Annotated in this window: 57 protein-coding genes (1 of these 57 running past the window's edge); 17 read left to right on the forward strand and 40 right to left on the reverse strand. The window is 40.3% G+C overall.

The genetic code is table 11. The features are described from left to right. From Q0M21_RS05140 to Q0M21_RS05160, 5 genes are all read right to left on the reverse strand, one after another. A partial coding sequence (locus tag Q0M21_RS05140) for an enoyl-CoA hydratase-related protein (protein ID WP_295335330.1) occupies positions 1–323 on the reverse strand: 323 nt, incomplete at its 3' end. Positions 324–376: 53 nt separating this feature from the next. Next, positions 377–1,789, reverse strand: a complete 1,413-nt coding sequence (locus Q0M21_RS05145) for an ATP-binding protein (protein WP_295335595.1) — start codon at positions 1,787–1,789, stop codon at positions 377–379. A 74-nt stretch (positions 1,790–1,863) separates the two neighbouring features. Further along, positions 1,864–2,403: a CopD family protein gene (locus Q0M21_RS05150; RefSeq protein WP_295335332.1), complete on the reverse strand. Its 540-nt coding sequence runs from the start codon at positions 2,401–2,403 to the stop codon at positions 1,864–1,866. Between the two features lies 1 nt (position 2,404). Then, complete coding sequence (hemH, locus tag Q0M21_RS05155; protein ID WP_295335334.1) at positions 2,405–3,418, reverse strand: ferrochelatase; 1,014 nt, start codon at positions 3,416–3,418, stop codon at positions 2,405–2,407. Positions 3,419–3,518: 100 nt separating this feature from the next. Continuing rightward, a complete protein-coding gene (locus Q0M21_RS05160; RefSeq protein WP_295335336.1) occupies positions 3,519–4,391 on the reverse strand; it encodes an AraC family transcriptional regulator in 873 nt (290 codons plus the stop codon). A gap of 229 nt (positions 4,392–4,620) precedes the next feature. Between Q0M21_RS05160 and hemA the strand changes: the two genes are divergently transcribed. From hemA to Q0M21_RS05205, 9 genes are all read left to right on the forward strand, one after another. Then, positions 4,621–5,877, forward strand: a complete 1,257-nt coding sequence (hemA, locus tag Q0M21_RS05165; RefSeq protein WP_295335338.1) for a glutamyl-tRNA reductase — start codon at positions 4,621–4,623, stop codon at positions 5,875–5,877. Position 5,878: 1 nt separating this feature from the next. Continuing rightward, a complete protein-coding gene (gene hemC, locus Q0M21_RS05170) occupies positions 5,879–6,808 on the forward strand; it encodes a hydroxymethylbilane synthase (RefSeq protein WP_295335340.1) in 930 nt (309 codons plus the stop codon). 3 nt (positions 6,809–6,811) lie between these two features. Then, entirely contained in the window at positions 6,812–7,483 is a 672-nt protein-coding gene (locus tag Q0M21_RS05175; RefSeq protein ID WP_295335342.1) for a uroporphyrinogen-III synthase, read from the forward strand. A gap of 29 nt (positions 7,484–7,512) precedes the next feature. Beyond that, positions 7,513–8,538 carry a uroporphyrinogen decarboxylase gene (gene hemE / locus Q0M21_RS05180; RefSeq protein ID WP_295335344.1) on the forward strand — a complete coding sequence of 342 codons (1,026 nt, stop codon included), beginning with the start codon at positions 7,513–7,515 and terminating at the stop codon, positions 8,536–8,538. Positions 8,539–8,601: 63 nt separating this feature from the next. Further along, entirely contained in the window at positions 8,602–9,504 is a 903-nt protein-coding gene (gene hemF / locus Q0M21_RS05185) for an oxygen-dependent coproporphyrinogen oxidase (RefSeq protein ID WP_295335345.1), read from the forward strand. Between the two features lie 56 nt (positions 9,505–9,560). Continuing rightward, complete coding sequence (gene hemB / locus Q0M21_RS05190; RefSeq protein WP_295335346.1) at positions 9,561–10,559, forward strand: porphobilinogen synthase; 999 nt, start codon at positions 9,561–9,563, stop codon at positions 10,557–10,559. A 137-nt stretch (positions 10,560–10,696) separates the two neighbouring features. After that, positions 10,697–11,071, forward strand: coding sequence for a c-type cytochrome (locus Q0M21_RS05195; protein ID WP_295335347.1), 375 nt, complete (start codon positions 10,697–10,699; stop codon positions 11,069–11,071). 115 nt (positions 11,072–11,186) lie between these two features. Next, a complete protein-coding gene (locus tag Q0M21_RS05200) occupies positions 11,187–11,657 on the forward strand; it encodes a methylated-DNA--[protein]-cysteine S-methyltransferase (RefSeq protein ID WP_295335349.1) in 471 nt (156 codons plus the stop codon). Between the two features lie 64 nt (positions 11,658–11,721). Then, positions 11,722–12,435 (forward strand): 3'-5' exonuclease, encoded by a 714-nt coding sequence (locus tag Q0M21_RS05205; RefSeq protein WP_295335351.1) that lies wholly within the window; start codon positions 11,722–11,724, stop codon positions 12,433–12,435. Between the two features lie 27 nt (positions 12,436–12,462). Here the strand turns inward: Q0M21_RS05205 and Q0M21_RS05210 are convergent, their stop codons facing one another. Continuing rightward, a complete protein-coding gene (locus Q0M21_RS05210; RefSeq protein WP_295335352.1) occupies positions 12,463–15,402 on the reverse strand; it encodes a S8 family serine peptidase in 2,940 nt (979 codons plus the stop codon). Positions 15,403–15,626: 224 nt separating this feature from the next. Between Q0M21_RS05210 and Q0M21_RS05215 the strand changes: the two genes are divergently transcribed. From Q0M21_RS05215 to Q0M21_RS05225, 3 genes are all read left to right on the forward strand, one after another. Continuing rightward, positions 15,627–17,066, forward strand: coding sequence for a nucleoside recognition domain-containing protein (locus Q0M21_RS05215; protein ID WP_295335354.1), 1,440 nt, complete (start codon positions 15,627–15,629; stop codon positions 17,064–17,066). A gap of 91 nt (positions 17,067–17,157) precedes the next feature. Then, complete coding sequence (locus tag Q0M21_RS05220) at positions 17,158–18,759, forward strand: fumarate hydratase (RefSeq protein WP_295335356.1); 1,602 nt, start codon at positions 17,158–17,160, stop codon at positions 18,757–18,759. Between the two features lies 1 nt (position 18,760). Then, entirely contained in the window at positions 18,761–19,156 is a 396-nt protein-coding gene (locus tag Q0M21_RS05225; RefSeq protein ID WP_295335357.1) for a hypothetical protein, read from the forward strand. Positions 19,157–19,224: 68 nt separating this feature from the next. Here the strand turns inward: Q0M21_RS05225 and Q0M21_RS05230 are convergent, their stop codons facing one another. From Q0M21_RS05230 to Q0M21_RS05250, 5 genes are all read right to left on the reverse strand, one after another. Then, entirely contained in the window at positions 19,225–19,881 is a 657-nt protein-coding gene (locus tag Q0M21_RS05230) for a 3-oxoacid CoA-transferase subunit B (protein ID WP_295335359.1), read from the reverse strand. Positions 19,882–19,883: 2 nt separating this feature from the next. Next, entirely contained in the window at positions 19,884–20,585 is a 702-nt protein-coding gene (locus Q0M21_RS05235) for a CoA transferase subunit A (RefSeq protein ID WP_295335361.1), read from the reverse strand. Positions 20,586–20,794: 209 nt separating this feature from the next. Next, on the reverse strand, positions 20,795–23,104 hold the full coding sequence (locus Q0M21_RS05240) for a transglycosylase domain-containing protein (RefSeq protein ID WP_295335363.1): 2,310 nt from the start codon (positions 23,102–23,104) through the stop codon (positions 20,795–20,797). 5 nt (positions 23,105–23,109) lie between these two features. Further along, a complete protein-coding gene (locus tag Q0M21_RS05245) occupies positions 23,110–23,595 on the reverse strand; it encodes a gliding motility lipoprotein GldH (protein ID WP_295335365.1) in 486 nt (161 codons plus the stop codon). Beyond that, positions 23,579–24,829, reverse strand: coding sequence for a regulatory iron-sulfur-containing complex subunit RicT (locus tag Q0M21_RS05250; protein WP_295335366.1), 1,251 nt, complete (start codon positions 24,827–24,829; stop codon positions 23,579–23,581). The genes Q0M21_RS05245 and Q0M21_RS05250 overlap by 17 nt, the downstream gene beginning before the upstream one ends. A gap of 182 nt (positions 24,830–25,011) precedes the next feature. Between Q0M21_RS05250 and Q0M21_RS05255 the strand changes: the two genes are divergently transcribed. Further along, entirely contained in the window at positions 25,012–25,425 is a 414-nt protein-coding gene (locus Q0M21_RS05255) for a lipocalin family protein (protein ID WP_295335368.1), read from the forward strand. A gap of 31 nt (positions 25,426–25,456) precedes the next feature. On the opposite strand, the gene Q0M21_RS05260 is transcribed toward Q0M21_RS05255, so the two are convergent. The 17 genes from Q0M21_RS05260 to Q0M21_RS05340 all read right to left on the reverse strand — a co-directional run bounded on the left by Q0M21_RS05260 (position 25,457) and on the right by Q0M21_RS05340 (position 41,307). Continuing rightward, positions 25,457–25,687, reverse strand: coding sequence for a ferredoxin (locus tag Q0M21_RS05260; protein WP_290876264.1), 231 nt, complete (start codon positions 25,685–25,687; stop codon positions 25,457–25,459). Further along, positions 25,687–26,928 carry a peptidase U32 family protein gene (locus Q0M21_RS05265; RefSeq protein ID WP_295335370.1) on the reverse strand — a complete coding sequence of 414 codons (1,242 nt, stop codon included), beginning with the start codon at positions 26,926–26,928 and terminating at the stop codon, positions 25,687–25,689. The genes Q0M21_RS05260 and Q0M21_RS05265 overlap by 1 nt, the downstream gene beginning before the upstream one ends. Beyond that, positions 26,928–28,286, reverse strand: a complete 1,359-nt coding sequence (locus Q0M21_RS05270) for a rhodanese-related sulfurtransferase (RefSeq protein WP_295335372.1) — start codon at positions 28,284–28,286, stop codon at positions 26,928–26,930. Before Q0M21_RS05270 ends, Q0M21_RS05265 begins: the two co-directional genes overlap by 1 nt. Before the next feature lie 137 nt (positions 28,287–28,423). Further along, positions 28,424–28,810, reverse strand: a complete 387-nt coding sequence (locus Q0M21_RS05275) for a hypothetical protein (RefSeq protein WP_295335374.1) — start codon at positions 28,808–28,810, stop codon at positions 28,424–28,426. A gap of 93 nt (positions 28,811–28,903) precedes the next feature. Further along, complete coding sequence (locus tag Q0M21_RS05280; protein ID WP_295335375.1) at positions 28,904–29,314, reverse strand: BrxA/BrxB family bacilliredoxin; 411 nt, start codon at positions 29,312–29,314, stop codon at positions 28,904–28,906. A gap of 129 nt (positions 29,315–29,443) precedes the next feature. Beyond that, positions 29,444–30,037, reverse strand: coding sequence for a bifunctional phosphoribosyl-AMP cyclohydrolase/phosphoribosyl-ATP diphosphatase HisIE (gene hisIE, locus Q0M21_RS05285; RefSeq protein WP_295335377.1), 594 nt, complete (start codon positions 30,035–30,037; stop codon positions 29,444–29,446). Beyond that, positions 30,034–30,786 (reverse strand): imidazole glycerol phosphate synthase subunit HisF, encoded by a 753-nt coding sequence (gene hisF / locus Q0M21_RS05290; protein ID WP_295335378.1) that lies wholly within the window; start codon positions 30,784–30,786, stop codon positions 30,034–30,036. Before hisF ends, hisIE begins: the two co-directional genes overlap by 4 nt. Further along, positions 30,780–31,493, reverse strand: coding sequence for a 1-(5-phosphoribosyl)-5-[(5-phosphoribosylamino)methylideneamino]imidazole-4-carboxamide isomerase (gene hisA, locus Q0M21_RS05295; protein ID WP_295335380.1), 714 nt, complete (start codon positions 31,491–31,493; stop codon positions 30,780–30,782). The genes hisF and hisA overlap by 7 nt, the downstream gene beginning before the upstream one ends. A 51-nt stretch (positions 31,494–31,544) precedes the next feature. After that, positions 31,545–32,123, reverse strand: a complete 579-nt coding sequence (gene hisH, locus Q0M21_RS05300) for an imidazole glycerol phosphate synthase subunit HisH (protein WP_295335381.1) — start codon at positions 32,121–32,123, stop codon at positions 31,545–31,547. Next, positions 32,120–33,211, reverse strand: a complete 1,092-nt coding sequence (gene hisB / locus Q0M21_RS05305) for a bifunctional histidinol-phosphatase/imidazoleglycerol-phosphate dehydratase HisB (RefSeq protein WP_295335382.1) — start codon at positions 33,209–33,211, stop codon at positions 32,120–32,122. The genes hisH and hisB overlap by 4 nt, the downstream gene beginning before the upstream one ends. Then, a complete protein-coding gene (gene hisC, locus Q0M21_RS05310) occupies positions 33,208–34,212 on the reverse strand; it encodes a histidinol-phosphate transaminase (RefSeq protein WP_367273709.1) in 1,005 nt (334 codons plus the stop codon). The genes hisB and hisC overlap by 4 nt, the downstream gene beginning before the upstream one ends. A gap of 1 nt (position 34,213) precedes the next feature. Further along, complete coding sequence (gene hisD, locus Q0M21_RS05315; protein WP_295335385.1) at positions 34,214–35,503, reverse strand: histidinol dehydrogenase; 1,290 nt, start codon at positions 35,501–35,503, stop codon at positions 34,214–34,216. 122 nt (positions 35,504–35,625) lie between these two features. Continuing rightward, a complete protein-coding gene (hisG, locus tag Q0M21_RS05320; protein ID WP_295335387.1) occupies positions 35,626–36,483 on the reverse strand; it encodes an ATP phosphoribosyltransferase in 858 nt (285 codons plus the stop codon). A gap of 257 nt (positions 36,484–36,740) precedes the next feature. After that, positions 36,741–37,880 carry a lycopene cyclase family protein gene (locus tag Q0M21_RS05325; RefSeq protein WP_295335389.1) on the reverse strand — a complete coding sequence of 380 codons (1,140 nt, stop codon included), beginning with the start codon at positions 37,878–37,880 and terminating at the stop codon, positions 36,741–36,743. Between the two features lie 30 nt (positions 37,881–37,910). After that, on the reverse strand, positions 37,911–38,747 hold the full coding sequence (locus Q0M21_RS05330; protein WP_295335390.1) for an HAEPLYID family protein: 837 nt from the start codon (positions 38,745–38,747) through the stop codon (positions 37,911–37,913). 74 nt (positions 38,748–38,821) lie between these two features. Next, complete coding sequence (locus tag Q0M21_RS05335; RefSeq protein ID WP_295335392.1) at positions 38,822–39,160, reverse strand: hypothetical protein; 339 nt, start codon at positions 39,158–39,160, stop codon at positions 38,822–38,824. Between the two features lie 98 nt (positions 39,161–39,258). Then, positions 39,259–41,307 carry a TonB-dependent siderophore receptor gene (locus Q0M21_RS05340; RefSeq protein ID WP_295335394.1) on the reverse strand — a complete coding sequence of 683 codons (2,049 nt, stop codon included), beginning with the start codon at positions 41,305–41,307 and terminating at the stop codon, positions 39,259–39,261. Between the two features lie 89 nt (positions 41,308–41,396). Here Q0M21_RS05340 and Q0M21_RS05345 point away from each other — a divergent pair, with 89 nt between their 5' ends. Then, positions 41,397–42,044, forward strand: coding sequence for a metal-dependent transcriptional regulator (locus Q0M21_RS05345; protein WP_295335396.1), 648 nt, complete (start codon positions 41,397–41,399; stop codon positions 42,042–42,044). A gap of 2 nt (positions 42,045–42,046) precedes the next feature. Beyond that, positions 42,047–42,865, forward strand: a complete 819-nt coding sequence (locus Q0M21_RS05350) for a ZIP family metal transporter (RefSeq protein WP_295335398.1) — start codon at positions 42,047–42,049, stop codon at positions 42,863–42,865. A 166-nt stretch (positions 42,866–43,031) separates the two neighbouring features. Here Q0M21_RS05350 and Q0M21_RS05360 read toward each other — a convergent pair whose 3' ends face one another. The 4 genes from Q0M21_RS05360 to Q0M21_RS05375 form a co-directional block, all read right to left on the reverse strand. Continuing rightward, positions 43,032–45,269, reverse strand: coding sequence for a TonB-dependent receptor (locus Q0M21_RS05360; RefSeq protein WP_295335401.1), 2,238 nt, complete (start codon positions 45,267–45,269; stop codon positions 43,032–43,034). Between the two features lie 106 nt (positions 45,270–45,375). Further along, the gene (feoB, locus tag Q0M21_RS05365; RefSeq protein WP_295335403.1) at positions 45,376–47,481 is read right to left on the reverse strand and encodes a ferrous iron transport protein B; all 2,106 of its coding nucleotides are present in this window, start codon (positions 47,479–47,481) and stop codon (positions 45,376–45,378) included. A 4-nt stretch (positions 47,482–47,485) separates the two neighbouring features. Continuing rightward, positions 47,486–47,722, reverse strand: a complete 237-nt coding sequence (locus Q0M21_RS05370; RefSeq protein ID WP_290875975.1) for a FeoA family protein — start codon at positions 47,720–47,722, stop codon at positions 47,486–47,488. A 74-nt stretch (positions 47,723–47,796) separates the two neighbouring features. Then, complete coding sequence (locus Q0M21_RS05375; protein ID WP_295335406.1) at positions 47,797–48,471, reverse strand: SCO family protein; 675 nt, start codon at positions 48,469–48,471, stop codon at positions 47,797–47,799. Positions 48,472–48,638: 167 nt separating this feature from the next. Between Q0M21_RS05375 and Q0M21_RS05380 the strand changes: the two genes are divergently transcribed. After that, complete coding sequence (locus tag Q0M21_RS05380) at positions 48,639–50,660, forward strand: M13 family metallopeptidase (protein ID WP_295335598.1); 2,022 nt, start codon at positions 48,639–48,641, stop codon at positions 50,658–50,660. Between the two features lie 60 nt (positions 50,661–50,720). Here Q0M21_RS05380 and Q0M21_RS05385 read toward each other — a convergent pair whose 3' ends face one another. The 4 genes from Q0M21_RS05385 to Q0M21_RS05400 form a co-directional block, all read right to left on the reverse strand. Beyond that, positions 50,721–51,158, reverse strand: coding sequence for a DUF5004 domain-containing protein (locus Q0M21_RS05385; protein WP_295335408.1), 438 nt, complete (start codon positions 51,156–51,158; stop codon positions 50,721–50,723). 141 nt (positions 51,159–51,299) lie between these two features. Continuing rightward, the gene (locus Q0M21_RS05390) at positions 51,300–52,103 is read right to left on the reverse strand and encodes an SDR family oxidoreductase (protein WP_295335409.1); all 804 of its coding nucleotides are present in this window, start codon (positions 52,101–52,103) and stop codon (positions 51,300–51,302) included. Beyond that, positions 52,100–54,487, reverse strand: a complete 2,388-nt coding sequence (locus Q0M21_RS05395; RefSeq protein WP_295335411.1) for a M28 family peptidase — start codon at positions 54,485–54,487, stop codon at positions 52,100–52,102. Before Q0M21_RS05395 ends, Q0M21_RS05390 begins: the two co-directional genes overlap by 4 nt. Before the next feature lie 73 nt (positions 54,488–54,560). Then, positions 54,561–54,911, reverse strand: coding sequence for a hypothetical protein (locus Q0M21_RS05400; RefSeq protein ID WP_295335413.1), 351 nt, complete (start codon positions 54,909–54,911; stop codon positions 54,561–54,563). A gap of 218 nt (positions 54,912–55,129) precedes the next feature. On the opposite strand from Q0M21_RS05400, the gene Q0M21_RS05405 reads away from it, so the two are divergent. Beyond that, complete coding sequence (locus tag Q0M21_RS05405) at positions 55,130–55,462, forward strand: single-stranded DNA-binding protein (protein WP_295335415.1); 333 nt, start codon at positions 55,130–55,132, stop codon at positions 55,460–55,462. A gap of 170 nt (positions 55,463–55,632) precedes the next feature. On the opposite strand, the gene Q0M21_RS05410 is transcribed toward Q0M21_RS05405, so the two are convergent. The 4 genes in view from Q0M21_RS05410 to Q0M21_RS05425 are tightly spaced (at most 29 nt apart) and all read right to left on the reverse strand, a layout consistent with a single transcriptional unit that may run on beyond the window. Beyond that, on the reverse strand, positions 55,633–55,833 hold the full coding sequence (locus Q0M21_RS05410; protein ID WP_295335417.1) for a hypothetical protein: 201 nt from the start codon (positions 55,831–55,833) through the stop codon (positions 55,633–55,635). Positions 55,834–55,852: 19 nt separating this feature from the next. Beyond that, a complete protein-coding gene (locus Q0M21_RS05415) occupies positions 55,853–56,374 on the reverse strand; it encodes a ferritin (RefSeq protein WP_290874606.1) in 522 nt (173 codons plus the stop codon). Positions 56,375–56,403: 29 nt separating this feature from the next. Next, positions 56,404–57,027 (reverse strand): chloramphenicol acetyltransferase, encoded by a 624-nt coding sequence (locus Q0M21_RS05420; protein ID WP_295335418.1) that lies wholly within the window; start codon positions 57,025–57,027, stop codon positions 56,404–56,406. A gap of 1 nt (position 57,028) precedes the next feature. Then, positions 57,029–57,671, reverse strand: partial view of an HAD family hydrolase gene (locus Q0M21_RS05425; RefSeq protein WP_295335420.1) — the 3' portion only. Its footprint extends 47 nt past the window's final position; 643 of the gene's 690 nt are visible here — the last part of the coding sequence; its start codon lies off the right edge, out of view — the gene reads right to left on this strand; the stop codon is at positions 57,029–57,031.

Here is a 57,671-nt window from a genome sequence, read left to right on the forward strand (position 1 = left end):
AATCCGTTCACGGATTCAATTACCGGCGTTTTTAATTTTTCTACGAAATCAAATAACAATTCCTGACCTTGAGCGGCCAATTGCGCACCTTCTTCCACGCTGAATTCGGCAAATTCCGAAATATCAGCTCCGGCTACAAAGGCTTTTTCGCCCTCGCCGGTCACAATAATCACTCTTACTTTTGTATCGTTTTCCAAGCTTTCAAAGGCGTCGTGCAATTCCTGAATGGTGGCTTTGTTTAAAGCATTTAATTTAGACGGACGGTTGATAGTAACTTGTCCGATGCCATTGTCTATGGCGACTAGTATGTTTTCGAAGTTCATATTTTTAGGTATTAGATTGCTATTATGACTAACGCAATTTTGCGCTTAATTTTCTATTTCACGATGGGAAGTGATACGATAAAAGTAGAGCCTTTCCCAAGTTCTGATTCAAAAGTAATGGTTCCTTTGTAATTTTCAATAATGTTTTTGATGATGCCTAATCCCAATCCCATACCGCTGGTTTTGGTGGTAAATTTAGGTTCGAAGATACGCTCGGTGTTTTCGGTATTGATTCCGATACCATTGTCTTTTACGGCAATAATCACATTGTCTTCTTCGGCATTAACCGAAACCAAAACAGCTTTTTCGGATTGTTCTTCGGGTATGGCTTGTATGGCATTTTTAACCAAATTGGTAATGATGCGAATGAGTTGCGTTCTGTCCATCACCGTAATAATTTCTTCTGAATTGCTTTCGAATCGGATAAAATCTTCATTAAAAATGTCTAATGAAAACTCTACCACTTCCACCACATTCAACGTTTCGTTTTGTTGTGCCGGCATCGAAGCAAAGTTGGAAAAGGCCGAAGCCACGGCGCTCATCGTATCGATTTGTTGGATTAAGGTTTTCGAGTAATCGTCGAGTTTTTGTTTCAAATTCGGATCGTTGGCGTCAAATTTTCGTTGGAAACTTTGCACCGTCAAACGCATCGGAGTCAACGGATTTTTGATTTCGTGGGCGACTTGTTTCGCCATTTCGCGCCAAGCTTGTTCTCTTTCACTTTGGGCGAGCATGGTAGCACTTTCCTCCAATTTATCAACCATTTGGTTATAGGCGTTAATCAAGGAATTGATTTCACGGCTGTTGGCTTCGATGACAATTTTTTCGTTTTTCTGATTCAGACTCGTTTCGTTGATTTTGTCTGAAATGGTTTTAAGCGATTTGGTGATGTAACTTGCCAGAAAATAAGCCAAAGCAAACGCAATAATCAACATGAACGAATACACCTGGCTCAAGCGCAATAAAAACTGACGCAGCTCTTTTTCGTAAAAACCATCGTCTTCCACATAGGGAATGTTCAAAATGCCGAGAGGTTTGAATTTATCATCTTTAATCTGACTGTAGGAAGAGCGGTTTTTGACACCGTCGATGTTTTTGATGTCAACGTATCTTTTATCAACGGAAGATTGTACCAGTTTTAAGATGTAGTTTGGAATCGGCGGTGCGACTTTATCTACTGAAAAGGTTGATTTAGACGATTTAACCAATTTGCCTTCCAGAGAATAAATGTTAATCTCCAAGTTGTGAATATCGGACAACTCGTGGATTTTATCTTTAAAAATCAGTTTCAGATTTTCCGGCGTTAGCGGATAAGTTGTCGTAGAAAGGACATAATTAATATGTTCTTTGATGGCAAACTCTTTTCGGTCTAAACGCTCTTGGTGGTAATCTTTGGCTTCGTTTTTAAATTGAATAATCGAAATCGACGCCATCAACACCGACGCAATCACTATCAATATAATCATCGACAGGAAAATCCTGGTACGAAGCGATAGCATGGATAGTTTGATGTTCAGCATTTTTCAGTGTTCAGTGGTCACTATTTTTTCTCCCGAATTCGTTTGTAAAACTTAAAGCCTAACATAATCAAAATCGAAAACAAAAAGATGCCGATTACGCCGTAAATCCAGTTGAAAGCATTCTTTAAAATTACTAAAAAAACCACGGCAAACAAGATAATCGTAGCGCCTTCATTCCACAACCGCATGAAGTTGGAACTGTATTTAAATTCGTCCTTTTGCAACTGATTATAAATTTGATGACACTTAAAATGGTAAGCGAACAACAACACTACAAATCCCAGCTTCACACGCATCCACGACATTTGTAACCAAGTCGGATTTAAATACAACAACCACAATGCGAAAAAAGTCGCCAAAACCGAGCTTGGCCAAGTAATAATGTACCACAAGCGATAAGTCATGATTTTGTATTGGTTGAGCAAGATTTCTCGCTCGGGCGAAGGTTTGTCGTTGGCTTCAATTTGGTACACAAACAAGCGCACTATGTAAAACAAACCCGCAAACCAAGTGATGACAAAGATGAGGTGCAGCGATTTGATGTAGTTGTAAAGTTCCATTTTATTTACTCCAATCGTTTACCCAATTGGCCACGACTTGACACCATTCGTCTTCATCGTTCAAACAAGGTACGGCAAAAAATTCTTCGCCTCCGTTTTCTATAAATTCTTCATTGGCGCGCATGGCAATTTCTTCCAATGTTTCCAAACAATCGGCCACAAAAGCCGGTGTCACTACGGCTAATTTTTTAATGCCTTTTTTCGGCATTTTGTTGATTTCGACATCGGTGTAAGGCGTTAACCATTTGTCACCGGCCAAACGCGATTGGAAAGTTTGGCTGTATTTGCCTTCCGGAATTCCGAGTAATTCTACCACTTGTCGCGTAGTTTCATAGCATTGATGACGGTAGCAAAACTCATGCGCCGGAGAAGCCGTTACACAACATTTGTTATCAATCGTACAATGGGATTTGGTCACATCTGTTTTGCGAATATGGCGTTTCGGAATCCCATGGTAGGAAAACAATAGATGGTCGTATTCAAAGCCTTCCAAATGTTTCTTGATAGAATGTGCCAAAGCTTGAATAAAATCGGGTTTATTGTAAAACGCCGGTACTTTGGTGATTTTCATTTCCGGGAAATGCTTTTGTTGCAATTCATCAGCCAAAGCCCAAATGGTTGTTGTGGAAGCCATGGCATATTGCGGATACAAAGCCAACAACATCACATCGGTTACGCCTTTGTCTTTCAACTCTTGCAAGCCTTTTTGAATGGTCATCGAACCGTAACGCATGGCCAAAGCCATCGGGACATCGACTAACTTTTCTACCTTTTGGTGCATTTTTTTGGAAATTACAATCAATGGCGAACCTTCATCGGTCCAAATCTGACTGTACGCTTCCGCCGATTTTTTCGGACGGGTTTGCAAAATAATGCCTCTTACTAATAAGGCTCTCAATAAATACGGTACGTCAATAACGTATTTATCCATTAAAAATTCATCTAAATACGGCTTAACATCTTTGGCTGTTGGACTTTCGGGTGAACCAAGATTGACTAATAATACTCCTTTCATTTGTGGCAATTTTATTTTTGATAAAAGTAATGAAACTTCTTTTTTTGACTTTTGATTTATGTATTCTTTATCGATAATGAGATATACGAAATCAATTCGATTAGGTATTGGCTTGTAAACTCATTAAATATTTTTTCGGTGTGGTGGCAAATTTCTTTTTGAAAGCCGCAATAAAATGACTGCCGGTACTGTAGCCGATTTTAAGGCCAACTTCATTCACATTATACGAACCGGAATCCAGCAACTGACGGGCATAATCCATTTTGTAATCGAATAAAAACCCGTAAACCGTATCACCGTAAATTTGCTTGAAACCCATTTTGAGTTTTTTCAAGGTTAATCCAACCTGATTGGCCAATTCTTCCAAACTTGGCGGCTCTGCCATATTGGCAATGATAATTTCTTTGGCTTTTTTGATTTTTAGTACGTTTTCTTCGTCGATTAAAAACGGACATTGTTCGGCGTTCGGATCGTCGTTGCGGTTGAAGAACAAACTCAACAATTCGTAACCTTTTCCTTTATAGTATAGGTTTTTGATGGAAGGATTGAGATTATAGTGAAACATCTGATTGAGTACGATAGCCATTGACGGACTGATGTCACTTTCATTGTAATACTTGCGATCCTTGTTTTCTTTACTTAAAAACGGAATGTGTTCGGCATCATCGGTAAACAAGCCGTGGAATTTTTTGATGGAAACTAAAATAGTAATCAACCACGATTTAGGTTCGATTTGCACATTGAGCGGCAATTCTTTTTCTGGATTGTAAAACAGCAAACATTTTTCCTCTTTTAAATCGAGCGTGTAATTGCCTTTGTTAAAGATGAATTTCGCGCCGCCTTTTAAGCCAAAGTGAAACTGAATCAAGCCCATAGTCACCGGGCGTTCAAAAGTGGTTACTTCATCAGTGTCGTTTTGAAAACGAATCAAAATAAAGTCGTCGTCAATTTTTATTTCTTCTTTAGAACCCATAGCGATATTTTTTCGTATATGTTTTGGAAGCGAAATCAAAATGTTATTTAGAATGAGTCTACATAAAACAGTTCTAAGCACTTGATTTCATTACAAATTTAAAAGAAATAACGATAAAAAGACAAAAGCGTTTAAAAATAACATTGAGCGACACAAAAAGTTCTTTTAGCGTTACTTTTATAAAATCGATAGCAATAACTTTGTTTCACTTTTAGGGAAAGAGCAATTTATGGAACACGGAAACATATCCAAGCACAGTACTTTTTATGCGGTTGGCTTAAGTTATAAAAAAGCCGATGCCGAAATGAGAGGGAAATTCAGCTTAGATGATAACGGCAAAAGCAACGTTTTAGCCCAGGCAAAAGCCGAAGGTATTGAAGCACTCATCGTGACTTCAACGTGTAACCGAACCGAAATTTACGGTTTTGCCCAACATCCTTTCCAACTGATTAAATTACTTTGTGAAAACAGTCAAGGCACCGTGGAAGACTTCCAAAAGGTAGCTTATGTATATAAAAATCAAGAAGCCGTTTCCCACATGTTTCGTGTCGGGACCGGTTTAGACAGTCAGATTTTAGGCGATTTTGAAATCATCAGTCAAATCAAATCGGCCTTCGTAGAAAGCAAAAACCGTCATTTGGCTAATGCTTTTATGGAGCGATTGGTAAACGCGGTGATTCAGGCCAGCAAACGCATTAAGAATGAAACCGAAATTTCTTCAGGTGCGACTTCCGTCTCTTTTGCAGCCGTGCGTTACATCTTTAACAATGTAGATGACATCGCTAACAAAAATATTCTCCTTTTCGGAACCGGAAAAATAGGAAGAAATACTTGTGAAAATTTGGTAAAACACACCAAACACGAGCAAATCACTTTAATCAATCGCACCAAAGACAAAGCCGAACGTTTGGCCAGAAAACTAGATGTGATTGTGAAAGATTATGTCGATTTGCAACTGGAAATCCAAAAAGCCGATGTGTTAGTCGTAGCCACCGGCGCCCAAAATCCAACCGTGGACAAAGCGATTTTGAACTTGAAAAAACCATTGTTGATTTTGGATTTATCCATTCCGAAAAATGTGAACGAAAATGTTCAAGATGTTAAAGGTGTAACCTTGGTTCACATGGATCATTTATCACAAATGACTGATGAAACTTTGGAAAACCGTAAAAAACACATTCCAGCGGCTGAAGCCATCATCGAAGAAATCAAAGACGAATTCATCGCTTGGACCAAACAACGCAAATTTGCGCCTACCATTCACGCCTTAAAAGAAAAACTTAATTCCATTAAAGACGGCGAGCTCAACGTGCAACGCAAAAAACTGGCCAACTTCGATGAAGAACAAGCCGAGTTAATCAGCGCTCGCATCATCCAAAAAATCACCAATCATTTTGCCAATCATTTAAAAGATGACAATACGATGGTTGACGAAAGCATCGAGTGGATTGAGAAAATTTTTCAGATAGAAACGACTTCCAAATAAAATGGCCAAAACAATCAGAATAGGTACTCGCGACAGCGAACTAGCCCTTTGGCAAGCCCACACCGTTCAAAAAAAACTCAACGATTTAGGCTATTCCACCGAAATTGTAGCGGTGAAATCGCAAGGAGATATCATTTTAGACAAACCTTTATACGAATTGGGTATCACGGGAATTTTCACCAAAACGTTAGACATTGCCATGATTAACGGCCAAGTTGATATTGCTGTACATTCCATGAAAGATGTGCCAACGGCTTTGCCTACCGGTATTGTACAAGCGGCCGTTTTGGAAAGAGCCAATGTGTTGGACATTTTAGTCCACAAAGGCACCACCGATTTTTTAAACGAAAAAGCCACCATTGCCACCGGAAGTTTGCGCCGACAAGCCCAATGGCTTAATAAATACCCGAATCATAAGGTAGTGGATTTACGTGGTAACGTGAATACCCGCATGCAAAAGTTGCAAGATAATGATTGGAGCGGAGCCGTTTTTGCAGCAGCAGGTTTAGAGCGCATCAACTTAAAACCGGATACTTTTATCAACCTCGATTGGATGATTCCCGCGCCGGCACAGGGTGCTATGGTAGTGGTAGCGATGGGTAACGACGATTTTACAGTAGATGCCGTTTCGCAATTGAACGATATAGAAACCGAAATTTGTACTTACATCGAAAGACAATTTTTAAGAACCTTAGAAGGCGGTTGTACAGCACCTATCGGGGCTTTGGCCAAATACAATCCGCACGATGACACGATTGAGTTTCACGGATGCTTACTTTCACTAGATGGTCAACAAAAATTCGAAATCATCAAAGCAGTCGACATATCAGAATGGAAGAAGTTAGGGTTTTTTACCGCTAAAGAAATACTAGATAACGGTGGAAGTAAATTGATGGAAGAAATTAAAAAACAGCTCAAATCAAAAGGCTAAAGCATGGAAACTCAAATTCGCCTATTGTCAACCCGAAAGCTTTTGGACCACCAAAAGCAGTTGCTGTTGAGTGCGGATTTCTCTGTTGATGAGGCCGATTATATTGATGTAGTTAGCAAGTCTTTCCATCTGCAAAGTATCAACGACTATCTTATTTTTACTAGTCAGAATGCCGTAGAGAGCATATTGCAAAATGAAAAAGCCACGGAACTCAAAACCAAAAAATGTTTTTGTGTAGGTGTGAAAACCAAAGCCATGCTGGAAACTAACGGATTTGAAGTCATAGCAAGCGCAGACTACGCTTCAGAATTGGCCTCCATCATTTGCAACCAATATGACAAGAGCACTTTCACGTTCTTTTGCGGGAATTTGAGAAGGGATATTTTACCTGATGCCTTGCGCTTGGCCGGAATCACTTTCGAAGAAGTGGAAGTGTATGAAACCCGATTAACGCCGCACAAAGCCGCCGGTGATTTGAACGGGATTTTATTTTTCAGTCCGTCTGGCGTGCAAAGTTTTTTGAAAGAAAATGAATTGCAAGATGAGGTTTGTTTCTGCATCGGAAGCACCACTGCCAAAGCCTTGAGAGGCATTACCAACAAAGTGGTGACCGCCAATCAACCTACTATGGAAAGTACGATTGCAAAAAGTGTAGCATTTTTTAATAAAATATAATTGGGCAACACCCAAAGCAAATAATAATTATGATTAAAAACGATTTATTCCTTCGCGCCTTAAACAACGAAACGTTAGAACGTCCGCCGGTATGGATGATGCGTCAAGCCGGTAGGTATTTACCGGAATTCAGAGCGTTACGTGACAAATACGATTTCTTTACCCGTTGTGAAACCCCGGAATTAGCGGCCGAAATCACGGTACAACCCATCCGAATTGTAAAACCTGATGCCGCCATTTTGTTCTCGGATATCTTGGTAGTACCAAGGGCGATGGGAATCCACGTGGAATTGAAAGACAATCTCGGGCCGATTATCCCGAATCCTATTCGTACGATGGAACAAGTCAATCAGGTTTTTGTGCCAAATATTCACGAAACTTTGGGTTACGTAATGGATGCCGTAAAACTCACCAAAGAAATGTTGAACGACGAAGTGCCGTTAATTGGTTTCGCCGGTTCACCCTGGACGATTTTCTGTTATGCGGTAGAAGGCAAAGGCTCTAAAAGTTTTGATACGGCTAAAGGATTTTGTTTCTCCAATCCGGTAGCCGCGCACACTTTGTTGCAAAAAATCACCGATACGACCATTTTATATTTGAAAGAAAAAGTAAAAGCGGGTTGTAATGCCATTCAAATTTTCGATTCTTGGGGCGGTATGTTGTCTCCGGAAGACTATAAAGAATTCTCTTGGCAATACATCAACCAAATTGTAGAAGCTTTGGCAGAGGAAACCAAAGTCATCGTCTTCGGAAAAGGTTGTTGGTTTGCTTTAAACGATATGGCCAAATCCAAAGCATCAGCCTTAGGCGTTGACTGGACTTGCTCGCCAAGAAATGCCCGTTATTTAACCGGTGGCAAAATCACGTTACAAGGGAATTTCGACCCAAGTCGATTACTGTCACCTATACCAACTATCAAAAAAATGGTACACGAAATGATAGACGAATTCGGCAAAGACAATTACATCGTAAACTTAGGACACGGCATTTTACCTAACATTCCGGTAGACCACGCCAAAGCGTTTGTAGAAGCGGTGAAAGAATATCAAAAGTAGTTCACAGTTTCAGTCACAGTTAACAGAAACTGCGATTGAAAACTGCGATTGAAAACTGAAATAATGAAAGACAAATTCTATCCATACATCCAAAACCTTCAAGACCAAATCTGTGCTGCTTTGGAAGCCGTTGACGGTCTAGCGAAATTCCGCGAAGACCTATGGCAACGTCCCGAAGGCGGCGGTGGCAGAACGCGTGTGATTGAAAATGGAGCCGTTTTCGAAAAAGGCGGCGTTAATATTTCAGCGGTTCACGGCAAATTGCCGGATACGATGCAAAAAATGTTCGGCGTAGGTGAAGCTGATTTTTTCGCGTGCGGACTTAGCTTGGTCATTCACCCGGAAAATCCAATGGTACCCACCGTTCATGCCAATTGGCGCTACTTCGAAATGTATGATGATAACGGCAATGTAATCAATTCCTGGTTTGGCGGCGGACAAGATTTAACGCCGTATTACCTGTTTGAAGAAGATGCGAAACATTTTCACCAAACGTGTAAAACCGCTTGCGACAAGCATAACGCCGAGTTTTATCCGAAATATAAAAAACAATGCGACGCCTATTTCTGGAACGTACACCGTAACGAAGCCCGTGGCATTGGTGGCTTGTTCTTCGATTATTGCAAAGCTAATGAGCAAATGTCGATGGAAGATTGGTACCATTTTGTGACGGAAGTCGGCAACAGTTTCTGTGAAGCTTATGTTCCGATTGTAGAGCGAAGAAAAGCATTGCCATACACCGAAGCCCAACGCAACTGGCAGGAAATCCGCCGCGGACGTTATGTGGAGTTCAATTTGGTACACGATAAAGGCACGTTATTCGGCCTGAAAACCAACGGTCGCATCGAATCGATTTTGATGAGTTTGCCACCACACGTGCAATGGGTGTACGACCATCATCCGGAGGCCGGCAGCGAAGAAGAGAAATTAATTAAAGTATTAGAAAAACCAATTGATTGGGTTTAAGCAAGAATAAAACAACTTTAAACCTTAAACTTTCAAACAATTTTAAACCACATACAATGTTCCCATTACAAAGAGGCAGAAGATTACGCGTTAACGAAAGTATTCGTTCGTTAGTCCGCGAAACTACTTTAAGTCCGGCCGATTTCATGTTTCCCATGTTCATCGCCGAAGGTGAAAATTACCAATCCGAAATTCCATCCATGCCGGGCATTTTCCGTCGTTCATTGGATTTAACGGTGGAAGAAGTCAAAGAATTATTCGCTTTAGGCATTCGCGCCGTGAATATTTATGTGAAAGTCGATGAAAGCTTAAAAGACAACACCGGCAAAGAAGCTTGGAATCCCAACGGATTAATGCAACGCGCCATTCGCGCTATCAAATCGGCTTGTCCGGAAATGATTGTCATGCCCGATGTAGCTTTGGATCCATATTCGATTTATGGTCACGATGGCATCATCGAAAACGGTGATGTAGCCAACGATGCCACCAACGACGCCTTAGTCAAAATGGCCGTTTCCCATGCCCAAGCCGGCGCCGATTTTGTAGCACCCAGCGACATGATGGACGGACGCGTTTTAAGATTACGCCAAGGTTTAGATGCCGCAGGTTTTCAACAGGTTGGGATTATGAGTTATTCGGCCAAATACGCTTCCGCTTTTTATGGTCCGTTCCGCGATGCATTGGACAGCGCACCAAGAGAAGCCGATGTAGTCGTTCCCAAAGACAAAAAAACTTACCAAATGGACTACGCCAACCGCATCGAAGCCGTAAAAGAAGCCTTAATGGACGTAGAAGAAGGCGCTGATATGGTCATGGTCAAACCGGGAATTGCTTACCTAGACATCGTTCGCGAAGTTAAAAATGCCGTGAATGTTCCGGTGACGGTTTTCCACGTATCGGGCGAATACGCCATGATTAAAGCCGCTGCCGAAAGAGGTTGGCTCGACCACGACAAAATCATGATGGAGCAGTTAATGTGTATCAAACGCGCCGGTGCCAGTTTGATTTCGACGTATTTTGCCAAAGAGGCAGCGATTTTATTGAATCAAAAGTAGGAGCGACCCGAGCGATAGCGAATTGGCGTAGCGAATGGCTTGGGATTAATCAGTCATCTCTATTCCCGCTGTCCGCGCTACAAGGTAGCTTGCTCCCATCGGGGCTAAAAGAAAAGCGTATTGCATTTTTGTATACTATGAAAAAGATATTGTTACTATTATTTGTCATCACTTTCGCTTCTTGTAAAAAGGAAGCTGAAGATAATTTCAGTCAACCCAAAACCGACGAAACTGCAGTAGCCGTTTCCGGAGAAGAATTGTTTTCGGGCAAAGGAACTTGCACCGCATGTCATTTGCCCGACCAAAAAGTCATCGGACCAAGCATAGCCGAAATCGCCAAAATCTACAAAGAAAAAAACGGCAGCATCGTAGCCTTCCTCAAAGAAGAAGCCGAGCCGATAGTTGATCCAAGTCAGTATGAAACCATGAAAACCAACTTCGCCATCACCAAAAAAATGAGTGAAGCCGAGTTGAAAGCTTTAGAAGAGTACATTCTAAGTTTTTCGAAATAGTGTCTCTTGTCTTTCCGAATGGAATGAGGAATCACATAACGGTTTTTGTTTTTGAAGTGTGATTTCTCCTTCGTCGAAATGACAATTTTGAGCGTTTATTTGCTACCTTTAGCTCATGGAAACTGCTTTTATAGAATCGCCTTTAGGAATCACCAAAATTATGGGCGATGCTAATGGTATTGCTGCAATATCAGTATTGAGTGAAGGTGAAAAAACCTCAAAAATTCCGGAAAGTCTTAAGGAATGTGTTGCCCAACTACAAGAATATTTCAGAGGGGAACGCAAGGAATTCGATTTCAAAATCAATCCGCAAGGCACCGATTTTCAACAAAAAGTTTGGCAAGAATTGTTGAACATTCCGTTTGGCAAAACGATGTCTTATCTCGATTTATCCAAGAAATTAGGCGATGTCAAAGCCATCAGGGCCGTAGCATCGGCTAACGGAAAAAACCCATTGTGGATAGTCGTTCCCTGTCATCGTGTTATTGGTACTGATGGTTCGTTAACGGGTTATGCCGGCGGATTATGGCGCAAAAAGTGGTTACTGGAACACGAAAGCCCAAGCGTACAACAATCACTTTTTTAAAATTTTTCTTTCATATTTAAAATAAATCCGTACTTTTAAATCAGTTATTTCTTAATATTTTGTCATGATTGAAAAAATTCCACTCAACAATATACTCTTTCTCGACATCGAAACCGTTCCGGAAGAAGATAACTTCAACGCTTTAGACGATGAGATGAAACTGCTTTGGGAACAAAAAACCCAATACCAAAGACGCGACGAATACACCCCCGAGGATTTTTACGACCGCGCCGGTATTTGGGCAGAGTTTGGTAAAATCGTTTGTATTTCCGTTGGGTATTTTGCCAATAAAAACGATATTAGAAATTTTAGAGTTACCTCATTTTTCGGAGAAGAAAAAAAGATTCTAAAGGATTTTGCCAATTTGTTAGATACGCATTTCAGCGGTGCGCAGCATTTATTGTGTGGTCACAATGCCAAAGAATTCGACTTTCCGTTTATTGCCCGCCGCATGATTATCCATCAAATTGCCATTCCCAATAAACTCAATCTATTCGGAAAAAAGCCATGGGAAATCCCGCATTTGGATACTTTAGAATTATGGAAATTCGGCGATTACAAGCATTTTACCTCTTTAAAACTGTTGACTAAAATATTAGGCATTCCTTCTCCCAAAGGTGATATTGACGGGAGTCAAGTAGCCCACGTTTTTTATGTAGAAAAAGACATAGACAGAATTGTGACTTACTGTGAAAAAGACGTCATCGCTGTGGCACAAATCTTCCTTCGATTGCGTCGGGAGGATTTATTAATAGAAGATGAGATTTTACATGTATAAAAAAGGAGGTCAATTTGACCTCCTTTTTTAGTTTCTTTTCAGTACTATTTTTTTGGTGATACTACCTATACTGTTGTCAATTTGAACCAGATAAACTCCGTCCTGAATTCCATCTAAACCAATAGTTGTTTCTACCTGATTGGTTTCTTGCTTGCAAACCATCCTACCTTGTAAATCATAAACCGTTAAAGTTGTTTTTTCATTCAAAGAAGGAATAGTAATAGTCAGAATACCCGATGTTGGGTTCGGATGTAAAATAGTATTTTGTAGCGGATTATCCGAAACATTCAGTACAGTGGGTTGAACGCGACAAATATTAAGGCTAAAATTAGTGATAGCACCGCCGTCTTCATTGTATGGATCGATTACACGTAACACCCAAATACCGTTGGCATTCAAATTGTTTAAAGCACTCAGATTGTCCAGAGGTGCTATAAGACCACTGATTGCCGGATTGCCAATACAAGAAGGACCGCCACCAGCATCGTCATAAGTGCAATTGATATTGTCTTCACCACCACAAGCTTCTTGTTGAAGCATGATTACAGGACTTCCTATACTAGCCGGACCTTCCAATGTAATGGTTAAATCTTGTACCCAAGTATGGTTAATGGCTACATTAACATTGAGATCCCCTATACTATAATCTCCTGTAACGGTTACCGGCACAAAAGCTTCTGAATTAGCTACCTGAGCAATAGCGGCATTGGAGTAATCATTGGCAGTAAAATTTACATCACAAAACAAATTACCGGTTGTAAAATTATAAAAAGAGGCACTGTTGATGGAAACGCTCCCACAATTGTTCATTGGAACTACTCTCCAAAAATAACGTGTCGCTTGGCTTAAACCATTGATGGTATATGAATTAGTGTTCACATATTCATCCGCTATTAAGCTGGAAAAGTTATTAAACAAGGATACCTGAACATGATAGCTTATGGCATTCGCTTGTGCAGCCCAATTAAGGTTAACAGTTGTAGACAAACCATTTTGTCCATCCGTTGGGGAAGCAATTGCAATAGGTTGAAAAGAGGCACTGTAAACACGCAATGTTTTGTATCTGGTTTCTATTTCTGAACCATTAGAACCACGGATACCTACATAATACTCACCAGGAGTCACATTCGATAAACCGGAAATCGTCATAGTAACTAGTCCGTTAGCACTCATGGAACTTGGAGAAAAGCTTGCAGTGGCACCAACCGGTAATCCAACCGCTGAGAAGTTTGTTGTACCGGCTCCTACTTGAGCGTAGTTAAAAGTGTAAGTCGCATTTTGCGTAGAGCATACAGTTAAATCGGCTGAGTTAGAATTCAATGAGAAAGCAGAACTAATTCCTGTAACCACTAGAGAAAATCTTTGACTTCCGGTAACTAAATTACCTTTGTGAGTAACAGTGATAACATATTCTCCGGCAGGTGGATTGTCAATTTTAATTAATTCAACATTATCAACATTATTATCAGAATTTCTAACAGCCGGAACAGTTGGGCCGCTAAGTTTCCAAGGATAATAAGTAATTCCGTTTCTGGTAATTCTGATATCCAAATCATTCACTAAAACCGGAGTAGGATCATTAGGACCATTAACCCCGGAATTAATAGGTCCCGGTAAATCTGTCCAAGTTATAGAGGCCATGAGCGGAGTGGTTCCACTTGAGTTTATCGTTGTAGTATACGTTTGATTGTTGTTCAAATTCTCTTCAGAAACCCATGAAGTAAGACCATTATTGCTCAAAGTTTCAGCGGCACGTTTAGCGTTCAATAATCCCCAACCAAATATGGCATCTGGTCCGACCAAACCGGCATCGTCAGCAGTATGACAGGCCAATCCCTTTAAAGTGGCAGCACGCATGAAATTAGTTGTCAAGTTTCGGTAGTGTTGTTGTAAAAGAATCAGTGTTCCGGCTACATTTGGAGAAGACATTGAAGTACCGCTTAAGGTTGCAGTTCCTATATCACTGGAATTACTGGTTGATATTACACTGGTTCCGTTTCCTGTAATGTCAGGTTTAATGCGCAGATCATCTGTTGGTCCTTGGCTGCTGGAACCATTGATTGTTATGTTTCCGATTACATTTCCGGTTGAGCCAATTAAAACATCTAAACAATTGGCTACAACCAAGTTATTTTTAGCGGTTTTGTCTCCTACAAGTTTATCATATCCAAAAGTAATCGGGTCGCTGTTGTCATTGTTACCACCATCATTCCCTGCCGACATAACCGCCAAGTAATAAGGTGCGTTATAGGCTACATCGTCCCATTCATTGGCACCAAAAGTATAAGAACCGATATACCAAGAGGGTAAAGTGTTTCCGTTATTAGTAATGGGTGTTCCGTAAGAGTGGTTTGAAACTAACATTCCCATTTGGGCTTCTGAGATGGCTTCTGCTACATCGTCGTTCCAATCAAAAGTTCTGGCTAAAGCTTGGGGAGCCATTCCTTTTACAGAAGCAGGACTACCACTTGCAACCATAGTACCGGTAACATGCGTGGCGTGACCACTAGTCCCCGAACTGGTTTCATCTACTACAGTAACTCTTCCTTCAAATGCAAAATGACTGGATCTAACATTACCACCATCCCAAACTCTGGCAGTCATACCTTGTCCGTTTAGATTTAATCCCATTGAGCCTGTACTGTGTAAAAAACTTGCTCGTGTAGTTAATGCAGCATTGACATTTTCAGTAGAATAATAAATCGGATAACCATCAGGAGTTAATCGCATTAACTCTAATAGATTACCGTCCTCTTTTTTTACAAATAATGGCCAACCTTTGGCTACTGCTTGCGCTTGGGCTTTCTCTTTTTCAGCTTTAGCTATTTTCCGATAATGCGCTTCTTTAGCTTTTAATTGAGCCATATCGTATTGGGCGGTAATTGTTTTAACTTCTTCAGGCGTTTGCCCGAAAACCGGAGTAGAAACTAACGCCAATAGCATTAAAGGTAGTAAATGATTTTTCATAGTTTGTTGTCCAAAAATGTAGTTATTTAAAGGCCACAAATATATAAATCCTAACGGATTGCAGGATACTTTTAGAAAATAATCATAAAAATTTATAAATTGTTTAATTATTTTTAATCAATCAAAAAAAAATTAACAAAAGGTTCTGACCGTGTTAATCGATTCCTTCTAAATAATTTTCCTCTGCATTTTCAGAAATAGTATATTTACCGAAAAACAATAGTATGGTTTTAAGTAGATTCTGGTTGGTCATTTTCGTGGCTTCCATTGCTTTTGTAATGTTCAGTTTATTTTCCGGAGATAGTTATTCTATTGATTATGTCTTGAACGGAAAAAAAGACGATCCGATTTTGGTTTCGGAAAAATACTTAAACGAAATCCCGAAATTTATCCAAGACAGCATCCAAAAAAGCGAGGAAAAATCGTTTGTCCTTAATAAAAATGTTTTAAATGCAGACACCACTTATGTCTTCAAAAACCAAACGGTAAAAATTTACAGCGGCATTCAAAAATCGGATGGGTTACTGCCGACGTGTAAAAACAGTTTGCTCGATTTAATTATCCCTCTTATTGCTTATTTGGCCTTCTTTTGCGGGTTAATGGAATTGTTGATTGTTTCCGGAGCCGCCGAAAAACTGGCTAAAAGATTAAGTCCGGTTTTCGCCAAAGTCTTTCCTTCAGTACCTAAAAACCACGAATCTATATCGTACATGACTTTAAACTTTGCCGCCAATTTCCTCGGATTGGATTCGGCCGCGACACCTTTTGGTTTAAAAGCCATGCAAAGTTTACAGGAAATCAATCCGGAAAAAGAAAAAGCCAGCGATGCCCAAATCATGTTTATGTGTTTGCACGCTGCCGGATTAACCTTAATTCCAACTTCTATTATCGGGTATCGCGCTGCAGAAAACGCTGCCAATCCGGCCGATGTGATGTTGCCGTGTATCATTACTTCTTTTATCGGAACCATAGCGGCCATGATTATTGTTGGTATCCGCCAAAAAATCAATTTCATGAGCGCTACTTTAATTGTGGCTTTGATGACAGTAATCGCTGCCATAGTTGGTTTGTTGTTTTACATTAATGGTTTGGATTTGGTAGGCAAAAACTTTTTTACCGCCAATTTATCCGGGTTGATGTTAGTTGGTATTATTGCTTTTACCTTGGTGTTTTCTTTTATCAATGAGAAAAAGTTTGTGGATAAAAGCACCACTATTTTCGACGCATTTGTAACCGGTGCCAATAATGGTTTGCAAACCGGAGTTAAAATTTTCCCTTATGTAATGGGTATGTTGGTGGCCATTTCTTTCTTCAGAAACAGTGGTCTTTTTGAAATCATCAGCAATTGGATTTCGTTTGCTTTTTCCAATATCGGGGTGAGTAAACAAATCACCGATTCCTTACCTGTGGCCATGCTACGCCCTTTTAGTTCCGGTGGTTCACGTGGTTTTATGATTGACGCGATGCGTAACTTCGGCCCCGATTCGTTTACCGGGCGTTTGAGTTGTATTTTCCAATGTAGTGCCGAAACTACGTTTTATGTGATTGCAGTCTACTTCGGAAGTATCAATGTAAAAAATACTCGATACACGCTTGGCACTATGCTTTTAGTGGATTTAATCTGTGTGATTACAGCGATTTTTGTAGCGAGTTGGTTTTTTTAGTAGATGATTGGGTGTACATTAATTTAGCAACTATTTCATTTCAGCAATCGAGCACTTTGCTTAACTTTGTCGTTTAAACTAACACACCAAAATGGACTTTATATACCAAGATCCGTATCCTATTTTGAAAGACGATACGCAATACAAAAAAATCACTTCCGAGTACGTAAAAACCGAACAATTAGGCGACCGAGAAATCCTAACCGTTGACCCTAAAGGATTGGAATTGTTAGCACAAGAAGCGATGACAGATGTGTCATTTATGCTGCGTACTTCACATTTACAGAAATTGCAAAACATTCTAAACGATCCGGAAGCGACGGATAACGACCGATTCGTAGCCTACAACTTATTGCAAAATGCAGCAGTTGCCGTGGAAGGTGAATTACCCTCTTGTCAAGATACCGGAACGGCCATTGTGATGGCAAAAAAGGGCGAAAATGTTTATACCGGTGAAGATGATGCCGAATGGTTGTCGAAGGGCATTTTCAACTCCTACCAAATGAAAAACCTGCGTTACTCTCAAATCGTGCCGATTTCGATGTTTGAGGAGAAAAACTCCGGTTCGAATCTTCCGGCACAGATTGATATTTATGCCAAAAAAGGAGCGAGCTATGAATTTTTGTTTTTGGCCAAAGGCGGCGGAAGTGCCAACAAAACTTTCTTATACCAAAAAACCAAATCGCTCTTAAACGAAAAATCGATGGATGAATTCATCCGCGAAAAAATAAAAGATTTAGGCACTTCGGCTTGTCCGCCCTATCACTTGGCTTTAGTCATTGGCGGTACTTCGGCAGAAGCCAACTTGGCTGCCGTGAAAAAAGCGTCAGCAGGTTATTTTGATAACTTACCAACGACCGGCAACATGGCCGGTCAGGCGTTTCGCGACTTAGAATGGGAGCAAAGGGTATTACAAATTTGCCAAGAAAGTGCTATAGGTGCTCAGTTTGGCGGTAAGTATTTTGCCCATGATGTCCGCGTTATTCGTTTGCCAAGACACGCTGCTTCTTGTCCGGTTGGCTTGGGCGTTTCATGTTCGGCCGATAGAAATATCAAAGCCAAAATTACCAAAGACGGTATTTTCTTGGAGCAGTTGGAAACCAATCCGCAACAGTTTCTACCGGCAGTGCCGCCGCATTTGGAAGCACCGGTGGAAATTGATTTGAACCGACCAATGAGCGAAATCTTGGCCGAGTTAAGCAAATATCCAATCAAAACCCGATTGAAATTAAACGGAACCGTAATAGTAGCTCGTGATATTGCACACGCCAAAATCAAAGAATTACTCGATGCCGGTAAACCAATGCCGGAGTATTTCAAAAATCATCCGGTGTATTACGCCGGTCCTGCTAAAACGCCGGAAGGCATGCCATCAGGAAGTTTTGGACCAACTACTGCAGGCCGTATGGATGTGTATGTAGACGAATTCCAAAGCCACGGCGGCAGCATGATTATGTTGGCCAAAGGCAATCGCAGTAAAGACGTAATGAATGCTTGTAAAAAATACGGTGGCTTCTATTTAGGGTCTATTGGCGGACCGGCAGCTATTTTGGCCAAAGAAAATATTTTGAAAGTTGAGGTAGTGGATTTCGAAGAATTAGGTATGGAAGCTGTTCGCAAAATCACCGTGAAAGATTTCCCGGCGTTTATCATTACAGACGACAAAGGAAACGACTTCTTTGCTAATTTATAAGATGTTGTTTACCGATACTTTTTCCGAATTCTACAACAACGTCAAAGACAGTTTGACCGATGGTACTTTTGCCAAACTGACCTTGGCTAAAACCATCGGCAACACTGATTTGATGAACATTTATGTGCGTCCGATTGTTGAAGAAGAGGTTCTGAAATTAGAATTGAAGTACAAATTCCAAAGAGAAGAAATTGACGAAATCCATACGATTGATTCGGCCTTTTCCAGATTATTGGAGTTTATCAACAATCCGTTTTTGTCGGCCATATTGTTCACTACCGAATTTGATTTGGTGTACAAGCTCAATAAAAAACGAGCTGTCAGCATCACCGAAGCTGCTCCGAGTTTTGCCCACGCTTCGCCGGTGTTGTTGGAATATTTAGATCAGCAACAGTAATTGTAGATCATGAAAAAACCACAAATTTCAATGGAAATTTGTGGTTTGTTTTTATGACAGATATTCGATTAAATCACCATTTCCGGAATATCGCCTTCAATGATTAATTCAGCTTCTGTTGAGGCTATAATGTGTTCAACCGAAACACCGGGTGCGCGTTCCAATAGCTTGAAACCTTTTGGTGTGATTTCCATAACCGCCAATTCGGTTACTACTTTTTTCACACACCCAACACCGGTTAACGGGAGTGTACATCTTTTCAGAATTTTGCTTTCGCCAGCTTTGTTAACGTGCATCATGGCTACAATAATATTTTCAGCTGAAGCTACTAAATCCATGGCACCGCCCATACCTTTGACCATTTTACCTGGGATTTTCCAGTTGGCGATGTCGCCGTTTTCGGCTACTTCCATAGCGCCTAAAATAGTTAAATCTACTTTCTGACTGCGGATCATGCCAAAACTGAAAGCTGAGTCGAAGAAACTTGCGCCAGGTAAGGTGGTGATAGTTTGTTTTCCGGCATTGATGACGTCGGCGTCTTCTTCTCCTTCGAATGGGAATGGACCCATACCTAATACACCATTTTCAGATTGAAATTCTACCGAAATATCAGTACGTACATAATTGGCCACCAAAGTCGGAATCCCGATACCGAGGTTGACAAAATAACCGTCTTTTACTTCTTTGGCTATTCTTTTTGCGATGTCGTTTTTATCTAAAGCCATGACTAATCTCTTTTACGGGTTGTACGTTGCTCAATTCTCTTTTCAAATGTTGAACCTTTGAAGATGCGTTGCACCATAATGCCCGGGATGTGAATTTGATTTGGGTCAAGTGTTCCAACGGGAACCAATTCTTCTACTTCGGCGATGGTGATTTTGGCAGCACCGGCCATAGGTGCATTAAAGTTACGAGCAGTTCCTTTGAAAATCAGGTTACCGGCTTCGTCACCTTTCCAGGCTTTTACGATGGAGAAGTCGGCTTTGTAGGCCAATTCCATAATATGCATTTTGCCGTTGAATTCGCGGACTTCTTTGCCTTCAGCGACTTCGGTTCCATAACCGGCCGGTGTAAAGAAAGCCGGTATTCCGGCTTGTGCAGCGCGGCATTTTTCGGCCAACGTTCCTTGTGGCGTGAGTTCTACTTCCAATTCTCCCGACAACATTTGGCGTTCGAATTCGGCATTCTCTCCTACGTAAGAGGAAATCATTTTTTTGATTTGTCGTTTTTGAAGCAATAAGCCCAATCCGAAATCATCCACCCCGGCATTGTTGGAAATACAGGTTAGGTTGGTTGTCCCTTTTTTAACCAATTCGGCTATACTGTTTTCGGGTATACCACAAAGTCCGAAGCCGCCCAGCATGATGGTCATGCCATCTTCTATGCCTTGCAGCGCTTCTTGTACAGAGTTCACTTTTTTATTAATCATATGGATTGTAGTGTAGTTTGTGCTGTAAATTTAGGAATTAAATAGTGAATGCTGAAAATAAAAAATCCCATCTACTAAAGGTGAATGGGATTTCGGTATGTCTAGCCCCGATGGGAACGGCATCCTTTTTTAGGATTGGCCTGAGCATTTGTGAAGGCATATCAATCCTGAAAAAGATACAGTGGACAGCGGGAAACAGCTCCTAAAAATTACATTTCAAATTCGTCGGTACTTTGTTCTTCCGGATTGTCGACGGCTGTCGAATCCGTTTCGGCTTTTGGCGGTGACCAACAATCGACCTTAATCGACAAGTTGTCTGGTCGTTGGAACGGATCTTTAGAAATTTGCAGGTCTTTGTCTTCGTAACATTTTTTCATCATATAACCCCAAATCGGTAATGCAGCCGTGGCACCTTGTCCGTAAGTAATGCCTTTGAAACGGGCGGAACGGTCTTCGCAACCTACCCAAACGCCGGTCACTAAATTCGGCACCATACCAATAAACCAACCATCGGATTGGTTTTGAGAAGTTCCGGTTTTACCCGCAATTGGGTTGGTAAACATGTACGGATAGCCGGTCCAACGATTGTCGCCACTTCCGCCGCTTTGGGTACGCAAACGCACACCCGAACCACTTTCAGTTACGCCTTCTAACAATTTGATTACGGCATAGGCGATGTCTTTATTTAACACATCATGCGTATCCGGTACAGGTTCGTACAATACAACACCGTTTTTATCTTCGATTCTGCTGATGAATTGCGGTTTGACGTAAACACCTTGGTTGGCAAAGGTACTGTAAGCGGCAACCATATCTTCCACCGTAATTTCTACAGCCCCTAAAGCAATAGAAGGTTGGTTCGGAATATTGGATTTTACACCTAATTTTTTGGTCAATGCCGCAACGGCTTCCGGTCCGGTTTTATCGATTAATTTCGCCGAAACGGTATTGATGGACAAAGCCAAAGCGCGTTTTAAAGTTACCATGCCTCGGTATTGGTGGTCGGAGTTTTTAGGTTCCCAATCTTCGGTAACATTGTGACGACCTTTGTGAATCATGAACGGACTGTCGATGATGGAATCGCAAGGTGACATGCCTAATTGTTCGATGGCTGTGGCGTATACAAACGGTTTGAAAGTCGAACCTACTTGTCGGGCGCCTTGTCCAACGTGATCGTATTGGAAATATTTGTAATCGATACCGCCCACCCAAGCTTTGATGTGACCGGTTTGCGGTTCCATCGACATCAATCCGGCTTGCAGGAAGTGCTTGTAATAGCGGATGGAATCGCGCGGTGTCATGGTGGTGTCAATTTCTCCTTTCCAAGAGAAGATTTTCATTTTGGTTTTCACATCGAAGGAAGCGATGATTTCTTCTTCGGTTTTATCCATGTCTTTCATCACACGCCAACGTTCCGAGTTTTTCATGGCTTGCGTCATGATGCGGTTGGTTTCTTCGTCGGTGATGTTAACGAAAGGCGCATTTTTGTTTTCTTTTTGTTGAGAGAAGAATTCCTCTTGCAGGTTTTTCATGTGCGCTTGTACGGCTTCTTCGGCATGTTCCTGAATTTTGGAATCGATGGTAGTGTAAATTTTCAGACCATCGGAGTAGATGTCCCAATCACTGCCGTCCGGGCGTTTATTTTCTTTGGCCCAGTTTTTCATGTATTCCCGGAGATATTCTCGGAAATAAGTCGCTGTTCCTTCTTTGTGACTTTCCGGGTGGAAATTCAAAACAATCGGTTTCACGGCTAAAGTATCTCTGGAAATTTTGGTGAGTACTTTATTGCGAACCATTTGGTCTAATACAGTGTTTCTTCTGTTTTTAACTTTTTCCAAACGACGCAGTGGATTGTAGAGCGAAGGATTCTTCAGCATTCCTACAAACATAGCGGCTTCGTCTATGGTTAAGTCGCGCGGTTCTTTACCGAAATACACTTTAGAGGCAGAGCGAATTCCAACCGCTGTGTTTACGAAATCAGCTTTGTTTAAGTACATGGCGATGATTTCGTTTTTGGTGTATTGGCGTTCCAATTTAACTGCGATAATCCATTCTTTGGCTTTTTGAATCACACGGAAGAGGAAGAATTTTGATCCTTCACCGTGGAAAAGCAATTTGGCCAACTGTTGCGTTAATGTACTTGCCCCACCGCTTCTTCCTAATTGCAATGCGGCACCGAAAGTTCTTTTGGCATCAATCCCTGAGTGCTCATAAAAACGCTCATCTTCGGTAGCGACTAAGGCTTTTACCAAATGAGGAGGTAAATCTTCGTATTTGATTGGCGTACGGTTTTCGTTGTAAAACTTACCGATGGTTACACCGTCGGAAGAAATGATTTCGGTGGCCAAATTGGATTCGGGATTTTCCAAGTCTTCAAATGACGGCATGGCGCCGAAAAATCCCCAAGAAGCCAAGAAGAAAAACAACACCATGGTTCCCAGGCCATAGAAGAACAGTCGCCAAAATTTCTTTTGGTAGTATTTAATGTCTTTAACTGTGGATGCTTTTTTTTGTGCCATATTTTTTAGTCTGTAGATTCAATTCTAAAGCCAACATCAGAGATGCCGTCTAAAGAAGTAACGCCTTCAATTTTTCCGGTTTGTCTTAGCGCGTGTTTGATGTGTATTTTGTACAATCCTTTTTGAGTGAAGCTCACCTTGTCTTTATAGAACAGTTTGTTTTCTTTGATGTCGGTAAAACCTTCCCCAAGAAGCGTGCCATCCGGATTGGTCATTTGGTATTCTAAAGTATCTACTTTTACTTGCTTGTTGGGCTGCTCTAGGGATACTATCAAAAACAAATTATTGAAAGGATAGTCATTATTATTCCTAATGTTGACATACAAATTATACGTTTTTTTAGAATCCAACTGAGGCAAATCAAAAGAAACTATGCTGTCTTTATGCCATGATTTACCCACTGATTGGTAGTCATCAAAAACTCTTTTTTGGTCGCAGGAGATGAGCGAAAAAAAGATTAAAATAAAGAGAATACTACTTTTTATCTTCATTCTTTTTCTGAATTATATTTGGTTTTTTTCCTTGCGGCCTTTGCTTTTGTTTAGGTCTTTCATTTGTTGTGTTATTGTTAGCAACATCAGAAGTTTTGGCTTTATTTCGGTTACGGTTTTTATTTTTGTTTTTGCTTTTTCGCGGTTGGTCGAAGCGGGTTAAGCTTTCCTGACCCATAGCGTTGTTGAAATCTTTTTCCGGTTCGGCTACTACTTCAACAGCAAAATCTTCTAAAGAACTTACTTTTTTGCCTTGCTTGTTTTGGGCAATAATTTCTTTGACTTGCTCTATATTTAACACATGCCAGTTGGCAAAGTTATCGTAGTAAGCAAACCACATTAATCCCTTGAAAATATCTTGCTTTTGACAAACAGCATCGCCTTTTTCGGTTTTGAGTTTGGTTTCAAAATCCGGAAAATCTTTTAAGGCATCCATATAAGTATCTAACTCATAGTTCAAACAGCATTTCAATTTACCGCATTGTCCGGCTAATTTTTGTGGATTTAAAGACAGTTGTTGGTAACGCGCAGCTGAGGTGTTTACGCTTCTGAAATCCGTTAGCCAAGTAGAGCAACACAATTCTCTTCCGCAAGAACCGATACCGCCTAAACGAGAAGCTTCCTGACGGAAACCGACTTGCTTCATTTCGATGCGGGTATTGAATTCGCGCGCGTAATCTTTAATTAACATTCTGAAATCTACACGGTCGTTAGCGGTGTAGTAGAAGGTTACTTTGGAGCCATCGCCTTGGAATTCAATGTCTGAAATTTTCATTTCCAGTTTGTGCGCAATTGCCAATTCGCGGGCTCTGACTTTCATCGGCTCTTCTTTATCGCGGGCATCGCTCCAAATATCGATGTCTTTTTGAGACGCTTTACGGTACACTTTCGGAATTTCCGAGCTGGTATGATTTACGCCTTTTTTCTTCATTTGGATTTTAACCAATTCTCCGGTTAAAGTCACTATGCCCACGTCATGTCCTGGCGAAGCTTCGGTCGCTACAATATCGCCTATGCTTAAAGTAAGCTTTTCCGTATTGCGAAAAAATTCTTTTCTCCCGTTTTTAAATCGCACTTCCACACAATCAAAAGGCGCTTCTCCATTGGGCAAGCTCATATTAGCTAACCAATCGAAAACCGTTAATTTGTTGCAGCTATCGGTGCCGCAAGTCCCATTATTTTTGCATCCTTTAGGCGCACCGCCATCAGATGTTGAACAACTTGTACAAGCCATAATTTGTATATAGATATATTGGTCATCTCATTTTTGAATGAGACTACGGATGATAAACGTTAAAAGTGTAAAGATAGTATTTTTTAAAGTTTTTAAAATTCTTTCGAATAATATTTGATTTTGTTTTTTTATAAGATAATTTTTCTATTTTAGCGGTCTAACCTAAAATAAATTAGATGAGAATGAAAAGAATAAGCCTATTGACTTTGGCGATTTTATCAAGTTTTGTGATTTCTTGTTCGTCTGATGACGGACCGTCAACATCCGGAGATTTAACTGGAAAATGGTATTTTAAAGAGTATAGAGTGTTTGGACAAACCATTCCTTATGATGATCATGAAGAATGTGGTAAAGATTACCTTCAATTTAATGCAGATGGAACAGGTGCCAATGTTGATGTATGGGATTGTGTAGAAGATGTTGCATCATTTGAATACACAAGATCAGGTAACAATCTTACCATTACTTCCGATGGCGTAACCGATGTGGTTCAAATAACTGAACTTACTTCAACTAAATTAAGGGTTAAAACCACATCTGATTTTGATGATGACGGGGACGATGAAACAGTAATTATAGTTTTAACAAAAAACTAAAAAATAAAAACCGAGAGAAACTCGGTTTTTTTTATGTTGTTTTCACTGCAATTATATGCACCGGACAAGCTTTTTGGGCCAATTCGCAGTTTTCTACGATGGTATGGTCGGCCGATTTTAAGGTGTGAAATCCTTTGGCATTGACTGATTTCAGCAATACCGATTTTCCGTCTTTTTTCGACATTTGAAATTGTCCCGGCGCCATTTCCACACAGTAGTTGCAGCCGATGCATTTGTCTCTTTGCAAGGTAACGATGACCATTAGTTGGCTACAATTTTATACATTTTGTCGGATAAACGAATGCGGAACGGCACCTTTAAAGTACAACTGTCGCCTTTGGCCGCTTTTTCTAAAGGCAAATCGTTTACCATCATATCTTCTACTATCATTTCCTGAGCGCCGGTGCTCGGACCGGTAATCAAAATTTTATCGCCTTTTTTGATGTCGTAGGCTTCTATTTTGAATTCGGCCACATTCGATTTCGGGAAGTAATGCATGCCTTTGCCAATGTATACTTTTTTCTGCGTAGCACTCGAACCCGGATTGTCGCTCCATTCGCCCAATTTCTGCCCTAAATAATAGCCACTCCAAAATCCACGATTGTAAACGGTCGAAAGGGATTCCATCCAAACCGTAACTTTTTCTTTGGTAAAAGTGCCTTCGTAATAAGCATCAATGGCTTCGCGATAGGTTTTAATTACAGTGGCGACATAATCAGCAGCGCGCCCGCGACCTTCAATTTTCAATACTTTGATACCGGAATCGATAACTTGATCTAAGAAATCAATGGTACATAAATCTTTAGGCGACATCATGTATTCGTTGTCGATTTCAATTTCGAAACCACTTTCTTGGTCAATTACCGTATATTTTTTGCGACAGTTTTGCTTGCAAGCGCCGCGATTGGCCGATGAATTATGCGAATGCAAACTCAAGTAGCATTTGCCTGAAACCGCCATGCACAAGGCACCATGACCAAAAATTTCTATTTCCACCAAGTTGCCGCTTGGGCCTTTGATTTGTTCTTTTTCGATGGCTTCGGTGATTTTCTTCACTTGACGCAAACTCAGCTCGCGCGACAATACGATGGTATCGGCAAACATCGCATAGAATTTTACCGTTTCGATATTAGTCACATTCAGTTGAGTGGAAATGTGCACTTCCATACCCATCGTTCTGGCGGTCATGATTACCGCTTGGTCGGATGCGATTACTGCGGTTATTCCGGCTTCTTTGGCTTTGGTTAAAAGCGTTTTTACGATGGATAAATCGTGATCGTATATAATCGTATTTAAAGTCAGATAAGTTCTGACGTTCTTCTCATTACATCGACGTGCAATTTCGGGTAAATCCTCTAAAACAAAATTCACCGTGGCACGTGCTCGCATGTTCAATTGTTCAACACCAAAATAAATCGAATCACAACCATTGTCTAAAGCCGCTTGCAGTGATTCGAAGTTGCCGGCCGGAGCCATCAATTCAATTCGTCCTGAAGTGGTCATTAGCTTAAAATTTTAAATAATTTATCGGATAAACGAATACGGAAAGGCACTTCAAAAGTGACTTTGTCACCGGCTTTTGCTGTGGTTTTTTCTTGTCCGTTGACCATCATTTTTTCTAATACCAATTCTTGGTTTCCGGTTGTTGGTCCGCTGATTAGGATTTTGTCGCCAAGGTTTAGTTCATGATTTTCCATCAAAAACAAACCTACTTCGGCTTTGGTATAGTAATGTTCGGCTTTGGCAACCAATACTTTTTTGACTTTTATTTTTTGGCGAATGTCTTTCGTTTCTTGCGCTTTCGCCAAAGGAATGTTTGGCAAGTCGCCGGAGTGTTTGAAACGCAAATTCTCGGAACGGCCTTTGCGGAAGATTTTGTTGCCCACTTGTTTACCGCGTCGCAATTTTACTTGTTCGGCTAACGGTAAATGGGTAGTTTCCAAACATTCGGTAGAACAACAATTTTCCATCAACGCTTTACAATCGTCACATTGGATAAATAATAAATGACAACCGTCGTTGGCGCAATTGGTGTGATTGTCGCAAGGTTTGCCGCATTGGTGACATTGTGAAACGATATCGTCTGTGATTCTTTCACCCAATCGATTATCGAAAACAAAGTTTTTCCCGATGAATTTGCTCTCCAAATTTTGCTCTTTAATTTGACGCGCGTAGTTAATGATGCCTCCTTCCAATTGGAACACATTTTTAAAACCTTGGTGTTTGAAGTAAGCCGAAGCTTTCTCGCAACGAATACCGCCGGTGCAATACATGACCAGGTTTTTGTCTTCTTTAAAGTCTTTCAATTGTTCGTTGATAATCGGCAAGCTTTCGCGGAAGGTTTCCACATCGGGCGTGATGGCATTTTTAAAATGACCAACTTCGCTTTCGTAGTGGTTTCTGAAATCGACTACAATCGTATTCGGGTCCTCTAAAATTTGGTTGAATTCAGCCGCGCCCAAGTGAACACCTTTGTTGGTTACGTCAAAGGTTTCATCGTTTAAGCCGTCGGCTACAATTTTGTGGCGGACTTTTATGGTAAGTTTTAAAAACGAATGGTCGTCGTGTTCTACGGCTACGTTTAGGCGAATGCCTTTCATAAAATCGTAGGCTTCTAAGGTATCGCGGAAGGCTTCAAAGTTTTCGGCCGGTACACTCATTTGGGCGTTGATGCCTTCGTGAGCTACGTAAATTCGGCCCAAAGCATCAAGTGCATTCCAGGCAATAAACAATTCGTCTCTAAATTTTTTAGGATCTTCAATTTTAGCGTAGGTGTAGAAAGACAACGTAAGGCGTTGTTGGCCGGCTTGGTCAATCAGCTCGGCTCTTTCTTCTGCGCTTAAGGTGTTATACAGTTGCATGCTATAAACGTTTAAGTGAGAATATGTAGGAACTCTAAATGGAAGAATTCGGTGCAAATTTACATTTTTTTTGGGCAATAAAAAACCCAAACCATTTTTACATAGTTTGGGCTTTTCCGTCATAGCAATTCTCCCCTTCAATTTATAATTACGCAAGAACCGTCAATACATTCAATATTGTTTGGTGGTAAAACGACAGCACAATCAGAAATAGCATTGGTTTGAATGTTAAATTGATGTTCCATTTCGTTATACTCTGTTACCAAATCTTCTAATTGAGCTAGATTTACAGCACTTGAAAAAAGCAAATATTCTTTCGGACCACCACAAGGTTTACTTCCAAACGCAATGTAATTACAGGCACCGGTACAGGTAGCACTATTAATCAAACTCATTACTTCAGCTTTTTTGGCGTCGAGCATTTCTTGTGTAATGACATTGCTCTCCTGATTGGTATCAGAGTTGGAACAATTCACAGCCAAAAATGAGAAAGCAAGTAAGCAAAATATCAAATTATTTTTCATAAATGAATTTGTTTTATTCACTAGATAATAAAACCTTTTAAAGGTTGCGTCTTAAATTAAAAAACCTTTCTGTTAAGAAAGGTTTTAAATTTTTTAGCAAAATTCTGCGTAAGCATCTTTAAGATTTTCGGCTATCATTTCTGCCGGACGACCTTCAATGTGGTGACGCTCTAGCATGTGCACTAATTCGCCGTTTTTGAATAACGCCATACTTGGTGACGAAGGCGGGAACGGGAACATTTCTTCTCTGGCTGCATCTACCGCTTCTTTGTCAACGCCGGCAAAAACGGTGATTAAATGATCGGGTTTTTTAGCGCCGTCTAAACTCATTTTCGCACCCGGACGGGCATTTCTCGCCGCACAACCGCAAACCGAATTGATTACTACTAAGGTTGTTCCTTCTGCCTTAATAGCGTTTTTCACGTCGGCAGCTGTATATAATTCTTGAAAACCGGCTTCTGTTAACTCAGCGCGCATCGGTAATACCATTTCTTCTGGATACATAATTTTTATTTTAAATATTTGATATTAAATATGAGATACAAAATCAGTTGCAAAGATAAGGAGAATTCTAAACCGAAGTTTTAAAGAAATGATAAAGATTTCTTATTCGGGCATAACCTGAAAAACAATCTATCCGTTTTTCATTCGGCTTTTTAAAATGGTTTCTACATCGGTCAATCCGAAACCTTTGACTTTAAGTAGCAGCAGATAGTGGAACAGCAAATCGGCGGCTTCATTCAGAAACAAATCTTTGTTATTGTCTTTGGCTTCTATGACCAATTCTACTGCTTCTTCACCTACTTTCTGCGCTATCTTATTGATGCCTTTTTGAAGGAGTGAAGCCACGTAAGAATTCGCATTTTGATTGGCGATTCTGTCCTCAATTACTTGTTCCAATTGGTTTAAAAACGGCATTGGCGTTTCGTCTGCAAAACAGGAATTCGTTCCGTTGTGGCACGTTGGTCCGCTTGGAATTACTTTGATTAACAAGGTATCTTGGTCGCAATCTTCTTTAATGGAAACGACTTTCAAATAATTTTCGGAAGTTTCGCCTTTAGTCCACAAGCGGTTTTTACTGCGACTGAAAAAAGTAACTACTTTTTCTTCTTGGGTTTGTCGCAAGGCTGCTTCATTCATATAACCCAGCATCAGCACTTGTCGGGTTTGATAGTCCTGAATAATGGCCGGAACCAAGCCGTTCGTTTTGGAAAAATCTATAGTCATCGTACAGGAATATTTCGGGTTTTTAAAAGGGTTTTTAAATAGGGTATAGCGACTTCATTAAAGTGAAAAATACTGGCTGCCAGTCCGGCACTGACTTCGGTTTGGGTAAACAACTCGATAAAATCATTGGCACTTCCTGCACCACCGGAAGCAATAACCGGAATAGTAACGGCTTGGCTTATCGCGTTTGTAATTTCCAAAGCAAAACCGTCTTTAGCACCATCGTTGTTCATAGAGGTTATTAAAAGTTCTCCTGCGCCGAGTGCTTCAGCCTTTTGAGCCCAATCGATGGCTAAGATTCCGGTCGATTCGGTACCGCCTTTTACAAAAACATACCAATCGTTTTCGACTTTTTTGATGTCGATAGCGACCACTACACTTTGGCTCCCGAAAGCTTCGGCGATTTGCGTTATGAGTTTCGGATTAGCCACGGCAGCCGAATTGAGGCTGACTTTATCTGCACCGGATTGTAACAATAATTGCGCGTCTTCCACCGATTGAATGCCGCCGCCAACCGTAAACGGAATATTGATTTCTTTGGACAATCGCGTAACCAAATCCACCAAAGTTTTGCGACCTTCCAAAGTCGCGCTGATGTCTAAAAACACCAATTCGTCCGCGCCGTTTTTAGAATAAAAGGAAGCTAAGGCTACCGGATTTCCGGCATCTTTTAGGCCTAAAAACTGAACACCTTTTACCACGCGTCCGTCTTTAATATCCAAACACGGGATGATTCTTTTCTTTAACATAATTGGTTTAAGTTTTCAATTTTAATAGTGCCTTCGTATAAGGCTTTTCCAATGATGGCGCCTTCGCAACCCAGCTTTTTCAACTGTTCCAAATCGGCCAATGTAGTCACGCCGCCACTGGCAATTAAATTCACTTTGGTCTTTTCCAAAATAGCAGTGTACAATTCGTTTGATGTTCCTTGCAGCATACCATCTTTGGCGATATCGGTGCAAATGACTGTCGAAATCCCTTTGGTAACATAGTCGGCTATGTAGTCGACAACGTCCAATTCGGAAGTTTCCTGCCAACCAAAGGTTGCAATCTTTCTATTCAAACAATCAGCACCTAAAATGATTTTATCGCTGCCGAATTCGGTTAACCAACTTAAAAATTCAGTCGGATTTTTAGCTGCAATACTGCCGCCGGTGACTTGACGAGCGCCGTTTTCAAAAGCGATTTCCAAATCTTTGTGCGACTTTAATCCGCCACCGAAATCAATTTTCAAGTTGGTTTTGGTGGCTATTTGATACAAGATTTTATGGTTGACAATGTGGTTGGATTTGGCACCGTCTAAGTCAACTAAATGCAAATATTGTAGGCCGTTGTCTTCAAAATATTGGGCGACTTCCAACGGATTCTCATTGTAGATTTTTTGTGTCTTGTAATCGCCTTTGGTCAAACGGACACATTTGCCGTTGATAAGGTCTATAGCCGGTATGATTCTCATGTTTTTATTTTTTGCCACGGATTACACTGATTTTCACAAATTATTCCGTGTTTATAGTTTTAAAAAATTTAATAAAAGTTGTTCGCCTGCTTGTGATGATTTTTCGGGATGAAATTGCGTCGCATAAAAATTATCCTTTTGCATCGAAGCGCTAAACGGAACGATATAATCACAAACAGCAGTGGTTTCTTGGCTGACTTCCGCATAATAACTGTGAACGAAATAGAAATTTTCTTCGGTTGAAATTCCATTGAACAGAGCAGAATTTAATGCTGAAATAGTATTCCAACCCATATGCGGTACTTTCAATTTGGGTTCGAATTTCTTTACTCTTGCGTCAAAAATCCCTAAACATTCCGTGTTGCCTTCTTCCGAAAAACGACACAACAATTGTTGTCCAAGACAAATGCCTAAAACCGGTTGTTTGAGGTTTTTAATCACTTCGTCTAACCCTTTTTCTTTTAAGTATTGCATGGCTGAACTCGCTTCGCCAACGCCCGGAAAAATCACTTTTTCGGCTTGTTGGATGAGTTTCGGGTTATCGGTTACTATACTCGAATACCCCAATCTTTCCAAGGCATTTTGCACGGAAGTAATATTGCCCGCGTTATATTTTACTATGGCTATCATAAGATTCCTTTGGTGCTTGGGATGGTATTAGTTCCGTCTTTTTGTACGGCCATTTTTATCGCTTTTGCGAAGGCTTTGAAAATCGATTCGATTTTGTGGTGCTCGTTGTTGCCCTCGGCTTTGATGTTCAAGTTGCATTGCGCGCCATCGCAAAACGATTTGAAAAAGTGCGAGAACATTTCGGTAGGCATTTCACCGATTTTTTCTCGGGTAAATTTTGCGTTCCAAACCAACCACGAACGACCGCCGAAATCCAAAGCCACTTGCGCCAAACAATCGTCCATAGGCAACAGAAACCCGTAACGATTGATGCCTTTTTTGCTTCCTAAAGCTTGTGAAAAAGCGATGCCCAAAGCGATGCCGACGTCTTCAATGGTGTGGTGTTCATCGACATACAAATCGCCGTTGACTTGAATGCTGAGGTTGATATTCCCGTGTTTGGCAATTTGGTCGAGCATGTGGTCAAAAAAGCCTAAACCGGTAGTGATGTTACTTTTCCCGTTCCCATCTAAATTGATTGCGATGGCGATTTCGGTTTCTTTTGTTGTTCGATTCACCGTAGCAGTTCGCGGCTGATTTTTCAAAAACCGGTAAATGCTTTCCCAAGAAGTAGTGGTTAAAACGGCTTTGTCATTGGTTTCCGCCGAAATAAAAATGGCTTGACTTCCTAAATTTTGTGCCAATTGAATATCAGTAATTCGATCGCCTATGACAAAGGAGTTTTTCAAATCGTAGTTGCCTTTGACGTACTGTTGCAGTAAAGCCGTTCCCGGTTTTCGGGTTGGTAAATTTTGTTCGGGTAACGAAACGTCGATAATCACATCGGCAAATCGGATGCCTTCGTTTTCAAAGGCTTTGAGCATCTTGTTGTGCGCCGGCCAAAAGGTGTTTTCCGGAAACGAAGCGGTTCCCATGCCGTCTTGGTTGGTGACCATGACCAATTCGTATTCGAGTTCTTGAGCAATGCGCGACAAGTATTGAAATACCTTAGGATAAAACTCGAGTTTCTCCAAAGAGTCGACTTGAAAATCAATCGGCGGTTCCACGATTAACGTACCGTCTCGGTCTATAAATAATACTTTTTTCATATAGTAACTAATTGAAGTGCGTAAAGTAATTGCTGGTTTTCTTGCGGTGTTCCGACGGTAATTCTGATGGTATCTTTCACCACCGAACTGCGATTGCGGGTGATGATTTGTTGTTCGATTAACTGCTCGTAAATCGCGGTAGCATTTTCCATTTCAACCAATAAAAAATTGGCTTCCGACGGATAAACTTGGGTTATGAAATCCAGTTGTTGCAACGCATTTTTAAGCTTTTCGCGTTCCGATTTTAAAATTTTCACGGTGTTTTGAAATTGAGTTTCATCGGCTAAAGCTTTTACCGCGGCTTCCTGGTTCAGTTGACTGATGTTGTAAGGCGGTTTTACTTTTTGCAGTACAGAAATAATCGTTTCATTGGCATACGCTACGCCGATACGAGCCGCCGCCAATCCACGCGCTTTGCTGAAAGTTTGCGACACGATTAAATTGGGATACTTCTGAATTTTGGGTACCAATGAAGGTTGCTCACTGAAGTCGATGTATGCTTCATCCAGAAAGACAATGCCTTTGAAATTTTCAATAATGTATTCCAGATTTTCTAATGTATTTCCGGTCGGATTGTTGGGCGAACACAGGTATAAAATTTTCGCGTTTTGGGCTAAAATCGCTTCTGTATTCAACTGAAAATTTTCGGTTAACGGAATGGGAACGATTTTCAAATTATTGATGTTAGCATACACTTCATACATGCCGTAAGTGGGCGGACAAATGATGATTTGATCTTGACCGGGTTCGCCAAAAACACGTTGTACCAAGTCGATGATCTCGTCGCTGCCGTTGCCGATTAAGATGTTTTGGATGCCGACTTTTTGTTGACCGCTTAAGATTTGTTTCAAGCGCCATTGGTACGGATCGGGATAGCGATTTAAATTGCCGTACGGATTTTCGTTGGCGTCTAAAAAGATACCTTGATTGCTTTTGTATTCGTCTCTGGCACTGGAATAGGGTGTGAGCAAAAGAATATTTTTTCGAATGAGATTAGTCATATTATCCATTTTGTAATTTTTTTAATCGAATAGTTACCGCGTTTTTATGTGCGTCTAATTGTTCGGCTTCTGCCATAATTTCAATCGTTGGACCAAGGTTTTGCAAGCCTTTCGAAGTGAGTTTTTGAAACGTAATTTTTTTGACAAAACTGTCTAAGGAAACGCCGCTGTAATTTTTGGCAAAACCATTAGTAGGTAAGGTGTGATTGGTGCCGCTGGCATAATCTCCGGCGCTTTCACAGCTGTAATTACCTAAGAAAACCGAGCCGGCATTTTCGATAAAACACAGCATGTTTTCTGCATCTTCTACCGCTAGAATCAAGTGTTCCGGAGCGTAAAAATTGCTGAAAGCAATGCTTTGTTGGATGCTGTCAAAAACAATGGCACGACTGTTTTCCAAAGCTTTTTCAACTACGGATTGCCGCGGTAAAACGGCTTTTTGTTGCTCGATAGCCGAAGTTACTTTTGCGACAATAGCTTCTGAATTGGTTACCAAGACAACCTGGCTATCACCACCGTGTTCCGCTTGGGAAAGCAAATCGGAAGCTACAAAATCAGGGTCGCAACTGTCATCGGCAATCACCAAAAGTTCACTCGGACCGGCCGGTAAATCGATGGCAGTACCTAATTGTTGGGCGTATTGTTTGGCTGCCGTAACAAACTGATTTCCGGGGCCGAAGAGTTTTTCTACTTTGGGAATATCATCCGTTCCGAAAGTCATGGCGGCGATGGCTTGGATCCCGCCGACTTTATAAATTTGCGTCACACCGGTCAATTGCGCCGCATACAAAATGGCCGGATTGAGATTGCCGTTTTTATCGGGTGGCGAACACAAGATGATGTTTTGACAACCGGCAATTTGAGCCGGAATGGCCAACATTAAAACCGTAGAAAAAAGCGGTGCTGTTCCGCCCGGAATGTAAATTCCAATAGTATTAATTGCCCGACTTTCGCGCCAGCAAAACACACCCGATGTGGTTTCTATTTTCTTCGAAATTTCTTTTTGCGATTGGTGAAAGCGTTTGATGTTTTCGGCAGCGGTTTGTATCGCTTTTTTTAAATCGGTCGGCACTTCAGCTACCGCTTTTTCTATTTCAGTTTCGGAAACTTTTAAGCTGTCCAAAGTCACACCATCGAAATATTGGGTGTACTTTTTCACCGCTTTACTGCCGTTTTTTTCAATGTCGTTGAAAATCGACTTTACGGTTTCGTTCAAATCGGCTGAGGAAACTGTTTGGCGTTGGGCTAAGGTTGACCATAGTTCCTGACTTGGGTTGAGGTATGTTTTCATGTTTTTAGTGTTAAATTTAATTTTGTCATTTCGACGAAGGAGAAATCGCATAATGAGATTGCTAAGTCAATTCGCCATCGATAGTGTCTTTGTCAATTGGAATGACAAATAGGCTTTGACTATTAGCGAATCATTTTTTCAATCGGAATAATTAAAATGCCTTCGGCGCCAAGGGTTTTGAGTTGTTCGATGCGATTCCAATAATCATCTTCCTGAATCACCGAATGCAAACTGCTCCAGCCTTCGTTGACTAAAGGCAAAACGGTAGGCGATTTCATGCCCGGCAGTATGGCACAAATGCTTTCGATAGCAGAATTGGGTGCGTTGAGTAAGATGTATTTGTTTTGTTTCCCTTCGCGCACCGATTGGATTCGGAACAATAATTTGTTTAGGATGGCTTGGGATGCTTCGGTTACATTCGCATTGGCAATGAGTACGGCTTCGCTTTTCACGACGGTCTCCACTTCTTTTAAACCGTTCATCAACAATGTACTTCCGGTGCTGACAATGTCGAATACGGCATCGGCTAAACCAATACTGGTGGCAATTTCAACACTGCCGCTGATTTCTTCGATGAAGACTTGGATGTTGTTTCGATTGAAAAAATCAAGTAGGATTTTAGGATAACTGGTGGCAATTCGCTTGCCTTCGAAATACGTTAAATCGGTATAGCTTTCGTCTTTCGGAATGGCCAAAGACATGCGACAACCGGCAAAACCCAGTTGTTGAATTACTTTTACATCTTTGCCTTTCTCCCAAACTTCATTTTCTCCCAAAATACCAATGTCGGCTACGCCTTGCTCCACGTATTGCGGGATGTCATCGTCGCGCAGGAATAGAATTTCAACAGGGAAATTTTGGGCAACGGCTTTAAGTTTTCGTTCGCCATTGGAGATTTTGATGCCGCACTCTTCCAAGAGCTGGAGAGACTTTTCGCTTAAGCGGCCGCTTTTTTGAATAGCAATTTTTAAGGTACTCATTTTTAATTAGGTATAAAATCTGAGTATATCGCGAAGTGTATAAATACAATAAACCCGTCTTGATATACTCAGACGGGTTTTGAATTATGTTTTTGATTAGCTACAATACATCATTAACTCGCCTGGTTGCAAGAATGATGATGATGTAATTGTGCGATAATCGTGTTCATGTTTTTATTTTAATGCCACAAAACTATGGAGAAGTTTTGACAACGAAACGCAATTTTATAAAGTTTAACATTTGTTTAGAATGGATTTCAGCGGAAGATTCTGCGGATAAGCGCTATAATGAAGAGCCTTTTCGGGCAACGCCAAATGACTTGTAAATCTTCGGCAAAGGAAGTTTCTTCATCCAAAAACTTAAAGATAACGGCAGGATTTCCCTTTTGAAACATAGCCGAAAAAATGGTCGAACCCAAGTGGTTTTTTCGGTCTAAAATATCCAAAAGCAATAAGTCGTAAAACCAGAATTTATTGATTTTGTGAAATTTTGTTAAGTCGTTTTCCTTTAACAAAAAGGCCGTTAAGGCTTTCGATTTCTTCACGGTGTTTTTAAACGTATAACCTGTGCTGGCTTTGGTCCAACCGCCTGCTGCCCCTATATTTAGGATGTTTTTGCTGTTGTTTTTCCAAAACGGATAACAGGTCATCGGAATGTTGCCTTGTTCTTTTTCTATTAATTCGTAATTCGTAATTCCTAATTTTTCAATGTACTTCTGAATTTCTGATTCGTATTCTTCCTTGGGTAATAAGTCTTTGGAGAACAAAGTGTATTCCAATAAGGCTTCGGTTTCGGAGGTTGGCAACACGTACATGAATCGCGTATTGCCACGTTGTTCCACAGAAAAATCCATGAAAGTCGCACAATCGGTAGTGAAAACAGGTTCTTTACTTTTGATAAACCAACCGATAAAGTGTTGGTGTAGAAACGGAAATTTCGATTGATTATCCACTAGATTCGGACTAAAAATCGAATTAAAAATTTGATTGCAGGTAAAACTTTCATTTTTGGTTTTAACCACACAATGGTGTCTTAATTCTTGAAAATCGAGCACTTTTTGGTTGAGGAAAGTGATGTTGTCTTCTTTGGCGATTAAGTCGAAAACACGCTTGTAAAAATCCAAGCCGTTCACCATTTTGTATTCGTAAGGTTGGAGATTTAGGCGTCTTTCAAACGATTCGTTTTTGAACCAAGCGGCTTGCCATTTGGCAAAGGCTAAATCGTCAAACCATGTTTTATCGTCCCAAAAACACCAAGTGCGGTCGTTGGTTTTTTTCGAATTTTCGTCGATTAGTAAAATGGTTTTGTCTTTGAATTTTCCGGACAGTACCATTTCATAAACGGTCATTAGTGCGGATAATCCGGCGCCGGTAAAGATGTAATGGTAGTGTTTCATAGTCAATTAGTGGTAACAAATATACTTGAATTATTTGTGCTTTGGTTCGTAAATTAATCGAAAGAAAGTGCTAAATCTCTCGTTTTCTCTTTTGATAGGAATACCGGTAACGATACCAATAAGCAGATTGTCGGCTATACCAACACGCATTTGCGGTCTGATGGTCATATCGAAATCGCTTTGCTGTAGCTGTTTGTTGAATTCTACTCCGATAAAATTTCGCGTACCGTCAATCATGTAATGAAAATTGGAATTAATTTGCCAAAGCGAATGTATGGTTTGGCTTTTGAAATGTTGTTCCAATAATGGTCCGCTGTACAATAAAGTATGGAAATTTTGGCCCCATCGTTTAGCGGCAACAAAAAACGGGTTGAAAATATTTCCTGTAAAAACAGTTTCTTTTCGGTAGTGGTTGAATTCATTCATTTCAAATTCGTGGATGTAGCCAATTGCGAGAGAAGTTTTGGCTTTTTCGGCCACTAAGAAAGTATATTGCGTTGCCAGTTTTAGGCTGTTCAGTTTGCTTTGAGGCGCTAAAGTATTTTGTTCGGTTGGATAATAAAACGAGAAAGGGAGTTCTATTTCAAAGCCCAATCGGTCTATTGGCGCCCATTCATATTCTACTAAAGCGTTGTAAATATCGTAACTTTTGTTGTCGGTGATGCCAAACCCGATGTTCCATTCTTTTTCCCCTTTTCGGGCACCTAAATCTCTGATTAAATCGATGTAAAGCGGTTCAGCGTGCAGCACTTTTGCGGGTTCTTTGTTTGTTTCCACTTCCCGGATATACAAACTGTCGAGTAAATGGTTTTGAGCATTAAGCTTGGAGTAGGCCATTAGTAAAGCTGCCCATAAAAAATGTTTCATGAATATAAGTTTAAATTTAACAATAATGATTGGCTTTTAATTGAATTGTAAAAGCAAGAAGTGGTTATTGTAATTTAAACTTCCGGCGGCGGATAAGTGTTTTCTGAAAATGATGATTTAACTTTTTGTGATTTCCACAAACACACCGGGTCTGAAAATGAGGGATTATGCAATAAAGATTCTGGGATGTTTGATTGCAGAATATAGTGGTCTATTTGAAGGTTTTTTTTGATTGGTGATTGATGTTCGGTGTCGTTATCGTCCAACTCTTGTATACTATTTTCGAAATCAAGGATTTTTTCAACCACAATTTCAATTACACTTTCTAGGTCGTTAAAGGTTAAATCTTCCGTTTTGTTTGATAGTACATCCGGAGCGTCAACACTAATGTTAAGCAGGTATGCTGCTAACAAGAAGCACAGGATTTGGTTGATTTTAATAGGACCCGATTGCAATATCATTCTACAAAAATAGGCGTAGACCAACTTTAAAGTTGTTTATTAAATGTTAATTAATAGACTGTATATCGCAATCCGAGAAATGCTCGAATTCCTTGATTGGGTGCATAAACATACGTGGGATCAAAAGTCAGCGCATATGGATTTGACGGTGTGGCCATAACGTTTCCGTTAGTGTCGAAGGTCACATTTTGGTCAAAAGGATCATTAGCACGGGCAATTAAAAACGGATTTCCTTTGTTAGGCGTCCAGTTTAAAATGTTTTTGATTCCTCCGTAGAACTCAAAATGGCGGATTTTTTTATAAGTAAATTGGATGTTTTGCAAACTCCACGGTTGGGAATATTCGGCTCTCGGATCGAGCGGTCCTAACAGCGGTAAGCGCATTTGTCCGTAAAGATTTCCGGTGTAATCAATTGATAAATACCAGTTGGGAATATCATAAGAAATCGTCCAATTGATGCTGTATTTTTCGGTTAAAATCGGTCGGGAAGCCACACCGTTCTGTACGTTTTTCGGATCCATTACGGTAAAACCTAGGATGGATTTGATGCCATAAGGAGAAACCCAATCGATATTGCCGCTAACCCCAATTGTTTCGGAGTAGCCATTGAGGTTTCGATAGATAATTTGGTTAGGATTGGTGTCGTAATCCGGAATGATTTGGTTGGTAAAATAAGTATACCAAGCCGACAATTCAAAGCCCAAGAACGAAGCATCTTCGAAGCGGATTTTTTTGAGGTAATTCAAATTGACATTATAGGATTTCTCGGGCGCCAGATTTTCGGAGATAATTACTTCTCGGGCACCGGTAAGTGCGGCATGTTCTTCGGTGAAAAGATTCACAATTCGGAAGCCAGTACCGGCATTAATTCGGAACACATCATTTCGAGTTGGATTCCATTTGTAGGCGATGCGTGGTGTAAAAATACTGCCGTGATTGTTGTTGTAATCGTATCTTGAACCAAGTAGCAAATGGTGTTTTTCTGCCAACTTAATTTCGTCTTGCAGAAATACACTGTAGATATTCGACTTGTCAACGTTAATTGTAGCGGAGGTATTGTCGTTGTAAAATTGATGGCGAAAAGCAGCACCGAGCAGTAAATTGTGACTCTTGAGTTTTTTATCCCAAGTATATTGCCCGAAACCAATTTTTTGTTGGGCCAAATACAAGGTCGTACCGTATACCGAATTTTGGTCGTGTGCCGTAGCCGAAAAAGAAAGGAACATCGCTTCTTTAACCGGCAGTTGGTATTTGCCCAGAAACTCGAAGCGAGTCGTGTAGATGCTTTCTCCGTAAACTTCATTGTCACCTCGATAGCTTTTATTCCATTGCATTTCGCCACCCCAACGGTCTTCGTAAAAGAAGCGTCCGGCCAGGGTAAACTCCTTTTCACTTTTTCGATTGAAACTCCATTTGTTGAATACGGAAACTCTTTCTTGTAGGGTAACATCGGTGAAATTATCACGATTGTTGTCTATTGGGCTATTGTAATTGTAATAGTTGAGTCCGATTAAGGATTCGGCGGTCTGACCTATATTGGTTTTGAAACCCAAATCGACATTGTTTTCCAGCCAAGAAGTCGAAAAGACATCCGCAGTAAACAGAGGCGCATTTTTGGTTTTTTTGGTGATGATGTTGATTAATCCTCCCACGGCTTCGCTACCGTACAAACTGGAAGCCGGACCTTTGATTATTTCTATACGGTCAATTAACGAATTCGGAATTCCCGACAATCCGTAAACTGTAGCAAGTGCGCTAACAATGGGCATGCCGTCAATGGTTACCATTGTATACGGACCTTCCAAACCGTTAATGTGAATGTCGCCGGTATTGCAGATGTTGCAGTTGAGTTGCGGGCGAACACCGTTCACGTTTTGTAAAGCTTCAAATACGTTGGAAGTCGGGTTTTTCTTTAAGAATGCAGTAGTGTAAATTTCCACCGGAACCGGTGTTTCCAAACGCGAAACCGGTTTTAAAGTGCCCGAGATTACCACTTCTTCCAATGCCTCAGATTTTCCCTCAGACGAAATCGTGTCTCGTACTTGGGCATGTAAAACAAAGAAATTTAGGCAAACATAAACCAATAAAAACTTTTTCATTTGGCAAAATATAAATTTAGACAAAACTAAAAATATCTTTTGACACATAAAAATAAATTTCTTTTCTTTGTGTAAAAGAATAAATTAGCATGACCACCTCGGAAGAAAATTATTTGAAAGTCATTTACCATTTGTCGCAAGTCTCGCCCAAAGGCGTGAATACGAATGCCATTGCCGGTATGCTCGAAACCAAAGCGTCGTCGGTCACGGATATGTTGAAGAAACTATCGGATAAGGATTTGGTTTCCTATCAAAAATACCAAGGGGTAACTTTGACGGAAAAAGGCTTTTTATCGGCCAAAATGATTGTCAGAAAGCACCGTTTGTGGGAAGTTTTTTTGGTGGATAAACTCCAATTCTCTTGGGATGAAGTTCATGAGATTGCGGAAGAGTTAGAGCATATCCAGTCGATAGCATTAATCGACAAATTGGATGCTTTTTTGGGACATCCCGATTTTGATCCACACGGCGATCCGATTCCGAACCGACAAGGCGAAATCAAGAAAACGTCCAAACTGTTATTGTCTGAAGCCGAATTGAATCAAGAATACCAATGTGTTGGCGTGAAAGATTCGTCTTCCGAATTTTTAAAGTATCTCGACAAACAAAAAATTGCTTTGGGTTCAGTTTTCAAAGTCATTGAAAAAGAAAGTTTCGACGATACGCTTACTGTTGAAATCAACGCACAAGAGAAAATCATTTCTAATAAAATTGCCAATAACTTATACGTTCAATAACTATGTACCAATCCATAATCGATTATTTTAGCAGTATTGACCCAATTTTAGCGGCTTTTTATGCGACCATGTTTACTTGGTTTTTGACCGCTTTGGGTGCTTCTTTTGTTTTCTTTTTTAAGAATATGAACCGAATTGTACTCGATGGTATGCTCGGTTTTACAGGTGGTGTGATGATAGCGGCCAGTTTTTGGAGCTTGCTCTCGCCGGCTATTGAAATGAGCGAAGGCGAAGGGTTTGTAAAAGTGATTCCCGCTGCGGTTGGATTTTTGTTAGGCGCGATGTTTATTTTCGGCTTAGACAAAATTTTGCCGCATTTGCACATCAACTTTAAAGAAACCGAAGGGATGAAATCGCCTTGGCAAAGAACGACCCTTTTGGTACTAGCTATCACATTACACAATATACCCGAAGGTTTAGCGGTTGGTGTACTTTTTGGCGGAGTGGCTGCGGGTATTCCGGAAGCTTCTATAGCCGGAGCCGTAACTTTAGCCATAGGTATCGGAATCCAAAACTTTCCCGAAGGGATTGCGGTTTCCATGCCTTTACGCCGTATGGGTATGAGCCGATGGAAGAGTTTTATGTACGGCCAATCTTCTGCTATAGTAGAACCGATTGCCGGGGTTTTGGGTGCTGTGGCCGTAACTTTTTTCACGCCTTTATTGCCGTATGCCTTAGCTTTTGCTGCGGGAGCGATGATATTTGTGGTAGTTGAAGAAGTGATTCCGGAAACCCAACAAGATAAAAACACCGACATCGCCACTTTGGGCTTAATAGGCGGTTTTATCGTGATGATGACTTTAGATGTGGCTTTGGGTTAATGACAACCACAGTCGCCATCGCCGCAGTTTTTCTTTGATTTTTTGCTTTTAAAAAGCGGTTTTATCAAAAAAAATGCGGCCAGTCCAACAAGGCAATAGGTGATTATCGTTTGTAACATAGTATAAAAGTAAAAAGGTTTTCACCATAATGAAAACCTTTTTTGTATTAAAGTTTGGCGCCTACAGAAATATAGAAGGTTCTGCCTTCGCCCGCTAAAATTCCGGGACCGGGATAACCGCCGGCTCTTCGGGTGGCGTATTCTTCGTCTAACAAGTTATTGATACCGGCGCGAAGGTTATAGTTTTTCAAGAATTTGTATTCGGCTGAAAAGTCAAACACTTGATATTCTTCTAATAAACCGGTTAAACCATTGGCTGATGGTGTTTTTGTGTTATTAGCATCGGTATAAATTTTACCCGACATGCGGTATTGTACTGTAGCCGATAGGTTGTTATTCCCCCAAGAAAGACCAAAATTGTGAATGTATCTCGGTGCATTTTCCACGCGGTTTCCGGATAAGTTACTTTCGGTAATGGTTACGTTTGGTGCGCTTCCGGTTGCAGTATACACTTTAAAATCGGTGTAACGACTGTCGATAAAACTCACCGACGCGAACAAATCTAAGTTACCGTATGGTTTTTCTACTTCAAAGAAACGGGTAATGTTTAAGTTAAAAAAGCCTTCAATTCCTTTGTTTACGGTTTCTCCCAAATTGGTTCTGTAGATGTAAGTACCTTGTGTCGGATCGTTGTTCACAAACTGACGCACGCCGCCGATTCGGTTGTTATAGCTCAAGTAGAACAAGCTGAAATCGAAGTTCAAATAGTTTTTATATGTACCTCTGAAACCTAAATCGGCATTATAGCCGTCGGCATCTTTTAAGTTCGGATCGATGACATCGGTTACAGCCGGAGGCGTTAAATCGGAGAACAATACCGGGCGATACGCTTGGGTAATGTTGGCGTAAACATTGGTGGTTCTGAATTTATATTCCAAACCTAAACCAAATAACGGTTGGTTTCTGGAGATGGTTTTATTTGGTAAGGCTACTTCATTGCCGCTGCTGATACCAAATCTTCCCTCGGCTTCCGATTTGATGTACTCGTAACGAACACCCGGAGTTACGCTGAATTTTTCGGTTACTTTGAATTGGTTTTCTGCAAACACCGCTACGTTTTGGGTGGTGAAATCTAAGTCGCGTGCAAATTCACCGTCTATCGACAAATCAAAATCGGATCCGGTTGTGCCTCTTCCTTCTTGTTTGCGTTCGGTATTCGCTTTGTACAATCGAACCCCAAAAGCCAGGTTGTTATCGATTTTACCCAATTTGTATTTGAATACGTTACGGTTTTCCAAACCAAAGTTTTTGTAGTAATCGCGATCCACTCTTCGGTTGGCGTAATCGTTGGTTGCCGGATTGATAACATCTTCCACATTAGGTGCAGCGGTAAAACCAACACTGTTGCGTTCGCCTATAAGTCCGAATAACTTAGTGTCGGAAGTCAATCGTTCGCTGATTTTAGTTTCTAAGTGAACGGAGAATAAATTCCACGGCGTACCAAACCAGTTTCTTTCTCTTAGCGACTGACGCGGATCATTGTTAAATTGCTCATCGGTTAAACCACCGGCTTGTTGCATTTTGTAATCCATATTGGTATATTCTGCCGAAAGTTTAGTGTCTTCTGTAAATTGGTATTCCACAAAAGCATGGGTGTTTCTCACGGTATATTCGCTATTTTCCCTCCAACCATCGCCACTGCGAGAATGATTGTAAACATAATAAGAGAATTTTTTGTATTTACCGCCAAGGGCATTGTAGCTGCTCATTAGGCCATAGCTTCCTAAGGTATTTTGGGTTTCGAATGAGAATTTTTTCTTGGTTTCTCTTTTTAAAACATAATTTAAAGTACCGCCAAACTGTGGTCCGAATTGCAACGAAGCGCCGCCACGCACCAAGCTGATAGTTTCAACGGCTTCTAAAGGCGGATTGTAATATGCTTCCGGATAACCGAAGACATCAGAAGAAATATCATAACCGTTTTGACGGGTGTTGAGTTCCCAACTTCTATTCGGACTCAAGCCGCGTACGCCAACGTTGATTTGGATACCGGAACCATCGTTTTCCCACACCGTTACTCCCGGAATACGGGCAAAAATTTCACGGGCATTGTTATTGGTTAAGTTACCGTTGATGTTAGACAACTTTAAAACTTCATTCTTTTTTCCCGAAAACAATACATTGTCTTTGGTTTCAGGCATTCTTTCCGGACTTTGTTGTTTCGGAATGATGATTACCGGAGCTAATCTTTTAACGGTATCGTTGGCTTCGGGTTCAAACTGGTCTTGGGCTTTAACAGAGTAGGTTGCTAACAGGGAGATGAGCAAAAAGGATAAACGTCGCATTTTTATTTAGATTAAATCAACGCAGCAAAGATACTTTGTATTTTTATTTAGACAAAATATAAATAATAAAATTTTAGAATTTTTTTAGCCTAAAAAGGCGCCGTATTTACTTCAAAAGTTGGTAGGCAATTAAGGAAGACAGATAGGCAACACCACTCATGAAAACCAACTGAATTACAGGCCATTTCCAGCTGTTGGTTTCCCTTTTTACGATGGCTAGCGTACTGATACATTGCATGGCAAAGGCGTAAAATAGTAAGAGTGAAACACCGGTCGCAAAGTTGAAGACTTTGGTGCCGTCCGGATGAATTTCGGCGTTCATGCGGTTTTTGATGGTGGTTTCTTCTTCGCTGTGGCTGCCAACGCTGTAAATAGTGGCCAAAGTTCCCACAAATACTTCTCTTGCTGCAAAAGAGCTTACCACAGCAATTCCGATTTTCCAATCGTAACCCAACGGTTCAATAACCGGTTCAATGGATTTCCCCATGATGCCGATATAAGAATTCTCTAATTTATGGGCGCTGATTTGGTCGTTTAGGTATTCCAAATCATCCAAACGGTTTTCCGCTTTGACTTTCTTGATGACCAAGCTTTCTGCGTTGTCAAAGCCTTTGGCCGGACCGTGAGAGCCTAAAAACCACAAAATAATCGATAAGGTGAGAATGATTTTTCCGGCACCTAACACAAACGACTTGGTTTTTTCCACTACATTAATGGCTACATTTTTAAACAACGGTAATTTGTAGTTTGGCATTTCCACTACAAAATACGATTTGGTTTTGAGGTCGAGTATTTTATTCAAAAGATAAGCCGAAAAAATCGCCATTCCAAAGCCAAGCAAGTAGAGCAACATTAGTGTAGCACCTTGTAAACTAAAAATGCCCAATACTCTTTTTTCCGGAATGATTAAGGCAATTAAAATGGCATAAACCGGTAAGCGTGCGGAGCAAGTGATGAAAGGAGTAACCAATATGGTAATTAATCGTTCTTTCCAATTTTCAATGTTTCGGGCACTCATAATGGCCGGAATAGCACAAGCCGTTCCCGAAATTAAAGGCACGACGCTTTTTCCGGAAAGTCCGTAGCGGCGCATGATTTTGTCCATTAAAAATACCACGCGGCTCATATAACCGCTTTCTTCTAAAACGGAAATAAACAAAAATAAGAAGGCAATTTGCGGGATAAAAATCACGATACCGCCTATACCGGGAATGATTCCTTCACTAATCAAATTGGTCAGTTCACCCGGTGCCATATTCGTTTTGGTGTAGTTGGCCAAATTGGCAAAAGTGCTGTCAATAAATTCCATCGGTATACTTGACCAATCAAAAATGGATTGAAAAATCAGGAATAAAATCCCAAAGAAAATTGCGTAGCCGTAAATTTTGTGTGTTAGGATTTTATCGAGTTTCAAACGCCAATCCGAGGCTGAAGAAAGATCTATTTTTTGTCCGATTTTTAAAGTATCATTGATAAACTGATACCGTTTGATGGTTTCTTTTTGTTGCAGTCGTTTTAAGTCGGCATGCGATTTGGCAAAGGAACTTTCGATTTCCTTTCGTTCCAAATTCATGAAATTCACATCTTGCGTAATGACCAACCAAAGTTTGTACAATAACTGATCCGGGAACGCATTTCGGAGTTTGTTAAAATACTCCGGGTCAATTACAGAAGCGTTCAAACATGGTTCTGTAGATAGGTTTTTATAGTCTACTATCGCATTTTTCAAGTCATTAATTCCGCTGCCTTTTCGCGTACTAACCAAAACAACTTTAGTTTTTAATTGGGCTTCCAAAAAAGGAATATCCAATGAAATGCCTTTCGCTTTCATTCGGTCCACCATATTGATGACCAAAATGGTTGGAATTTCCAAATCTTTAATCTGGGTGAAAAGCAGTAAGTTTCGTTTCAGGTTTTCAACATCTGTAACCACAACGGCTACATCGGGGAAGAGTTTGTCGTTTTTATTCAACAACAATTCAATCACCACATTTTCATCAATCGAACTAGCATTCAAACTGTAGGTTCCGGGTAAATCCAGTATGTTCGCCTTGATGTTATTGGGTAGTTTACAAAACCCCAGTTTTTTGTCTACTGTTATCCCGGGATAATTCCCAACCTGTTGGTTTAAACCGGTGAGTTCATTAAAAACAGAGGTTTTTCCGGTATTCGGATTGCCGATTAGCGCTACAGTAATGTTTTGAATGCTCATGTTTTTACGGTTCGAGGATTTCTACTTCAATTTCATGAGCGGTTTCTTTCCGAATAGCCAAATGAGAACCGTTGTTTACATTAAGGTAAATAGGATCGCCCAGCGGTGCAATTTGAATAATCTCCAACTCATTGTCGGGCAAGCAACCCATTTCCAAAAGTTTCAACGGAATTTTATCCAAATCCACATGCGTGATGATGGCTTTGTCTCCTATTTTTAATAAATCAACGGTAGTTTTCAATGCTTATTTAGATTGAATTAAGATTGCAAAAGTAGCGATAAAAAAAGAAAACAGAATGATAAATATCAGTTTAACTAATTTTTATCTTCTGTTAACAGCCATTGAATGTCTTCAATTAACTTTTTAACTTCTTCTTTCTTCGTACCGTCATAAAAACCGCGAACGCGTCTTTCGGCATCCACTAACACAAAATTTTCGGTGTGAACCATGTCGTACAATTCTTCAGGCTTACCAAGTTTGACTGCCAAATACGATTTGCGTGCCATGCTGTAAATGTCTTTTTTATCGCCGGTAACCAAGTTCCATTTCGAATCGATGACGCCTTTTTCCAAGGCATATTTTTTCAGCACCGGAACACTGTCAATTTCAGGGGTTACAGTATGAGAAAGAATCATCACTTTAGGGTTATTGGCAAACGCTTTTTGAATGTCAATCATATTCGTGGTCATAATAGGACAGATAGAGCCGCAAGTGGTGAAGAAGAAATCGGCCACATAAATCTTGCCCTCATAATCTTTTTGAGTGATGGTTTTTCCGTTTTGGTTGGTAAACGAGAAATCACCTATAGTATGGTATTTGGCTACATATTGTACAGTGCTGTCCACCAGTTCAGGATTAACATCAGCCGGGTTGTAAATCGGCAACGTCTTTTGAGGCTTTAGTGCGTTGTAAAACAAGGAAACGGTAATTATGGAGAACAGTACAAAAGAGAGAATTAAAATCCGATATTTTTTGATAAAATCCAACATTTGGTTTTTTTGACAAAAGTACGAAAGCGCCATCATAATTGTAACGATAATCCGCTAATCAACACTTATAATTTTGTTAAAAAATCGATTGTAAAGTCATAATCGGTAAATTTGTAAGTCTAACTTATTTCAAACCTATGAAAAGAAATACTATTGCTAAAGTAGCGATGCTGGCTTTGGTTACGCTCAGTACTGCTCCACTAAATGCACAAGAAAAGAAACCGGGCATCGATTTGTCTTTAATGGACAAATCAGTTCGCCCAAACGATGATTTTTTCAACTTTGTTAACGGAACTTGGGTAAAGAACACCGAGATTCCGGCCGACCGTACCCGTTGGGGAAGCTTTGACGAATTGCGTCAAAAAACCGACGTAGATGCCTTAAATATCTTGGAAGAAGCGGCTAAAAATCCGGCCTATAAATCCAATACTGATCAAGGCAAAGCCATTAATTTGTACCGCACCATTATGGATACGGTGGCCCGAAATAAAGCCGGTATCAAACCTTTAAAGCCTTATTTGGACAAAATCAACAAAGTTAAATCGGTAGCCGATTTGCAAAAATTAATGTTGGAAATGGCTTCAAGAGGTGGAATTGGATTTTTCGGTGTTGGTGTTGGTACCGATGCTAAAAACAGCAACCGCAACGTGGTGAATGTTGGTCCGGGTTCCTTGGGTTTACCAGACAGAGATTATTACGTTTCTGATGATGCTGATTCCAAAGAAAAAAGGCAGAAATACGTAGCGCATGTTGCCAGAATGTTGGCTTTCTTGGGTGAAAAACCGCAAGTGGCTCAGAAAAATGCCGAAAATATTTTGGCTCTAGAAATTGCGATGTCTAAGCCAAGATTAGACAGAGTGGAACGCAGAGACCGCAGAAAAACGTATAATCCGATGACGGTAGCCGACTTGCAAAAATTAACGCCGGCCATACAATGGGAGAGTTATATTACCGGTTTAGGGTTGCCAAAAGTGGACACGGTTATTGTGTCGCAACCGCGCTATATGGAAGCTTTGCAAAAAATATTTACCGAAAACAAATTGGAAGATTGGAAAGCTTATATGCGTTGGACTTTACTCAATGACGCAGCCGGAAAATTATCGACTGAATTGGAAACGGCCAATTGGGAATTTTACAGCAAAACCTTAAGCGGTGCCATCAAACAACGTCCTCGCAAAGAAAGAGCGTTGCAAGTCATTAACGGCGCTACCGGTGAAGCTTTAGGAAAATTATACGTTGAAAAAATGTTCCCGGCTGAGGCCAAAACCAAAGCGGCGAATATGATTAAGAACGTGATCAAGGCTTATGAAATTCGTATCAATAATTTGACTTGGATGTCGCCTCAAACCAAATTGAGCGCTATCGAGAAATTGAACAAGATGACGGTTAAAATCGGTTATCCTGATAAGTGGAAAGACTATTCGGCTCTTGCCATCCAAAGTCCGGAAGAAGGCGGAACGTATTTTGACAACGCCATGAATATTGCCAATTGGAGTTTCAAAAGAAACATCGATAAAATGGGCAAACCGGTAGACAAAACCGAATGGGGCATGTCGCCACAAACTGTAAACGCTTATTTCAATCCTTCCAATAACGAAATTGTATTCCCTGCCGCTATTTTGCAACCACCGTTTTACGATTACAAAGCGGATGAAGCGGTAAATTATGGTGGTATCGGAGCTGTTATCGGTCACGAAATCTCCCATGGTTTTGACGATTCAGGCTCAAGATACAACGCCGACGGAAACTTGGTAAACTGGTGGACGGAAGAAGATTTGAAACAATTCACGGCTTTAGGAACCGCTTTAGCTGATCAATATTCGGCTTTAGAGCCGCTACCGGGAATTAAAGTAGACGGTAAATTTACTTTGGGCGAAAACATAGGCGACTTAGGCGGTATAAATGCGGCTTACGACGGTTTGCAATTGTATTTAAAAGAGAACGGCAATCCGGGCTTGATTGACGGTTTTACACCGGAACAACGTTTGTTTATTTCTTGGGCGACCATTTGGAGAAGTAAAATGCGCGATGAAGCGATTAAAAATCAAGTGAAAACCGATCCGCATTCGCCGGGCATGTACCGCGCTTATGTGCCGTTGTTGAACTTAGATACATTCCACCAAGCCTTTGGCATCAAACCTGGCGACGGGATGTACCTGGCTCCGGAAAAGAGAGTGAAAATTTGGTAAAAAATAAAAAACCTCAAGCTGTAACTTGAGGTTTTTTATTTATGGGTATATCAATACGAATTAGTTAGAAGGAACTTTTTCATAGCGAGCAACATCACAATAATTTTCCTGTAAACAAGAAAGTCTTAATTCGGTTTCTGTTAGTAAGCTAATTATTGTACTCCCATTATTGTTAATTCCGTTTGGGTTGGAGTCATAAAAAAAATTAAGTTTATTATTGTTGGTAACAGTAAATGTGCCGGTATATTGATAGTTTTGATGTAATTGAGAGAAAGTTTTATCACTATTAAATGTGATGTAATCATCATTTTCATAGGCGTTAAAAATCGGCATATTATTTTCATCAAACACATCATGTACATAAATTCCTTTAAATTCCCATGTACCAATTAATTCTTCAGGAATCGGAGTTTCCAGCTCATTTTCCGCTTCAGTTTCACTTTTAGAACAACTTATAAAGGTTGTGATTAATAGCAGTAATAGCGTGATATTTTTCATAAAAAAATCGTTAGAACAACTCTAATGTAAGAAAATATTTTACATAAATAAAGTTTACAGATGTTTTTTTCCATTAAAAAGGAATATTGTTTTGCTGCTCTTGCTAAGATGTCAATAAATCTATTAAGTATGCTCCAGGGTTTACAGCTCTGGTTTTATAAACGAATAGTTCAAAACCCGGGCAATTTTTTCAGAATCAATCCTTTTCCCAACCGATATATTCCCTTCTTCAAATTCCGGCAAAGGCAACCCTAATGCAATCGCTTTTTGGGTATAATAGTCTTTTCGGGTTGGATGATACGGCGCTACGGCATTGAACACTTCGCCTTTAGTATTTTGGGCAATGACTGCTTCGATGATGCCGATACAATCGTTTTGATGGATTAAATTAATCGGTGCTTCGGGGTTTTCCAGGTTTTTTCTTACGGCTAAAAAATGTATCGGATGTCGGTTTTCGCCTAACAATCCGCCAAATCGAATCACCGTAGTTTTAAAGTTGGTGTTGGCTTGCAACAATTTTTCGGTGGCTAACAATTGCCTGCCGCTTTCGGTATCGGGTTCGGGTTGGCTGTTTTCGGTCACGATGGTATTGTCATCGGCATACACCGAAGTCGAACTGATAAACACCACATGATTGATGGTTGATTGCGCTATAAAAGGAACAAGCGCCGCTATTTTCGCTACAAAATTTTCCGCACCATCACTTCTCAGTTTCGGCGGAATATCAATAATTAAAATTTCGGATTCTGATAAAAAAGCTTCTATGTTCCCCATGACTTTATTTTCCGTCAATCGAATAGAATAGGCTTGGATGTTGGCCGACTCCAATATGGCTAGTTTGGCTTCAGAAGTGGTAGAACCTTTTACCGAAAAACCTTTTGATATAAGTGATTTGGCGAGTGGTAATCCCAACCAGCCACAACCTAAGATACTGATTTTTTTCATCGACGCAGTGTGTCTTTAGTTACCGAAGTGCTGTCTTTAACTATAGTTCGGCGGTAATTTTGGGTAACGGGTTCGACCGGTTTTGCGGTAGCTTTCACCTTTTGGCGAATCATCACGGCATCATTAAGGACAAAAGGCGTCGGAATCATCCAGCTTTTTCTTTTGGCCACGCTGAATTGCGGGTTCGTTAACAAATCGAAGGAACTTTCCACCAAGTCCAAATCCAATTTTTGATTGGCCGGAATGGAAAATTCGAGTTCCAAAGGGATATTATCTACCACGTAATAACTCAGCAATTTGCCATCGGTTTTGCCCGAAATATTGCTTTTAAATTCAATCGATTGCACGCCATTGGCTTTAAAATTATTGATTGTGATACCACGGTTGTTAAAAATATCGTAGCGGTTTACGGTTCGGTTCGGCGAAATTTTAATGCGGTACAGGTGTTGGTTGCCTTTAACGGTATCGCGCAAAAATTCCACAGTCGGTTTCGCGATGTTCTTCATTGGTGCTTCGGCCATAAAGGTAAATTCTGAACCATATTTACTGTACAGCTTGTTGGTGTTTAGGGGTTTTCCGCTCTTCGGATTATCGCCTAAATAGGCTTTCGTCCATTCGTCTAAATTCACATCATAGGTAGTCCAAAAAGCTTTGTTAGAGTCAGTATCCAACGCATAGACCAAACTGTTGGGCTTGGCTTTGCCGTAAGTGTAACCCGATTCCTGATGGGCTTTGATAAACAATCCGATGGCTAAAAGAATAAAAAATGTCGCCCAAATTCCTTTCTTTTCATACGAGCCGAAAATAGGCAGTAAAAGTGCAAACGTGAGTGCGGTCAATATCGAAGTGCCAAACATGACTTTTAACCCTAAGCCAACCGGAAACATCTGAATTAAGGGCGCAAGTATTACAAAAGTAGGAATGGCTAAAAGACAGTTCACCATCCAATTTGTTTTTTGGGTTAAGACAAAGTAACCTAACATTAAAGCCGAAGAATATACCGGTAAAATCAGAAAGCCCGCACCTTTGAGTTTTAAGGCAATTCCAATGTTAATTAACAGCCAAAGAAATAACGGAGCAATCAATTGGTTCATTTCGGGATGGCGTTTGCCGTTGTTTTGATAAAACAGAAAACAAATTCCTATGGTCAAACTGATAAAAGCAAAGCAATATACTTGTCCATTATATGTATATCCTTGAAGAATGTCTTGGTATTCGGGGTAGAAATTGAGTAGTAATTTCCAGCCAATGTAAGTTGACAAACCTGCTGTAATTATGGCTCCGAAAAGCGGTACAAAACCTTTTATAATTTCATCTATTCGAAGCACTTGCTTACCTAAACCGATGAATACAAAAAGGAAGAGCAAGGCAAAACCTACTAAGAGCATAGGCAAAATCCAAGCAAAAGGATAACTTATAAATCCGAACGGGACCGAGAAATAAACATCATCTGCAGTGGCATTAAAATCGGACAAATCAGCATTGGCAAAATGGTTCAGAAGCGGGAATAGATAAGTGCCTTGATGCGTGAGGGTTTTGGGATCTAAATGCTCAAATTTATCCTGTGATGTGTGATAATCGTAATGACTGTCTATAAAAGCAAAATTAAATCCTTGGATTTTTCCGGCTTCTCTGAAAACGGTCAAATCCGTATCGTTGGGCAGCATTTTGTAAACGCTGTACATTAACGAATTCGATACCGGATAATTAGCTTTCCCGGCTTTAAAGGCGGCTACCATTTTGGCATTTCCTTCATTGGTTTCCATCAACATATAACTCGGTCCGGATGAGCCGCGGGCTTCAAAGTTAAGGACCAAGCCTATATTTTTAGCCCATAGATGTTGGGTAACGAAAAGAGCAGCTCCGTTAAGGCCAACTTCTTCGGCATCGCTGAACAAAATGATAATGTCGTTTTTGTTAGCGGATTTATTGTGTAAAAACGCCCGAACACTTTCAATAATTGTGGCCACGCCCGAAGCATCGTCGCTGGCACCATGAGAAAAGGAATGTGGTGCACTGTCGTAATGCGCCAACAGCAGTAACGCTTTAGAATCCGTAGTGCCTTTAATCTTGGCGATGATATTTTTAGCCTTAACCAAAGTACCTTTTTCAGTCATGGCAAAGCCTTCCTGTAAGGTAGTTTTCAGGCCTAAACCTTGCAATTCTTTCTGCAGATAGTTAGCTACCGTTTTATGATTTTGTGAGCCTACAAAATGAGGTTTGACAGACATGTTCTTAACAATGTCAAGCGCTCTTTTGGTAGAGAATTCAGACAGAGGTGCTTCTGTGGTGTCATAGCTTTGCGGCATCATAAAGTAGAAGATACCGCTAAGTATTGCGGTCAAAAACAAAAAGCTAATCAGAGAAGGTTGGTTGTTTTTCATTGTTGGTTAGTGGTTTGCTTTTTCTTCTGAACCATTTCCTATGGCAGCAAGAAGTAAATACAAGGTAAATGTACTAAATATCTTTTTTGACCAACACATAAAAATCATTCTCAACCGCCATATAGCCTTGGTCATATATAAAATAATAAGTATTCCCGCTTTTAGTAGTTCGGATGTTGGTCAAATACTCAAAGTCAAAACCTTTGTTGAGGAGTTTCAAACGAGAGGTTTTTGACTTCCCTTCGGTGTTCAATTCTGCCAATATGCGATAATTCCTCCGAAGTTTGTTATTTGTGTTACGCATGTAATTGTTGCAGTCTTTGTTCATTTTGTTGTTGAAAGCATTTCTACAGCCGTCGCCACAAAACTTTTTATCTTCTCTGCCAATAATTCTTTCGCCACATTCTAAACAATATTTCTCCATAACCTTTCGTATTTATTATAAGTAGATAAAATCCTATAAAACACAAACGAATGTACGAAAAATATTTCTATTTACAAACGATTACAATTATTTACAGTCGAAAGTAAATGGTAAGAAACCGACTATTTTTTTCTTCCTGTCACAACTTTGCCTAGTCGGAATTCAAATCCGGACAATTCAAATCAGCGAATAACAATAACATTTAAATTTTAAAAGCCATGAATGCCATGAGAAACAAAGTACAATTAATCGGTCACGTAGGACAAGACCCGGAAGTAAAAGACCTCGAAGGAGGAAAAAAAGTAGCTAATCTTACTCTGGCTACTAATGATTACTACACCAATGATAAGGGTGAAAAAGTGGAAAACACCGAGTGGCACAAAGTATCTGCTTGGGGAAAAACTGCTGAAATTATTGAGAAGTATGTAGTCAAAGGTAAAGAAATAGCTGTTGAGGGAAAACTCACCCACAGAAGCTACGAAGACAAAGACGGAACGAAGCGCTACGTGACCGAAGTAGTTGCGAATGACATTTTGTTGTTAGGTAAATAAAGTGTCTTCTTTTGACTTCCTCATTTTAAATTGAATGAGGAAGTTCAAAAGACTTGGTTTTATAGTTTAACTGTTCTGATTCCCATAAAGTAGAATAGACTACCATAATTATTGGTGCAACGCTACGTCAAAAAGTTTGTAACTGAAGAATGTAGTTAAAAAAAAGCCTTCTAATCTTGAAGGCTTTCTATTTTATTGAGCTTTTTAAAAATATCAAACATTGGACATTTTTTGCAGCGTTTGGCTTCCGACTTTTTGTATTTCTCACAACATTCGGCCTTGCAATCGTCTGAAATCAAAAGTGATTTCAGCAGTAGCTTTTTTTGCTTTTTGTCTTTGTCTTTGACTTTATTTTTTTCTTTTTTACTCACTTTTTTGTGTATAAATCAATTAAGGCTTGGCGTCCAAAGCAACAGAACTAGTTACGGCCAATTGTTGAATGTCGCGGTCAAATAAATACAATCCGCCACGGTCTTCCCCAATCAAATTGATTTTATCTAAAATGGTTTTGGCTTGCGCTTCTTCTTCAATTTGTTCTGCTACGTACCATTGTAAAAAGTTATGTGTAGCATAATCTTTTTCACCTAAAGTGATGTGTACCAATTCATTAATAGAATTAGACACAAACAATTCATGTTGGTACAATTCCTCAAACATTTCTTTAAAAGTTCCGAATTCAGTTTTAGGCGCTTTCAATTCGGTTATTTTGGCATGCGAACCTCTTTCGTTCACATACTTTACCAATTTTAACATGTGCTGACGCTCTTCATCAGACTGGTTGAACATGAACTGTGCAACACCTTCCAAACCTTGAGCCTCAGCCCAACAAGCCATAGAAAGGTAAATTTGTGACGATTCCGCTTCTATGCGAATTTGATTGTTTAATGCTGTTTCAATGTTAGTTTTTAACATAATTTTTTCTTTTGGGTAAAGTTAGAAAATTATTTGTTCATCAATTCTTGTAATAACGTTAAAAATTGCCCTACATGATAACCATCAGCCAATCCGTGGTGGACATGTACAGCAATCGCCATACTTTTTTTGCCGTTTTCTTCAGTCATTTTTCCATAGGAGATTTTCGGACAACTGTCGGGCCAAGTAAAACTTCGGGCGTGCGAATAAGAGGTGAAATCTATCCAAGGCACAGCTGAAAAGTGAATCAAATTGATTTCGAAATTGCGGGTGATTAATCCGGGAGTGACTTGAATTCGAGCAATTTCTTTTCGCGTAATCTCCGCAAAAGTGGCCAAATTTTCATCAAATTCTACCAAAGAAAAGCCAAAAGTATTGTCGTCTCTTAATATGGTTGCCGAGGCATCGATTCGGTCAAAAACAAAGACTTCATCATCAATTATGCGATACCGAAAATTTTCCACGGCATTTACAGCCAACAAGGTTTTGTGCAAATAATACGTAAAAAAAGAAACGCCTAATTCCTTAGCTTTCGCATAAGCTTTGGTACAATCTACGCGGGTTGTAACGCCAAAAAACGGTTCTTCCATTTGCTTGAAAAAAGCAAAGTGTTCTTTGCGATTCCAAGCGTTCAAGTCTAATTTATGTTTCACTTTAGGATAATAAAAGAGGTAAAACTTCGGTGATTTTTTCCAAAGCTTTAAAGTTTGGATGTTCTACTTTGTGATTGATTTTTTCGTGTTCCCAAGTCGTATGAAATGGAATGTGAACCGCATGTCCGCCAATATTCAACACCGGTAACACATCAGATTTTAAGGAGTTGCCAATCATAAAAAACTCTTCAGCTTTGATGTCCAAACGCTTCAATAAGTCTTCATAATCCTTCTCTTTTTTGTCTGACATCACTTCGATATGGTGAAAATAATGGCCTAAACCGGAATTGTGTAGTTTTCTTCTTTGGTCCAATAAATCACCTTTGGTGGCTACAACCAATTTGTACTTACCGTTCAACGCTTGCAAAGTCTCCTCCACACCGTCAAGTAATTCAATTGGTTTTTGTAGCAATTCTTTGCCGTATTCGGTAATTTTTTCCACAACCTCAATCGATATGGTTTTGTTGGAAATACGCATCGCAGCTTCTATCATAGACAAGATATAACCTTTGATGCCATAACCATACAATTCTAAATTGGCAATTTCGGTTTTAAATAATTCCTGCGATAAGCCTTGATGTGATAAATAATCACTCATCAAGGCACAGAACTTTTCTTCGGTTTCCTGAAAATAAGGTTCGTTG

This window comes from Flavobacterium sp. (assembly GCF_024710485.1).
Classification (GTDB): Bacteria; Bacteroidota; Bacteroidia; order Flavobacteriales; family Flavobacteriaceae; genus Flavobacterium.

Excerpts from the sequence above, each read along its gene's own strand:
- Q0M21_RS05405 (WP_295335415.1), top strand. The coding sequence starts at position 55,130 with ATGAATGCCATGAGAAACAAAGTACAATTAATCGGTCACGTAGGACAA.
- Q0M21_RS05345 (WP_295335396.1), top strand. The coding sequence starts at position 41,397 with ATGACCACCTCGGAAGAAAATTATTTGAAAGTCATTTACCATTTGTCG.
- Q0M21_RS05265 (WP_295335370.1), bottom strand. The coding sequence starts at position 26,928 with ATGACCACTTCAGGACGAATTGAATTGATGGCTCCGGCCGGCAACTTC.
- Q0M21_RS05225 (WP_295335357.1), top strand. The coding sequence starts at position 18,761 with ATGTTGTTTACCGATACTTTTTCCGAATTCTACAACAACGTCAAAGAC.
- Q0M21_RS05195 (WP_295335347.1), top strand. The coding sequence starts at position 10,697 with ATGAAAAAGATATTGTTACTATTATTTGTCATCACTTTCGCTTCTTGT.
- Q0M21_RS05340 (WP_295335394.1), bottom strand. The coding sequence starts at position 41,307 with ATGAAAAAGTTTTTATTGGTTTATGTTTGCCTAAATTTCTTTGTTTTA.
- Q0M21_RS05230 (WP_295335359.1), bottom strand. The coding sequence starts at position 19,881 with ATGGCTTTAGATAAAAACGACATCGCAAAAAGAATAGCCAAAGAAGTA.
- Q0M21_RS05220 (WP_295335356.1), top strand. The coding sequence starts at position 17,158 with ATGGACTTTATATACCAAGATCCGTATCCTATTTTGAAAGACGATACG.
- hisB (WP_295335382.1), bottom strand. The coding sequence starts at position 33,211 with ATGAAAAAAGTATTATTTATAGACCGAGACGGTACGTTAATCGTGGAA.
- hemE (WP_295335344.1), top strand. The coding sequence starts at position 7,513 with ATGATTAAAAACGATTTATTCCTTCGCGCCTTAAACAACGAAACGTTA.
- Q0M21_RS05270 (WP_295335372.1), bottom strand. The coding sequence starts at position 28,286 with ATGCAACTGTATAACACCTTAAGCGCAGAAGAAAGAGCCGAGCTGATT.
- Q0M21_RS05200 (WP_295335349.1), top strand. The coding sequence starts at position 11,187 with ATGGAAACTGCTTTTATAGAATCGCCTTTAGGAATCACCAAAATTATG.
- Q0M21_RS05360 (WP_295335401.1), bottom strand. The coding sequence starts at position 45,269 with ATGCGACGTTTATCCTTTTTGCTCATCTCCCTGTTAGCAACCTACTCT.
- Q0M21_RS05400 (WP_295335413.1), bottom strand. The coding sequence starts at position 54,911 with ATGGAGAAATATTGTTTAGAATGTGGCGAAAGAATTATTGGCAGAGAA.
- Q0M21_RS05240 (WP_295335363.1), bottom strand. The coding sequence starts at position 23,104 with ATGGCACAAAAAAAAGCATCCACAGTTAAAGACATTAAATACTACCAA.
- hisG (WP_295335387.1), bottom strand. The coding sequence starts at position 36,483 with ATGAGTACCTTAAAAATTGCTATTCAAAAAAGCGGCCGCTTAAGCGAA.
- feoB (WP_295335403.1), bottom strand. The coding sequence starts at position 47,481 with ATGAGCATTCAAAACATTACTGTAGCGCTAATCGGCAATCCGAATACC.
- Q0M21_RS05275 (WP_295335374.1), bottom strand. The coding sequence starts at position 28,810 with ATGAAAAATAATTTGATATTTTGCTTACTTGCTTTCTCATTTTTGGCT.
- Q0M21_RS05260 (WP_290876264.1), bottom strand. The coding sequence starts at position 25,687 with ATGGTCATCGTTACCTTGCAAAGAGACAAATGCATCGGCTGCAACTAC.
- Q0M21_RS05255 (WP_295335368.1), top strand. The coding sequence starts at position 25,012 with ATGAAAAGAATAAGCCTATTGACTTTGGCGATTTTATCAAGTTTTGTG.
- hemC (WP_295335340.1), top strand. The coding sequence starts at position 5,879 with ATGGCCAAAACAATCAGAATAGGTACTCGCGACAGCGAACTAGCCCTT.
- Q0M21_RS05175 (WP_295335342.1), top strand. The coding sequence starts at position 6,812 with ATGGAAACTCAAATTCGCCTATTGTCAACCCGAAAGCTTTTGGACCAC.
- hisD (WP_295335385.1), bottom strand. The coding sequence starts at position 35,503 with ATGAAAACATACCTCAACCCAAGTCAGGAACTATGGTCAACCTTAGCC.
- hisH (WP_295335381.1), bottom strand. The coding sequence starts at position 32,123 with ATGATAGCCATAGTAAAATATAACGCGGGCAATATTACTTCCGTGCAA.
- Q0M21_RS05210 (WP_295335352.1), bottom strand. The coding sequence starts at position 15,402 with ATGAAAAATCATTTACTACCTTTAATGCTATTGGCGTTAGTTTCTACT.
- Q0M21_RS05385 (WP_295335408.1), bottom strand. The coding sequence starts at position 51,158 with ATGAAAAATATCACGCTATTACTGCTATTAATCACAACCTTTATAAGT.
- Q0M21_RS05395 (WP_295335411.1), bottom strand. The coding sequence starts at position 54,487 with ATGAAAAACAACCAACCTTCTCTGATTAGCTTTTTGTTTTTGACCGCA.
- hisA (WP_295335380.1), bottom strand. The coding sequence starts at position 31,493 with ATGAGAATCATACCGGCTATAGACCTTATCAACGGCAAATGTGTCCGT.
- hemA (WP_295335338.1), top strand. The coding sequence starts at position 4,621 with ATGGAACACGGAAACATATCCAAGCACAGTACTTTTTATGCGGTTGGC.
- hemH (WP_295335334.1), bottom strand. The coding sequence starts at position 3,418 with ATGAAAGGAGTATTATTAGTCAATCTTGGTTCACCCGAAAGTCCAACA.
- hisIE (WP_295335377.1), bottom strand. The coding sequence starts at position 30,037 with ATGACTATAGATTTTTCCAAAACGAACGGCTTGGTTCCGGCCATTATT.
- Q0M21_RS05235 (WP_295335361.1), bottom strand. The coding sequence starts at position 20,585 with ATGATTAATAAAAAAGTGAACTCTGTACAAGAAGCGCTGCAAGGCATA.
- Q0M21_RS05215 (WP_295335354.1), top strand. The coding sequence starts at position 15,627 with ATGGTTTTAAGTAGATTCTGGTTGGTCATTTTCGTGGCTTCCATTGCT.
- Q0M21_RS05350 (WP_295335398.1), top strand. The coding sequence starts at position 42,047 with ATGTACCAATCCATAATCGATTATTTTAGCAGTATTGACCCAATTTTA.
- Q0M21_RS05325 (WP_295335389.1), bottom strand. The coding sequence starts at position 37,880 with ATGAAACACTACCATTACATCTTTACCGGCGCCGGATTATCCGCACTA.
- Q0M21_RS05250 (WP_295335366.1), bottom strand. The coding sequence starts at position 24,829 with ATGGCTTGTACAAGTTGTTCAACATCTGATGGCGGTGCGCCTAAAGGA.
- Q0M21_RS05160 (WP_295335336.1), bottom strand. The coding sequence starts at position 4,391 with ATGGGTTCTAAAGAAGAAATAAAAATTGACGACGACTTTATTTTGATT.
- Q0M21_RS05280 (WP_295335375.1), bottom strand. The coding sequence starts at position 29,314 with ATGTATCCAGAAGAAATGGTATTACCGATGCGCGCTGAGTTAACAGAA.
- Q0M21_RS05145 (WP_295335595.1), bottom strand. The coding sequence starts at position 1,789 with ATGATTATATTGATAGTGATTGCGTCGGTGTTGATGGCGTCGATTTCG.
- hemF (WP_295335345.1), top strand. The coding sequence starts at position 8,602 with ATGAAAGACAAATTCTATCCATACATCCAAAACCTTCAAGACCAAATC.
- hisC (WP_367273709.1), bottom strand. The coding sequence starts at position 34,212 with ATGACTAATCTCATTCGAAAAAATATTCTTTTGCTCACACCCTATTCC.
- Q0M21_RS05205 (WP_295335351.1), top strand. The coding sequence starts at position 11,722 with ATGATTGAAAAAATTCCACTCAACAATATACTCTTTCTCGACATCGAA.
- Q0M21_RS05150 (WP_295335332.1), bottom strand. The coding sequence starts at position 2,403 with ATGGAACTTTACAACTACATCAAATCGCTGCACCTCATCTTTGTCATC.
- Q0M21_RS05380 (WP_295335598.1), top strand. The coding sequence starts at position 48,639 with ATGCTGGCTTTGGTTACGCTCAGTACTGCTCCACTAAATGCACAAGAA.
- Q0M21_RS05245 (WP_295335365.1), bottom strand. The coding sequence starts at position 23,595 with ATGAAGATAAAAAGTAGTATTCTCTTTATTTTAATCTTTTTTTCGCTC.
- Q0M21_RS05375 (WP_295335406.1), bottom strand. The coding sequence starts at position 48,471 with ATGTTGGATTTTATCAAAAAATATCGGATTTTAATTCTCTCTTTTGTA.
- Q0M21_RS05390 (WP_295335409.1), bottom strand. The coding sequence starts at position 52,103 with ATGAAAAAAATCAGTATCTTAGGTTGTGGCTGGTTGGGATTACCACTC.
- hemB (WP_295335346.1), top strand. The coding sequence starts at position 9,561 with ATGTTCCCATTACAAAGAGGCAGAAGATTACGCGTTAACGAAAGTATT.
- Q0M21_RS05415 (WP_290874606.1), bottom strand. The coding sequence starts at position 56,374 with ATGTTAAAAACTAACATTGAAACAGCATTAAACAATCAAATTCGCATA.
- Q0M21_RS05330 (WP_295335390.1), bottom strand. The coding sequence starts at position 38,747 with ATGAAACATTTTTTATGGGCAGCTTTACTAATGGCCTACTCCAAGCTT.
- hisF (WP_295335378.1), bottom strand. The coding sequence starts at position 30,786 with ATGTTAAAGAAAAGAATCATCCCGTGTTTGGATATTAAAGACGGACGC.